Raw genomic sequence first — 57,671 nt, 5'->3', positions numbered from 1 at the left:
CCCGATCATGCTCGGCGGCATGACGCCAACCACCGTCGACCCAACCATCGTGGCCGCTGCTGCCAATGCCGGTTTCTGGACGGAGATGGCCGGCGGCGGAATGTATTCCGAAGAGCTGTTCACTGAGCTGAAGAATTCGCTGATCCGCCAGCTGCAGCCTGGACGCACCGTCGCCTTTAACACCATGTTCTTCGATCGCTTCATGTGGAACTTGCAGTTTGGCCAGACGCGCATCGTCCCGAAGGCCCGCGCGAACGGCGCACCGATTACTGGTGTCACCATTTCGGCTGGTGTACCGGAAGCCGACGAAGCCACCGAACTGCTCGCGCAGCTGCGCGCCGACGGTTTCCCATATATTTCCTTCAAACCGGGCACCACCAAGCAGATCCGCGACATCCTGGCCATTGCAGACGCCAACCCGGAGCACCAGTTGATTCTGCAGATCGAGGACGGCCACGCCGGCGGCCACCACTCTTGGCTGGATCTGGATGAGATGCTCATCGACACCTACGCCGCTGCCCGCGAGCGCGATAACGTCACCATCACCGTCGGCGGTGGCATTTACTCGGCGGAACGTGCTGCGGAATACCTGACTGGTACGTGGTCGCAGAAGTATTCTCTGCCGCGCATGCCGGTCGATGGCGTATTCGTCGGCACGGTCGCCATGGCCACCAAAGAAGCCACCACTTCCCCGCAGGTCAAACAGCTGCTCGTTGACACCCCGGGTATCAGCCCGGATACCAATGGCGGTTGGGTCGGCCGCGGTAGCGCCAACGGTGGTGTGGCTTCCGGGCAGTCGCACTTGCTGGCGGATCTCCACGAAATCGATAACTCCTTCGCCGCTGCCGCCCGGCTGATCACCTCGCTGGATCCGGCTGAGTATCAGGATCACCGCGACGAGATCATCACCGCGCTGGCCAAGACCTCCAAGCCGTATTTCGGTGACGTCGAGACCATGACCTACCAGCAGTGGCTGGAGCGCTTCGTTAACCTGGCCTTCCCGTTCATGGACCCAACCTGGCAGGATCGCTGGTTTGATCTGTTGCACCGCATCGAGGCTCGTCTGCACCCGTCCGATCATGGCGAGATCGACACCCTCTTCCCGGACCTGGATTCCGTCGCCGACGCCCCAGCCAACCTGCGCACGCTGCTCGACGCTTTCCCGCAGGCTGCCACCACCACCGTCGCGGCCCGCGATGCTGCCTGGTTTGTCTCGCTGAACCACAAGCACAACAAGCCAATGCCGTGGACCACCGCCATCGATGGGGATCTGAAGAAGTGGTTCTCCAAGGACACCCTGTGGCAGGCGCAGGAGGATCGTTACGACGCCGACGCCGTGCGCATCATCCCGGGGCCGGTCTCGGTTGCGGGCATTACCAAGGTCGACGAGCCCGTCGCCGAGTTGCTGGCCCGGTTCGAAACCGGCACCACCGAGGCCTTGCAGCAGGCTGGCGTCGAGCCAACCGAGCAGTACTCACGCCTGGGTAATGCGAAAACCGCAGAGGAATTCTTGCGCCAGGCCCCAAGCCTGGAGTGGCATGGGCACACCATCGCTAACCCTGCCGTGGAGCTGCCGGCCGAGGCCTTCGACATCGTCAACGACGGCACCGAGGCCGCCCCGCAGTATTCCATTCGCATCAACACCGACTCCTACTGGGATGATCTGCCAGAAGAGCAGCGCCCGTTTTATGTGAAGTCGGTGTCCATCCCCGTCGATCTTTCCGACGCCGTCGCCACTGGTGCTAGCCCAGTCGTCGACCACGATCGCCTGCCAGGTGCCGTCTTTGACCTGTTGGCGGGCTTGGCCGGGGTGGGTTCGATCTCCGAATCCGGCGATGAGATCACTGCTTTGCCGACCATCGTGGAAGGCTCGGTCGGCGAGCAGTACCCGTTCGGTTATGCCGAAGATTCCTTTACTCTGCCTACCACCCTGCTGCAGGCGCACACCGCAGTTACTGGCGCTGGTTTGGGCGACAAACTCACCACCGCCCCGGGCACCCCGGATGTGCTGGTGGGCCCTGCGTGGCCAGCGATTTATACCGCACTGGGCTCTGGCCGCATCGGCGAAGAACACGGTGAGCCTGCTGGCACGGACTACCCCGTTATCGAGGGCTTGCTGAATGCCGTGCACCTGAACCACGTCATTGACCTGCGGGTTCCACTCCACGAACTTGCTCGTGGCAGCAAGGGCGAGAGCAATGCGCGCCGCATCGATGTGAAGTCTTGGTGCTCGGCGATCGACGAATCCAACGCGGGGCGCATCGTCACCGTGGAACTGGAATTGCGCGATCACGAATCCGGCGAGTTGGTGGCTACCCAGATGCAGCGCTTCGCCATCCGCGGCCGCGCCACCGGTGCCAGCGTTCCGGCGCCTGCCCCAGAGTGGGGCGGTGCCGCGCTAGCCCGCGAAGTCGAGTCCACCCCGCGCTCATTTGTGAACCGCGCGACCGTCACGGCGCCGCAGGATATGACCCCGTTCGCGCTGGTCTCGGGCGATTACAACCCGATCCACACCTCCACCAACGCCGCTCGCCTGGTTAATCTTGACGACGCCCTGGTGCACGGCATGTGGCTCTCCGCCACCGCCCAGCACCTGGCTAATACTCACGGCACGGTCACCAGCTGGACGTATTCCATGTTCGGGATGGTCCAGCTCGGTGACAAGGTGGAAATCACCGCCGAGCGTGTGGGCCGCGCTGGTATCCACACGGCATTGGAAGTCACCTGCCGCATCGACGGCGAGGTCGTCTCCGTCGGCCAGGCGCTGTTGGCGCAACCGGCTACCGCCTACGTGTACCCGGGCCAGGGTGTGCAGGCAGAGGGTATGGGCCGCGGCGATCGCAATGCCTCGCCAGCTGCGCGTGAGGCCTGGCGTCGTGCGGATCACCACACCCGCACCCAGCATGGTTTCTCTATCCGCCAGATCATCGACGACAACCCGACGGAGCTGAAGGTGCGCGGCACCACGTTCCGCCACCCGCAGGGCGTTTTGCACCTGACGCAATTCACGCAGGTCGCACTCGCCGTCGTGGCCTATGGCCAAACTGAGCGTTTGCGCGAAAACAATGCGCTGGCTACTGGCGCCATGTATGCCGGGCACTCGCTGGGTGAATACACCGCCTTGGCTTCGCTGGCGAATATCTTCGATTTGGAAGCTGTCATCGACATCGTCTACTCGCGTGGTTCCGCGATGGGCACGTTGGTCGAGCGCGACGAGCACGGCAATTCCAATTACGGCATGGGTGCGCTGCGCCCGAATATGATCGGTGTCAGTGCCGACGAGGTGCAGGATTATGTGGCCCAGGTGGCGCAGGAAACCGGCGAGTTCTTAGAGATCGTCAACTACAACATCTCCGGCCAGCAGTATTCCATCGCTGGCACCAAGGTTGGCCTGGCGGAATTGGCCAAGCGCGCCACAGCCATTGCCCCGCGTGCCTTCGTGACTGTCCCGGGCATCGATGTGCCATTCCACTCCCGCGTGCTGCGCGATGGTGTACCGGCCTTTGCCGAGAAGCTCGACGAGTTGCTGCCGGAGACGTTGGATCTAGATGCCCTGGTCGGACGCTACGTACCGAACCTGGTAGCGCGCCCGTTTGCGCTCACCCAAGATTTCGTGGACGCCACCGCGGCTTTGGCCCCGTCTGGCCGCCTGGACGGTATCGACGCCGCCACGATGGAGCCACAGAAGCTGGCCCGCCTGTTGCTGATCGAGTTGTTGTCCTGGCAGTTCGCTTCGCCGGTGCGCTGGATCGAAACCCAGGAGCTCCTGTTCGGCCGCGTGGAGCAGATCATCGAGGTCGGCCTGGCTAGCTCGCCGACGTTAACCAACCTGGCGCAGCGTTCCCTGGCCGTGGCTGGGGTGAGTTTGCCGGTGTACAACGTCGAGCGCGACCAGGATGTGGTCATGCTTGCCGACGTCACCGAGGCTCCAACAGAGGAGCCAGCCGACGACGAAGCGGCTGGTGCTGACGGTGCTGACGGTGCCGGTGCTTCCAACTCTGCTGCCTCCAGCTCTGCTGCTGCCGACCAAGCCAGCCAGAGCCCGGAGGTCGGCGCCGAGGCTGCACGTCCGACGGAAAACCCGGCACCGTTGGCGGAAGCGGGTCCTGACAGTGCAGGCCCAGCAAGCGCCGCCGCCCCAGCAGCCGCTGCCGGTGGCGACACTGGAGCCGGCGCCCCAGCCGGCGAGCTCAGCTTCACCGCAGCCGAGGCCATCATGACGCTGTTCGCGTTTTCCAACAAGATCCGCCTGGATCAGATCAACGATTCCGATACCGTCGAAGAACTCACCAACGGTGTGTCCTCGCGGCGCAACCAGCTACTCATGGACATGTCCGCTGAGCTGGGCGTTCCTGCCATCGATGGCGCCGCCGAGGCGGATGTCGCTACCTTGCGTGGCCGCGTCGCCACCGCCGCCCCAGGCTACAGTCCGTTTGGTTCGGTGCTCAGCGAGGCCGTCAGTGCCCGCCTGCGCCAGCTCACCGGTGCCGCCGGTGCCAAGCCAGCTGTCGTCGGCGAGCGCGTGACCGGCACCTGGTCGCTGCCGCAATCCTGGATCGCCCACATCGAAGCCGAGATCCTGCTGGGATCGCGTGAAGAAGATTCGGTCCGCGGCGGTTCGCTGTCGACGATCCCGACCACCGCTAGCTCCAAGGCAGAGGTCAACGAGCTGGTCGACGCCGCCGTCCAGCAGGTCGCTGCCCGCCACGGGGTCACGGTCTCGCAGTCTTCCGGTGGTGCCGGCGCTGCGGGCGGTTCCGTGGTCGATTCTGCCGCGCTCAACGAATTCGCCGAGCAGGTCACCGGCGAAAACGGCGTGTTGGCCACCGCCGCGCGCACCGTACTGGCGCAGCTGGGCTTGTCCGAGCCCGCACCGGAAACCCCGGAAAGCGATAACACGCTGTTCGAAACCGTCGAGGCCGAGCTCGGCACCGGCTGGGTCAAGACCGTCACCCCGGTCTTTGATTCGCGCAAGGCCGTGCTTTTCGACGACCGCTGGGCCAGCGCCCGCGAAGATCTCGCGCGCTACGCCCTGGGCCAGGCAGATATCGACATCGAGCGTTTCCGCGGCACCGGCACCACCGTCGCCAAGCAGGCCCGCTGGTGGGCAGCCAATGGTGGGCAGGGTGAGCTGGAGACCGTCGCCAAGCTGGCAGAATCTGAGCTGGAAGGCACCTATGCCGAGGATATTGCGCTGGTCACCGGTGCTGCGCCCGGCTCGATTGCCACTGCGCTGATCGCGCGCCTGCTGGAAGGCGGCGCGACCGTCATCATGACTGCTTCGCGTGTGAGCCAAGCGCGTAAGGAGTTTGCCCGCAAGCTGTATGCCGAGCACGCCATTCCGGGTGCTGCGCTGTGGCTGGTACCAGCGAACTTGTCGTCCTACCGCGATGTCGATGCGGTCATCGACTGGATCGGCACCGAGCAGGTGGAATCCGTCGGCAACGAGGTCAAGCTGCTCAAGCCAGCTCTGATCCCAACCCTGGCCTTCCCATTCGCCGCCCCACCAGTGACGGGATCGCTGGCCGACGCCGGCCCGCAGGCAGAAAACCAAACACGTTTGCTGTTGTGGTCCGTCGAGCGCACCATCGCAGGATTGGCTGGTTTGGCGCAGGCTGGCGTCGACAAGCGCTGCCACGTGGTGCTTCCTGGTTCGCCGAACCGTGGTGTCTTCGGTGGCGACGGCGCTTATGGCGAGGTCAAGGCCGCGCTGGATGCGATTATGAACAAGTGGAAGGTTGAGGCTGGCTGGTCCGACGGTGTCACCCTGGCCCAGGTTCTGATCGGCTGGGTGGCCGGTACGCACCTGATGGCTGGCAACGACGGACTGGTTCCGGCCGTGGAAGCCGCAGGTATTCGAGTGTGGAATCCGGATGAGATTTCCCACGAGTTGATGAGCTTGGCCTCTGCCGATTCCCGCACCCAGGCTGCCAGCGCCCCACTGCACCTGGATCTCACCGGTGGTTTGGGTGACACGTTGAACATGGCCGAGCTGACTGCCCAGGCAGCGGCGAATGCGGAACAAGCCGCAGCGGCCGCCGCCGAAGCTGCAGCCAACGCCCCTGCCGCCCCGGCCACCATCACTGCCCTGCCGAATATCGAGGTCCCTGCACAGCCGGAACGCGTCGAAACCGGTGAGATCACCACAGATCTGGATGACATGATCGTCATCGCGGGTGTCGGTGAAGTCTCGTCCTGGGGTTCGGGCCGCACCCGTTTCGAGGCGGAATACGGCATCCAGCGCGATGGCTCCGTGGAGCTGACCGCCGCCGGTGTTCTGGAATTGGCCTGGATGACGGGACTGGTCAACTGGGCTGAAGACCCAACCCCAGGCTGGTACGACGCCGATGGCACGGCTATCGCCGAAGAAGAGATTTACGCACGCTTCCGCGATGAGGTCGTCGCCCGCGCCGGTGTGCGCACCCTGTCGGATAAATACCACCTGCAGGATCAGGGTTCGATCGACTTGGCGACGGTCTTCTTGGACCGCGACATCAGCTTCACCGTGCCATCCGAGGCCCAGGCCCGCGATATCGAAGCTGCTGACCCAGCCTTTACCCGCGTGGCCGAAGCCGACGGTGAATGGCAAGTCACCCGCCTGCAGGGTGCCACCGCGAAGGTGCCGCGCAAGGCAACGCTGACGCGCACGGTGGCGGGCCAGATGCCAGATAACTTCGACCCAACACGCTGGGGTATTCCGGAGCACATGGTCGATGCGCTCGATCGCATGGCCGTGTGGAACCTGGTCACCGCCGTCGACGCCTTCATCAGCGCCGGGTTCAGCCCAGCGGAGCTGCTGCAATCGATCCACCCAGGCAATATTGCTTCCACCCAGGGCACCGGTATTGGTGGCATGGAATCGCTGCACAAGGTCTTCGTCGCGCGCTTCTTGGACGAGGAGCGTCCGTCGGACATCCTGCAGGAAGCTCTGCCGAACGTGATCGCTGCGCACACCATGCAGTCGCTGGTCGGCGGCTACGGTTCGATGATTCACCCGATCGGTGCGTGCGCGACCTCGGCGGTTTCCATCGAGGAAGGTTGCGACAAGATCAAGCTGGGCAAGGCCGATGTGGTAGTTGCCGGTGGTATCGACGACGTGCAGGTGGAATCGCTGGCCGGCTTCGGTGACATGAACGCGACCGCGGAAACGAAGAAGATGACCGACCAGGGCATCGACGAGCGCTTTATCTCCCGGGCGAACGACCGTCGCCGTGGTGGCTTCTTGGAGGCCGAAGGTGGCGGAACCGTCCTGCTGGTGCGCGGTTCCTTGGCCCGTGAGCTAGGCTTGCCGGTCTATGCGGTGGTTGCACACGCGGCGTCCTATGCCGATGGTGCGCACACCTCGATCCCTGCCCCGGGCCTGGGTGCGTTGGGCGCTGGCCGGGGACGTGAAAACTCGCGCCTGGCAAAGTCGCTGCGTGGTCTGGGCTTGCACCCGAACGACGTGACCGTGTTGTCCAAGCACGATACTTCCACCAACGCCAACGACCCGAACGAGTCCGAGTTGCACTCCATGCTGTGGCCTGCCGTCGGCCGCGATGCCGATGCCCCATTGTTTGTGATTTCGCAGAAGTCGCTGACGGGCCACTCGAAGGCTGGTGCCGCGCTGTTCCAGACCGGCGGTTTGATCGACGTCTTCCGCACCGGCCGCGTGCCGCACAATGCGGCGCTGGATTGCGTGGATCCGCTGATCGAGCCGAAGGCGAAGAACCTGGTGTGGCTGCGTGAAGGTGTTGCGCTTGCCGACGCAGGGCGTCCGGTGAAAGCCGCCGTGCTGACATCGCTCGGCTTCGGTCACGTTGGTGCCGTGGTGGTCTATGGCCACCCTGGTGTCTTCGAGGCTGCGGTGGCTGCGCAGTTCGGTGAGGACGCTGCTGGTGCTTGGCGCGAGCAGGCCAATGCTCGTCTGGCCGCTGGTGCCGCGCACCGCGAGGCTGGCATGATTGGCCGCCGCGCGCTGTTCAGCGTGATCGAAGGCCGTCGTTTGCCGGAGCAGAGTTCGAAGGAGGCCGAGATTGCGTTGTTGCTTGACGACGACGCCCGCCTCGGCGTCGACGGCACCTACCCGCTGCCTGGTGCCGCTGGGTAGTCTGACTAGATTGCACGCAGTGGTTGTCTAGTCTGCGTGCACCAGCTGCCTAGACTAGCTTGGCTGCGTGCAGAAGCTGGGCGGTGTGCTCTGGCATGCTCCAACCGGGCCCTCGGGCCCGGTTTTTTCATACCCGAAAGGCCGACCATCGCGGTACCACCTACACCCCGCCTTACTGCAACAGGGATATACTGTTTTCACTTCTGTCACTCGCTACAGTCAGGTGGCTAACTTTTCGCCCCATTTACTTTGGAAAAATCATTTCTGGAAAGGCTTCAGACGTGAAAAAACTTGCCGCAATTTTCGGCTCGTTCACCATCATTGCGAGCTTGTTTTCGTCCCCGCTCCAGGCACATGCTAACCCTGCGGGTTCCAGCGATTCGGCGCGCTCTGGCGCCGTGGTAAATCTTGCTTCTTCCGCACCTGCCCTCCCCGCCAGCTCTCTTGTGCCGCGCTGGGATCATTTCCAGCTGGGCTCGCAGATCCTGGAGTTTTTCCACAACTCCACCGATGAGGCCTACCGCGCGTTTTACGCAACGCTGCCCAAAGAGGTTCAACAGCTATCGTCTACTCCACAACCGCGCAGCAAGCCGACTCCACCGAACATGCAGCCTGGTTATCAACCACCAGCACCAGTCGCCCCGAATGGTGATTGCTCGAACTGCGTTGCCCTCACCTTTGACGATGGCCCGCAACCGCCCACCAACCGGATTCTGGACACTCTCGACGCGAAGCAAACAAAAGCAACGTTTTTCGTGCAAACCCCGATGGTGCACGCTCTGCCTGATACGGCACGTCGCATCGTCAACTCGGGCCACACCATCGGCAATCACGGTACGACGCACGTGAACTTCGCACTGAGCAGCCCAGCACGGGTCAATGCCGAGATCGCGCAGAACACCCGGGCTGTGCAATCTGTAACGGGAACGACCCCGCGCTGGTTGCGCCCACCGTACGGCGCGCACAATGATCACGTCGTGCAGGCAGCGCGTGCGCACGGGATGGGGCTCGCGCTGTGGGATGTCATCGTCTTCGACTGGCGCGATCGCAATGCTCAGACCGTCTGCGAGCGTTCGGTCAACCAAGCCGACGGCGGCGAGGTGGTACTGCTGCACGATATCCACAACACCACGGCGGATGCGACCACCTGCATCATCGACGGGCTGCGCGCCAAAGGCCTCGAACCAGTCACTTTGGACCGCCTGCACGGCGCCCCAGAACCTGGACGGGTCTACGGCACCCGCTAGGTTAAGCTGCGTTATTCAGGGCCGCGTTATTCAACCGCTGCACAAACTGCTGTGGTCGGTCCACCGTCACGCGGTAGGTTTTGCCATCTGTCATCTCCAGCGCCAAGTTTGCCGCGCCCGCGTGCATGGACAATGCACCTCCGACGAAGTGCACGCCGAAGGTATTACGTTCCAATGGCAAAGGATCCTGTGGAATAGCAGCTTCCTTGATATCTGCAAAGTTGCAGGTTTTTAGAGGGACCCACAGGACTTTGATTTTTAGCGTCTGCTGCTTCTGGTCTAACTGAGTGTCGATGTGAAACAACACGACGATTGCCGTCACGATGACCATGGGAAACGCCATCCAACTCATCACGAGCAGGAACCAGATGGTGATCGCTACTATCACTGCGACCACCACCCAGCGAGCAGCGTTGTATCCAAAAACTTGTGAATGTAGACGAGATTGTTGATTCGCCATAAGGAATTCCGCCTTCAGGGATTAGAGTGTCACGTAAACCCAGGGTACCCAAATAATTCGCGAAAGCTTTTGGGATTCTACATTTCTCGGCGACCCCATTTAAGATGTCTCCAGAACTCGTCGGTAAGCACGCCACGCCGCCGCGAAAACACTCACTCGACTGATCCTCCTGGAGCCCACCTATGTCGCCTCGCCGTAAACTGTCGCCTCGCCGCACACTTTTCCGCCGCGCTAGTGCCCTAGCGTTAACCGCCACGCTCAGCCTGCCGGTTGTCGCCACTGTCTCATCTTCGACCGCCCCACAGGCGCAGGCCCAACAATTCTCCAGCGAGACCAGCTCGCGCATCGCCTTCGACGTATCTTCCGAACCAATGGCCGACTGGTCGAAAGACCCCGCGGTGCAAGGCCACGTGCTCGACGCCCTCCAGTTCTTCCAGAACCACACCCCTTGGCACCAGCTACCGATGTGGAATCTCTGGGGCTCACCGACGCCGTACCCGATCGAAAACGAGCGGGATTTCGCCGAGCCACGCCTGGTTCACCGCGAACCGGACGAGCGTTTCGACGTCGAGCGCCTCTACGTAGAATCCCCGGCTATGCGTCGCGTCGTGCAAGTCCAGGTGCAATACCCAAAGAATCGCAAAACGGCAGCACCAATGCTGTATCTTCTCGACGGTGTGTCAGCGCCACGCCAATCCGGCTGGCTACGCAAAGGCGATGTGCAAGGCACCATGGCGAATGAGCACGTCACCACCGTCATGCCGGTCGAGGCCGGTGGCACCAACTACACCGACTGGAACGAGACCGACCCATACCTGGGCCGCGCGAAATGGGAGACCTTCCTGACCCAAGAACTGCCCGGCGTGATGGAGCAGCAAAGCGGCATCGCCTTCAACGGCGAGCGTTATATCGGTGGGCTGTCCATGGGCGGATCAGCGGCCATCCGCTTAGCCAACCTGTACCCGCACCTGTATTCCGGCACTTTCTCGGTCTCGGGTTGTTATTCGTCGACAAGCACCGCGGGCCGCGCCTATTTCAACTTGGGCTCCCGCGTCATGGGTGGAAACCCAGATCTGATGTGGGGCACCGGCACCACTCCAGAGCGCCTGCGTAATGACGTGATTGCTGACCCCAAAGGCATCGCCCAGATGCCGGTGTATATCTATTCCGCCAATGGCCACGCCACCCAGCACGATATTGATCTGGCCCGCAGCGAAGGCGTACCGACGTTTTTCGGCAACATCACGCTGGAAAAACTCACCAACCAGTGCACCGCGGAACTGCAACGTTCGCTGCAAGAAAAAGGTCTGATGCACGAGGGCATTGAATTCGACTTTGCGCCAACCGGCATCCACGACTGGCCGTATTACAAGCAGCAGCTTCCGGTCGCCTGGGCCAGCGTCACGAAAGGCAAATACACCTATAAATAGGGCATTCCCGGGCGGTCTAGTGCACTCCCGGGCGATCTAGGACGGTCTAGCAAGCCGATATACTGGGGCGATATGAAACTTTCGCGCACTTTTACCGCCCTGGTCGCCACGTCCGCGCTCACCCTGGCCGCGTGTTCCAACGCGCAGGAGACCGCCGACGAGGTGGCAGATAACGCTACCGAGCAGGCCTCGCGCGCAGTTGAATCCGCTACTAACGCCGCAGGCAGCGCGGCCGACGATGCAAAAGATGCCGCTTCGGACGCAGCCGACCAGAAATACCCCGACATCCTATCTGCCGAGCTCTCCGGCCCCGACGGCGGCGAATACGACATCGCCGTCACCGTCTCCTCGCCGTACGATTCTCCAGATCGCTACGCCGACGGCTGGCGCGTGCTCGACGAAGACGGCAACGTGCTAGCCGAACACGAACTCGCTCACGATCACGCCAACGAGCAGCCTTTTACCCGCTCGCGCGGCCCTTTCGTCATCCCCGAGGGCGTCGCCAAGATCACCGTCGAAGGCCACGACCAAGAACACGGTTACGGCGGCGAGACCATCACCATCGATGTGCCGCGCTAAGCCGCACCCGCGCTAAAGTACAGCCCTACCCTGCGCCGTGCGCGTCTCGCAGCTAGATTTCCAACCCGATCCACAGCGGCTCGGGCTCTAGTTCTACCCCAAATTTCTCATATACCCCGGCGCGGACTTCGCGGGCTAGCTTGACGACGTCGTCTGCACGGGCACTTCCGCGGTTAGTGAGTGCCAGCGTGTGCTTCGTAGACAAGCGCGCCGGCGCTTGTTCGCCCGGGTAGCCTTTTGCAAAACCTGCCCGCTCAATCAACCACGCTGCCGACAGTTTCACCAGTGCTTCGGCTTCGCCGGTAGCTTCCCCACCGCAAGCCCCTGCGGCACCGGAACCCCCAGTGGCAGAACTCCCAGTGGCCATGCTGCCTACCTCCACCGGGAAGCGCGGCATGCCCGCAGCCTCGTCGGCACCCAGCTCAGCGGCGACCACCTGGGTGATCTCGTCGGCAAGCGATTCTGGCACCACCGGGTTAGTGAAAAACGAACCCGCCGACCAGGTGTCATGATCCACCGGATCGTGCACCATGCCCTTGGAACGACGCAGGCCCAGCACCTCCTCGCGCACGCTAGCCGGATCGCGGCGCTGGCCAGGCTCACCCGCCAACTGGCCGAAACGCAGCGACGCCGAGAGACCATCAGTGTGCAGCTGAAACTCCACCGCGAGCACCACCCCACGCGAGGTGAACTTCAAATTCGAATAGCGATACGCCAAATCGAGCGCGTCGGCAGGCACCCATTCGACGGTGCCGGTGGCACGATCCAGCAGCTGCACGCGGGTGAGCACATCTGCGATCTCCGCGCCATAAGCGCCGACGTTTTGCACCGGGGTTGCACCGGCCGAGCCTGGAATCCCCGACAAACACTCCAGACCACCCAGGCCAGCGTCGATGCTGGCGGCGACTACCTCATCCCACACCGCGCCGGCGCCTGCGCGCAGCAGGCCGGTGGAAGGCTCGATCTGCAAGTGATCGTCGTCCATGATCACGGCAACGAGATCTAGCGGAGCATCAGTGACCAGCAAATTGGAACCGCCACCCACAATCAGCAGCTCCACCCCAGCGGTATCCAGGGCGCGCACCACCGCAGCGGCGGCCTCGCTGGTGCTAACGCGCACCGCAGCCTGCGGCGCACCACCCAGGTGGAACGTCGTGAGTTCCGCAAACTCGACGCCATCGACGTGGGTGAGCGAGCCATCGTCGACAAGCGCGCGCAATTCCGGATTTTCTAGGGCCTTGTTTGCTTGCGTCTTAAAATCATTCATCACTTTCACAGGGTAGTCTGTAGGGCATGTCTACCCGTAGCGAAAACACAGTAACGATTAACCAATCCGCCGAAAAAGTGCACCAGGCACTGACTAACGAGAAGTACTGGGCATACATCGCCGAAAACCTCTCCCCAGAACCAGGTGAGCTCAACCAGTTCGCAAACAACGAGGCCACCTTGTTCGAGCTGCTGCCAGTCACGATTTTGCCGGAGGCTGTGCGCGCGATGGTTTCGCAGTCACTGAAGGTCAAGCGCACCGTCAAGGTCGGCGAGCTGGCTGGCGACAAGGCCGAGCTTTCCTACACCGCTGATGTCAAGGGCACCCCGGTCGACTTTAAGGGCACAATCAAGCTGGAAGGCCAGGGCGAGACCACGACCCTGAGCTATACCAACGATGTTTCCGTCAACATCCCGATGATGGGCGCAGCCATCGAGCCTAAGGTCGGCGAGGCCTTGGACGAGCTGTTCAGCAACGAGGGCGAGCTCACCGAGAAGTGGATTAGCGAGAACCTCTAAGCTGCGTGCGGCTCTCAACTGCGTGCGGCTCTCAGAAGCCACCAGGTTCCGGCTTATCTGAGAGTAGAACGCACGCTAGACTATGGCTATGCCAACTAGCTCTCAGCCAACTAGCTCCAAAGCAAAATCATCTGCCGCAACCGCCTGGAAAGTTATCGTCGCCGTCTTGGTTGCGGTGTTGGTCCTGGTGTTGCTGGCGGAATTTGCCGCGCGTTTTTTCATTGGTCAGCAGCTGCGCTCTAGTTTCCGCGAAGATATCGAGGAGCAGGGCATCGAGATGACCGAAGACCCCGAGGTTTCTTTCGGTTCCAGTCCGGTGTTGTTCGGCCTGGTCAGTGGCAAGCTCAACGAGGTCAATATTGATACCCCGTCGACGTTGCAGCAGGATGCCGAGGGCTCATACAAGGGTATGCCCGCCTCGCACGTGCACATGGAGTCCATGACTCTCAAATCCGGCGAGGCGGAATTTTTGCGTACCCGTTCGGAGCTTCCCGACGATTATCTCACCCACACCATCCAAGAAGGGCTGCGCGAACAACTCGGTGGCGCGGGCTTTTGGGGCGAGCTGGTGGTTTCGGACATCACCACGGATAAGGCTGCTGAAACCATCAGCATCAAATTCTTGTCCGGCGCGGCTAATCTCTCGTTGCGCCCCCATGTCGACGAAGCCGGCAACGTCGCTTTCGAAGCTTCCGAAGCAAAACTACTAGGCTTCACGCTTCCCGACGGCGCTGCCGATGGCATCGCAAAATCTTTGAACGAAAATCTGCGTGGGGCCACAGGCGGCCAGCTGGATATCACTGCGATCGAATTCAGCGAAGACGGTTTGCTGATCACCATGGAAGGCAACAATGTAAACCCCGCGCAGATGAGTAAAGAGTTAAACTCAACGCCTCAAGGTAATACGCCAACCCGACAAAGCTAGACTAGCTTCCCTACTCGTCCAGGTATTTTTGACGCTAGGCTGCGATGGGACGCTAGTGTGGCGCTGGGATGACCGCCAAGATATTCTTGGCGGTTTTTGCTTGCGCTAGGGCTCTTCTGTTGCCTGCAAGATCCGCGGATTCTGCCACCAACCATTCAGGGAGGCTGTCTGTATCCGGTGTTGTGTGCTCTGCAGCTTGCTTGGTGCTGCTTCCGGTTCCGTCGGCGCTGGCCCTGCCGGTTCCGGTTCCGTCGGCGCTGGCACCCTCCTGCCAATCAGCGGGCTTTCCTGCTCCTGCATCGAGAACGACAGGTGTGTGATCGGGCAGTTTCTGTGCAAGATGCAGCATGGAACTAGTTGCCGAAACTTCTCCGGTTTCATGGCCTGCAACAAGCTCAGAACTAGCTTCCTGGCGAGCATCAGGATTCACCCGCCCCGGAGTCGGCAACAAACGAGATGGGTGGTTTTCAGGTGGCACCACCACGAGTTGATCTACCTTCGCAAGCTCACAGGCTCGTGCTATTTCTGTGGCGTTGTGAGCAACTTCTGTAGCATTATGAGCAACGATCACCCCGAGTTGTGCCGGGTACGGGACTGCTTCTCGCAAACTAATCAATTCACTCAGCACCGCGTTCTGATCAGTGTTACTGGAATCGAGGCTCGCCCAGATTCGGTGCGCTCCTTGCGAGATCGCCAACCGTGCCTCAGAGGCTTTCACCAAGATGTGATGGCGCCCCGTCGGAAAGCCAACGGCAGCGATAATGCTCAACGGGGTTTCTTCGCTGTCATCGTCCAAAGCCGCAACATCCCCGGAGCCACCGGCAGCAGCATTAACATCCCCGGAGCCACTGGCTGTAGCGTTAGACTGCCAAACTGCTTGAGCATCCCCAGCAGCGCGCGCTGCCACCGATACATGATGCGGGCTCACCACAACCGCGACAATTCCAGCTTCGATTGCCTCAGCAACCTTGGTTTTTACTTCCGTCACACCAATCTGCGGGGCTCGTAAATCCCACGCCAGAAAATTATGCAACCAGTTCGTTTCCATCAGTGCAGGCTAATCCCAGCGGTACTCGCCGTTGATCAACGCCTTCAACGACGGGCGCACATCGAACCAGTACAGGCCGATAAGAACCATACCGACCCACGGCAGGATTGGAATTGGCATCGGCACAATAAACGCGGAACCAGCCAGCATTGCCACCCACACCATCTTCGATTGCCGGGAATCAGCATCGAAGGCGTCGTCACGCGTCATGGCAGCTGAAATCGCACCGACCAAGCCAGCGATCGCGACGAGCGAGTAAATACCCTGCTGCAACCAGAACACTCCGTCCAGCAGGTTCGACTGCCACTGCTCCAGTTTCGGCCCGCTGGGTGGCAGCTGCGCGAGGTGCTGGGTCTGCTCCGCGGCCACGCTGGCCTGCGCTAATACGTCAACAATCATGTCGTGTGGTGATTCCTCATCAGTCTATTTCGTGGGTCGTCTACTCTCCGTGCTGCCTGGATATGCCCGCGGCAGCCTGCCTACGGCAACCGAGTTAGCTAGTTCTCGTGGGGATTGCGACCGTCAACCTCAATAACTTCGCCTTCAATGATACGTGGCCTACCGTCTTTGGTCTTCGCCGCCGATCGATTCGTCGACTTGTCTTTCTTTACCCGCCGCAACGTCTGCTTCGCTCGTGCATTCAGGTTGTCGAGTTTTTCTTTCGCCTCGGTCGAGGCTTCACTGTTTCGAGTCTTGCCGACGGCATCGCGCAACTCAGAACTGAATTCTTTGCCCAGGTATTTTCCGCGCTTCCATAGCTTCGATCCGGTTTCTTTGACGTCATCGAGGTTGCTGATTCCGCGAACGTCGCGCGCAGTTTGGCGGGCAGCATTTTTCGCCGTTTCTGCAGCGCCATTGTCCCGATAGTTCGCTGCGGCATGCCCTGCGAACTCGCCGATGACCGAGCGCAACGACGAACCCGTATCTTTCAACGAGTCCACTACGTCACGGCCGTTGAATCGCTTCTCATCTTTAGTCATGATCGTTCTCCACAAAGTTGTTCTAGTTTAGGCACCAAACAGAAGTTGGTTGACAGTGTAGATAACCAAACCAGCCAGCGCACCCACCACTGTTCCGTTAAGGCGAATGAACTGCAGATCTTTGCCCACCATAAGTTCGATCTTGTTGCTTGCCTCGTCGGCATCCCAGCGAGCAATCGTCTCTGAGATAATCCCTGTCACCTCTGACGAGTAGTTATTAGCCAAAAACTCCACTGCAGTATTGATGCGTCGGTCCAAAGAATCGCGAAGAGCTTTGTCGCTGCGAATGTTCTCGCCCCAGCGCACACACAGCTCAACGATTTTTTGCCGCAAGGCGGAATCAGCGTCTTCTGCCGCGTCGATAAACCCGGTGGAGGCTTTTTCCCAGACCAAACCTGGTAGCGCGGCGACTGCACGCGATGCGCGCACATCAGTTTTCCAGTCTTCAACCCGGCTGATCATCGTCGCATCAAACTGCAGGTCATATGCCAACTGGCGCAGTCCCTTGCGAATGGATTTGCGTGCCTGGTGTTGTGGGTCGGCCTCGACTTCGCGGATAAACGACGACATTTCGCGAAAGACCTTGTCGCCGACCAACTGGCGGGCGAAACGCGGCGCCCACGTCGGCATGCGTTCATCAATCATTGTGACGATGGCGTCTTCCGAATCAGCAAGCTTGGTTTTCGCCCAGTTGATGAGCTCATCCACCGCGGGTTCTAGCTTGCCTTCGTCGATAAGCGAGTCCAGCGTGCGCCCCAACGGTGGCCCCCAGATCGGTTCGGCAGCCTTGTCGATGACATGCCGACGGATCAACTCTTCGGCTTCGTTCGGGTCGATCGCGCGCACGATATTCGTGGTGAGTTTCGCGGTTTCGTGGGAAACCTTTTCCGCATTCTCGTGCTTGCCCAACCACTCCCCCAACAGCTCGGGCAACTTGGCCTCGCGCACCTTCGAAGTGATGAGCTCTGCGTTGAGGAAGTTATCACCGACGAATTGCGACAGCGAGTCGCCCAACTGGTCTTTTTTCTTCCGGATCAGCGCTGTGTGCGGGATTGGCAGGCCCATAGGATGGCGAAAAAGCGCGGTAACAGCGAACCAGTCCGCCAATCCACCAACCATGCCCGCTTCGGCAGCCGCCCGGACGTAGCCGACCCATGCCGGAGCTTCACCTGGTTGGCTTTGCCACCACGAACACGCCAAAAAGATGATTGCTGCCAGCACCAGGAGGCTGGTCACAAAAATCTTATGGCGGCGTAACACTACCGCTCTTTCGGCATCAGTCATAAAAGGTCTCGAATCAATTGTCTAGTGTTTTCGTCTCGAATTTACGTCACACACAGAGTGTTGGGTAGACATGTCAAGCTACGAAAAGCCCCGCCCTGCCTCGACGCGGTGAGCATCTGAGCAGGTGCGGGGCCAGGCTGGCAGGAAAGGCAGCGTTAGGAGGTGCGCCCCGTTTCCTTCACGTATTGGCGGTAATGGCGACGTCCATAATGGATGGTGCCAAAACCACCAGCTAGGGTGGCAACGACACCGATAGCACCAATAATCGTCAAGATCGTGGAGTAATTAGCTGCGGTACCAGTCCCCCACATTCCGGTGCCAATTCCCCAAATCAGGGTTCCAGCGAATGGGAAGAAGCTGAGCAACAAGCCCATGCCAGCCCAAGTAGAGTTACGAAGCAACGACGAGTGTGGGGCTGCCAGCGAAACTGGGTTGTAACCCGCAATGTAGCTGTCGTGCAGCTCTTGGGAATAGCGTGGGTAGGTCTCCGCAGCGAAGTCCGCTACCTGTTCATTGGTGCTCATAAGGTGCCAAAGCCTTTCTTCTGTATCACTAGTGACAACTCTAGTCTAGATTCACTGCCAGCAAAAGTGGTGCCGGGGCAGCGGATTCACCGCCCCGAAACAATTAGTCGTCCTTCGAGCGGAATGCCGCGCGAGCACGCTCACGAGTAACAGCCGAAACTGCAGTCAGTGGGATGCCAGCTGGGCAGACATCTGCACATTCACCGTACAGCGAACATCCACCGAAGTTTTGCTCGAGCTCGTCAACCATGTTGCGGGCACGCTTGCCGCGTTCTTTTGCTCCGAGTGGCGACATGGACAGGTGCACCAGCTTCGCACCGGTGAACAGGTGAGCGGCACCGTTAGGACAAGCGGCGACACACGCACCACAGCCGATGCAGGCAGCGTGATCCAGTGCGAATTCGTTGTCTTGCGAGTTCTGCAGCAGAGTGTCAGCATCCGGTGCGGTACCGGCGTCCATGGAGACGTAGCCTCCCTGGTGCATGATGTCATCCAGGGCGGAACGGTCAACGACCATGTCCTTGATGACGGGGAATGCGGCGGAGCGCAGTGGCTCCAGACGCAGGGTGTCGCCATCGTTGAACTGGAACAGACGCTGCTGGCAGGCAGGAGTGTTCTGGCCTGGGCCGTGTGGGCGTCCGTTGATCAGCAAACCACAGGTACCGCAGATGCCTTCGCGGCAGTCAGAGGCAAAAGCGAATGGTTCTTTGTTGTCTTCGATACGTCCGGTGTTGACGTGGTCCAACAGTTCCAGGATGGACATCTGCTCGACGGCGTCATCGACCTGAACGGTCTCGAAGCTGCCTTCTTGCGTAGGTCCGGCCTGACGCCAGACTTCAAGTGTCAATTTCATTACTTGTAGTTCCTTGTCATCAGCGGGATCGAGTCGAAGTACAGAGGGTCGGCGTGGCGGATGAACTTCTCCGGGCCGTTTGGCTGCCAAGCCGAAACGAAGCACCAGTTTTCGTCGTCACGTTCAGCCTCGCCGTCTTCGGAAAGGTGATCGTCGCGGTAGTGAGCACCGGCCGATTCGTCGCGGTCCAGTGCGTCGACACACATCAGCTCGCCGAGGTCGAGGTAATCGGCCACGCGCTGTGCGTATTCCAGATCCTGGTTCATGTCGTGCAGTTGGCCGGTCACGCGGACGTTAGCCCAGAAGTCACGACGAATTTCGCGGATCTTTTCAATGGAGGTCTTCAGGTCTTCGACGTTACGAGACACACCACAGCCCCAATACAGGATTTCGCCCAACTGGCGGTGGTAGTACTCGGCACCGTGTGGATCATCGCCCTCGATGCCCATCAGACGGTTCAAACGGTCTTTAACCTCTTCGACAACTTCCTGTGCCTCGGCAGAATCAGCGGACAGCTTTTCTTCACCAAGGTGGTTTGCCAGGTAGTTAGGAATAGTGAACGGCAGAGTGAACCAGCCGTCGACCGATGCCGAAAGCAGCGAGTTCGCGCCCAGACGGTTAGCACCGTGGTAGGTCCAGGAAGCCTCACCGGCAGCGAACAAGCCGTCGATGGAGGTCATCTCGTTGAAGTCGGTCCACAGACCACCCATGGTGAAGTGACAGGTCGGTGCAATACGCATCGGAGTCTCGTATGGATCTTCACCAATGGACTCTTCATACATCTGGAACAAGTTGGAGTAACGCGCACGCACGGTATCTTTACCGAGGCGCTCGATCGCATCGCGGAAATCCAGATAGCAGGAGTTGTGCATCGGACCGACGCCTAGACCAGCGTTGATCTGCTGCGACAGTGCACGGGAAGCAACGTCACGCGGAACCAAGTTACCGAACGCTGGGTAGCGACGCTCCAGGAAGTAGTCGCGCTCGTCCTCCGGGATGGAGTTCGGGTCGCGATCGTCGCCTTCCTTCTTTGGCGACCAAATACGGCCGTCGTTACGCAGCGACTCCGACATCAGCGTGGTCTTCGACTGCCAGGTGGAGTTCACCGGCAGACCGGTCGGGTGGAACTGAATGTACGCCGGGGATGCCAGGTATGCGCCGCGCTCGTAAGCACGCATCATGGCGCCAGCGTTCGAGTTCTTCGCCAAGGTCGACATGTGGTAGACGTTGCCGTAACCACCGGTAGCGATGACGGTCGCGTGACCAGTGAAGGCCTTGATCTCACCGTCGATGAGGTTGCGGGTCACGATACCGTCGCAGTGCTTGACGCCATCGATCTCACGAACGATGATGTCCTGCATGTCATGGTGGGCGAACATTTCGACGTTGCCCAGGCCAATCTGGCGGTACAGTGCCGAGGTGGTCGACAGCTGCAGCTGCTGGCCGGTTTGTCCACGGGTGTAGTAGGTACGGGAGACCTGCACACCACCGAAGGAACGGGTAGCCAAGGTACCGCCGTATTCACGAGCGAATGGTGCACCGATGGCATTCATGTGATCGATAACGCGGCCAGACTCCAGAGCCAGGCGCCAGCAGTCAGACTCGCGACAGCGGTAGTCGCCGCCCTTAACAGTGTCTTTGACGTGACGGTAAGCCGAGTCGTTGTCGACCTTCTTACCGCGGGCAGAGTTCACACCACCCTGTGCAGCAATGGAGTGCGCACGACGTGGTGAATCGTGGTACGAGAAGACCTTTACGTCGTAGCCCAATTCACCGAGGGCTGCTGCTGCAGCACCACCGGACAGGCCAGTGCCGACGATAAGGACGGTGAATTTACGGCGGTTCAGCGGCGAGACCAAGTTCATGTGGTCTTTGTGGTAGTTCCACATGTCGCGCATGGGAACGCCTTTTGGTTCCGCGTTTTCCAGAATGTCGCCTGGGGTGACTCCATCGACGATAGAGTCTGGCTGGCGGAACTCTTTACGAGTCGAAGTATCTGTGTTGCTCATAATCTTACTTTCCGATCAGGCTAGAACGTTGTCAGCGAACTGTGACGTCACTGGGCGACGATCTAGCTCACCCAACCAAACAGGACGGACACGGGCATAACGATGTTGCCGATGACAACCACAGCTGGGATGACATAAGCAATCACGACGAGGGTTTGACGCCATTTGCGGCCGGTAATGCCCAGATCCGAGACAGCCAAACGGATGCCGTGAGACATGTGCAGGAACAGCAAAAGCATTGCCACTACATAGAAGAGGGTGACTGGCCAACGGCTGAAGGTAGCCAACATGTTGGCGTGCACCTCACCATGGACGAACTGATCGGTGGCCGCAGGAGCGACGCCCAAGGTCAGGTCCAGCAAGTGGAAGCAGATGAACAGCAAAATGAACAGACCGGTAACCAACATGGTGCGGGTAGCGAATGAGTCCACCCCACCCATCAGGTTGGTGCGGTTGAACTTGCCGCGAGACTGCTTCGCACGACTGATCAATACGAATGCGCCCCACACGTGCAGAATCAGCGCAGCAAGCAGGACGATGCGGAAGCCCCACAGGAATGCTTCTTCCGGCAGCAGTGGCGAACCAAGGCTACGGAGGAATTCACCGTATTCATCCAGGGCAGGTACGCCGTCGTGAGCTAGAGCATACAGCTTCAGGTTTCCGGCCATGTGTCCGAGCGTGAACAGCACGAACAGCAGACCAGTAACCGCCATAATCAGCTTGATTGCCCAAGTTGGGACTGATGGCGATTCGCGAATTTTCTCGTTGGAAATTTTTCCGTGGGCGATTGCCTCACGATCAGGATTCTTTATTGTCATGGCACCTCCATTGTCGCTATAACCATACGGCGATCGGGGGTGTTGATGCGAACTAAAACAGTGCACTGAGTGCATTTTTAGCGTTGCTATTAAGTTTTGCCGGGGGCGCTTTATGTGAGGCTTGGCTTAAAGAAAACTGCCAATATCGCTACTGCCACGTGCCTTAGGGCACCTTAATTCGCGATTCATCACTATTTTCCGATTGTTGTGAATTTAGGCACAGGCAAATTTCAGCTAGTCAACGTTCACCCATACTGCGTCAAACTTTCGATCAGTATCAGTATTCCCGTGCGTCACAGGCGGTGTATTTTTTCGGGCTGCCAAAAGAAAAAGGCCGCCCTACCGTCGGCAAGCGGTAGAGCGACCGTGTCTGAAAACTCCTCGAAAAATGTCTGCGGAATCCTAAGCCGCCAGGCCCATTTGTGAGAGGGGGTGATCGGGTCTCTAATTAGAGGTTGATCATGTGTCCATCAGCAACGCCGTGAGCAACTTCTTTCATGCCCTCAGACAGCGTTGGGTGGGTGTGGATGTTACGCGCGATTTCGCCCGCGGTCAGATCGAAGCGCTGTGCCAAAGTCAGCTGTGGCAGCAGCTCGGAAACGTTGGAGCCAACCAAGTGTGCGCCCAAGAGCTCACCGAATTCGCCATCGGCAATCAGCTTGGTAAAGCCAGCCGATTCGTTCAGACCCAACGCCTTACCGTTCGCGGAGAATGGGAACGTAGCTACCTTGATATCGCGATCTGGCCATTTCTCTTTAGCGGCTTCTTCGGTGTACCCGAAGGACGCCACCTGTGGGTTACAGAAGGTAGCGCGTGGCATCATCTGGTAGTCACCCAGCTCCTGGGTTTCTACGCCACCAATGGTCTCTGCGGCGACTACGCCTTGCGCTTCAGCGACGTGAGCCAGCTGCAGTTTAGCGGTGACATCGCCGATGGCGTAGATACCATCAACATTGGTGCGCATGCGCTCATCGATGGCGATAGCGCCGCGTTCGGTCAGCTCAACGCCGGTGTTTTCCAGGCCGAAGCCTTCCACGCGTGGAGCGAATCCGACTGCAACCAAGCAGCGGTCGACGGTCAGAGTGTCTTGCTTCTTGCCATCCTTAGACTCGACCTCGACGGTGACGTTGTCGCCGTTGTCCTTCACAGAAGTGGTTTTGTAGCTAGTCAGCAGGTTCACGCCCAGTTTCTTGTACTGCTTGGCGATCTCCTTGGACACATCAGCGTCCTCATTTGGCAACACACGGTCCATAAACTCGACGACGGTGACGTCCACGCCGTAATTCGCCAACACGTATGCGAATTCCATACCGATTGCGCCAGCGCCGACAATCACCATGGATTCTGGTGCGTTTTCGTCGAGAATCTGCTCTTCGTAGGAGACGATGTTGCCGCCAAGCTCGATGCCAGGAAGAGTCTTGACGACGGAGCCGGTAGCAATAATGCAGTCGTCGAAAGTCAGGGTCTTGCCTGCGTCGTCGCCCTCTTTAACCTCGATGGTCTTGGCATCCTTGAAGTGTCCCAGGCCGTTAATTTCCTGGATCTTGTTCTTCTTCATCAAGTAGTGGATGCCACCAACAATCTTCTTCGAGACCTTACGCGAACGCTTGTGTGCGGTCGGGTAATCAAAGGAGACATCACCAGAGATGCCAAAGTCCTTGGCCTCGTGGTTGAAGGTGTGGGCAACCTCAGCATTTTTCAGCAAAGCCTTCGAAGGAATGCAGCCGACGTTGAGGCAGACTCCGCCCCAATACTGCTTTTCGACGACGGCAACTTTTTTGCCTAGCTGGGCAGCGCGGATGGCGGCAACGTACCCGCCTGGTCCAGCGCCAAGTACAACGAGATCATAATGTTCTTTAGTCACGCCATCCAGCATACGTAATCGCCATAGACATGTGAAAGCACCCGCGAGAAGAATTTATCTGGAATAAACCCAAAACTCGCAGGTGCTTTCAGACTCGCAGGTACCTCCAACTCAGTGCCTGCTAGCAAACAAAACCGCAGATTACAGCAGGTTAAGGATTGCACTCAGTTTGGAAAAGCTAGCGAAAAGCTCGTGGATGCCTGGGCCGAAGAAGTTATTGGAGGTAGCGATCAAGTTATCGAACTGCATGGTAAAAACTCTTTCATCTCTGGGAATCACGACTAGGAAACAGCAGTTTCCCAGTTTTCATCGCGGATATCGGAAAATCTAGCTGCCGAAATCCTCGCGCTTAAGCAAAATTGAGCCTAGGCCAAGGGCAACACAAACACAAGGGTTTCACAACTGCAACATTGCTTGACAACTTCAACATCTACAACAAATACACCAATAACCTCAGTTGCTACCAGGGCCCAAAACCGCCCGACAGCCCCACCGCCGGACAGCCGCACTGACCTCACCAGCCCCCGCCAAAAAAACTTCTTCTTGTAACACCACATCACGATTTCGCGACTACAAGAGTAACTACAACAGTGGCAGACGCGAGCATCGAAATACAGAGACTGAAATACTGAGACTATCGGCGGTGCATACGCTAAGCTACTAACCAACTATTATTTATTTTTACGTTTTCACGTTTAAGTTTCCCGACTGTCTAAGGATCACGCATGAAACTTCGCAACGTATTCGTTGCCGCTGCTGCTGTTAGCACCCTGGCCCTCACCCCTGTATCCGGCATCGCCCAGGTCAACGCTCAAGTCGGCATCGCCCAGGACGTCGTCACTCCACCTGCACCCGAAAACACCATCCCGGTTGGCACGGTGAGTGAAGAAATCCAGGCCTCGGAATTCGAAGATGATTCTTGGCGCAACGTTGTGAAAGAAAAAGGCGATCGCGTACAGGAAGTCACCGTGTATTCGCCATCGATGGACCGCAAGATCCCAGTCGTGACCATCAAGGCAGATCAGTCTGCCGGCCCGCGTCCGACCTTATACCTACTTAATGGTGCCGGTGGCGGTGAACAATCCGCAAACTGGATCGCGCAGACTGATGCGCTTGATTTTTACCTAGAAAAAAACATTAACGTCGTCATCCCAATGCGTGGCGCGTTTTCCTATTACACAGACTGGAACGAAACGCCAGCTGACAGCAAGTACCTGAAAGGCCCACAGAAGTGGGAAACTTTCTTGATCAACGAGCTGCCAGGGCCAATCGAAAAGCACCTGGGCGCTAACGGCAAGCGTGGAATCGCCGGTATGTCGATGTCGGGTACCAGCTCGCTCTTGCTGGCTGCCCACAACCCTGGATTCTATGACGCCACCGGTTCGTTCTCCGGTTGTGCAGAAACCAATTCCCCAATGGGCCGCGCCGCAGTAGGCCTGACCGTTAACCGCGCTGGGGCTCACCCGGATCAGATTTGGGGCCCAACGGGCTCGAAGCGCTCTTTGGAAAACGATGCACTGCTGCAAGCTGAATTCCTGCGCGGTACTGAGATTTATGTCTCTAATGCCACCGGCTTGATTGGCCAGCGCGAAACGCTGCAAGGTTTGCGCGAACAAGGCATCCCAGAACAAGCTTTGTCCGCTAACCAGGCGAACTTGGCTATCGCAGGCGGCGGCATCGAGGCAGTCACCAATGCTTGCACGCACCGTTTCGTCGCCAAGCTGAACCACCTGGGCATCCCAGTTGATCACCACCGTCCAGCGACCGGTACCCACACCTGGTCCTACTGGCAGGATGACCTGCGCACCTCGTGGCCGACTTTTGCACGTGCCTTCGGGATTGCCGAGTAAATCTTCATCATTCGGACTAATTCGAGACCAGAATAAAACCGAATAATAGGGCCCGGTGGGAAATCTTCTCGCTGGGCTTTAACTTTGCCCTATTAGCTTCCACCCGGCAGCTTCCGCCAGGCTGCTTCCACCCGGCAGCTTCCACCGGGCAGTTTCTACCAGCACGATCTGCTCCGTTATTAGTCGCCTAAACTAGTGTCATGTCCACCATGCTCGTCACCGGCGGCGCCGGCTTCATCGGCGCGAATTTCGTGCACCTGACCCGCAAGCTCTACCCAGATATCCACATGATTGTGCTGGATAAGCTGACCTATTCCGGCAACCGCGCGAACCTGGACGGCACCGAGTGTGAACTCATGGTCGGCGATATAGCGGATGCTGAACTCGTCGACAAGCTTGTCCGCCGCGCGGATACCGTGGTGCATTTTGCCGCAGAATCGCACAACGATAACTCCCTGCGCGATCCTTCGCCATTCATCACTACCAACATCGTCGGCACCTTTTGCCTGCTAGAGGCGGTGCGCAAACACGACAAGCGTTTCCACCACATCTCCACCGACGAAGTTTTTGGCGATCTGCCGCTCGATGGCGCTGAACAATTCAGTGAGTCCACCGCCTACCGCCCTTCCAGCCCGTATTCGGCGAGCAAAGCGAGCTCGGATCACCTGGTGCGTGCGTGGGTGCGCTCGTTTGGGGTGCGCGCGACTATTTCGAATTGCTCAAATAACTACGGAGCTTTTCAGCACGTCGAGAAGTTCATCCCGCGCCAAATCACGAATATTCTTTCCGGGCGCACCCCGAAGTTGTATGGCACCGGGGCGCAGGTGCGGGATTGGATTCATGTCGACGACCACAACCGGGCAGTACACGCAATCCTAGAACGCGGCCGGATTGGGGAAACCTACAATATCGGCGCGCATGGCGAAGCCAGCAACCTCTCAGTTATTGAGTTGATCTGTGAGCTCATGGGTGCCGAGGAATTTGAGCACGTCGCTGATCGGCCTGGCCACGACCAACGCTATGCCATTGACCCGACGAAGCTCACCGAAGAGCTGGGATGGCAGCCAGAATTTACCGATCTCCGTGCCGGACTGGAACGCACCATCGACTGGTATCGCAAGCATGCCGACTGGTGGCGCGATGCAAAAGACGCAGTGGAAACGAACTATGCAAAGCGAGGGCAATAGACAGTGACCAGTGACGAGACAGGAAAGCAGCCAACAACGGACCAAGCTTGCCCGCACGTGCACACCACAGGTATCGACGGCCTGCTGGTGATCGACCTGCAGCTGCACCAGGATTCGCGCGGTTGGTTTAAAGAAAACTGGCAGCGTGAGATGTTTGTCGCCGCCGGTGTGCCCGATTTCAAGCCGGTGCAAAACAATATTTCTTTTAACGAAAAGTCCGGGGTAACCCGCGGGCTACACGCAGAGCCCTGGGATAAATTCATTTCGGTCGCGACAGGCGCCGTCTTCGGTGCGTGGTGCGATTTGCGTGCAGGTTCGCCAACCTTTGGTGTGACGGTCACCCAGCGCATCGAGCCGGATACCGCGGTATTTGTTCCGCGTGGCGTCGCTAATGGATTCCAAGCACTGACAGACTCCACCGCTTATACCTACCTGGTCAACGATCATTATTCGCCGGATGCGGAATACACCAATGTCAACCTCGATATGATCGAGTGGCCACTCACGCCTACCGAAATCTCCGTCAAAGACAAAAACCATCCCCCGCTCGCACAAGCCACCCCGATGCCGCCGCGGAAAATCCTGGTCACCGGCGCCAACGGCCAGCTTGGCACCGCACTGCGCGCTGCTTACCGTGGCCAAGAGCACGTGGAATTTTGCTCGCGAGAAGAATTCGACATCACCAATCCCCCGGTGCGCGACTGGCGCCAGTATCAGGCAATCATCAATGCGGCTGCGTATAACGACGTCAACGGCGCGGAATCCGACCGAGCTGGCGCCTGGGCAGTTAACGCCACCGCCCCGGCAAGACTCGCTACGATCGCCAGCGAACACAACCTCACGTTGGCGCATGTCTCCTCGGATTATATTTTCGACGGCCAACACGAGGTGCACACCGAAGACGAAATCCCTTCGCCGCTGTCGGCTTATGGCGCCAGCAAGGCCGCTGGGGATACCGCAGCCCAGAGCACCCCACGGCATTACGTGGTGCGCACCTCCTGGGTGTTCGGCGATGGTGCCAATTTCATCTCCACGATGGCCAAGCTTGCCAACGACGGAGTCCAGCCCAAAGTCGTGTGTGATCAGCGCGGGCGGCCAACCTATGCCCAAGATTTGGCGCGCGGAATCGTGCATTTGTTAGACAGCCAGGCACCTTTTGGGGTCTACAATTTGAGCTCCGATGGCGATACGGCCTCGCGCGATGAGATTGCGATGGCTGTGTTCATCGGCTGCGGTGGCGATCCCGCAGATGTCACCCCGGTGACCAGCGAGGAATACGGCCAGGATCAGGCTGCGCGTCCGGCGGAGTCCACTCTGGACTTGGCCAAGATCAAAGCCACCGGGTTTAGCCCCAGCAATTGGCGCGCCAGCCTCGCACTCTATTTGGCTTGATACGCAGCTGCAGGCCAACCTGGCGGTGGCGGTGCGAAAACAGTGGCGCATGCGATCTAGCAACCTAGATCTGGCAACATAGATGACTATGAAAGGCATCATCCTCGCCGGCGGTTCCGGCACCCGGCTCTACCCCATTACCCAGGGGATTTCGAAGCAGCTCATGCCGATCTACGACAAGCCGATGATCTATTATCCGCTTTCTACGCTGATCCAGGCTGGCATTCGGGAGATCTTGATTATCACCACCCCACAGGATGCTCCTGCTTTTCGACGGTTGCTTGGCGACGGTTCCCAGTGGGGCCTGCTGCTGGACTACGCGATTCAACCGCGCCCCGATGGCCTGGCGCAGGCATTTTTGATCGGTGAAGAGTTCATCGGCGACGACGATGTGGCCTTGGTCCTTGGCGACAATATCTTCGACGGCCATGGGTTTTCCGGCGCCTTGCCACAGTGCCACCAGCCCGATGGTGGGATCATCTTCGCCTACGAAGTCGCTGACCCGCAGCGCTATGGCGTCGTCGAGTTCGCCCCCGACGGGCGTGCTCTGTCGATCGAGGAAAAGCCCACCCGCCCAGCTTCGCCTTATGCGGTGGTGGGGCTGTATTTCTATGACAATTCCGTCATCGAGATTGCCAAGTCGATCAAGCCTTCGGCGCGCGGCGAGCTTGAGATCACGGCGATCAATGAGGAATATCTGCACCGGGGGCAATTATCGGTGCAGCGCATGCAACGCGGTGATGTGTGGTTGGACACAGGAACTGTTGATTCCATGTCTGAAGCTGCAGCGTACGTGGAGGTTTTGCAAAAACGCACCGGTGCAATCATCGGCTCTCCGGAAGTTTCTGCCTACCGAGAGGGATTTATTAGCGCGTCTGCGTTGTTAGAGTTAGCGCAACCATTAATCAAATCCGGCTATGGCACTTATTTAAAGCGCGCAGCCCAGGAAGATTAATGTGCTCGCAGGCCCAACCCGCCTGTCAGTCCCCGATAGACAAAGGTTGTTATGTCCTCTTCACGCAACGCTTTCCAGCGCAAGCCCGCACTGCTCTGGACGTTAATCGCCCTGGTAGTGGCGCTGGCCGTGCTCATTGTTGTTGCTGTAGTTCGCTCTGGCGACGACAATTCCACGAGCGCAAGTGACCAGGATGCGATGCACGGCCCCCAAGCCCCAGAATCTGCTAATTCTGGCAGCTCCGATTCAGCAAATAACCGAATGCAGGGTGGCGAATATTCCCCTGAAAAAGCACGCGAGCTCGCCGAACAGGTCGAGCCCGGCACAAACTTCGCCTCCCCAACGTCCCCCAATGCCAACATCGTCGGACCAGGTGGAGAAATCACCTCTAACGAAGATATCCTCAACGTGCACCGTCGTGACGCACAGGATCCATTCGCCATGGGAGCACTCGATGCCCCGGTTGTGCTCTCAGAGTTTTCTGATTTCGAGTGCCCATTCTGCACGCGTTTCGCCGTAGAGACCGCACCGAAATTGAAAGAGAAATTCGTCGACACCGGTCTGCTGCGCGTCGAATGGAACGATCTGCCGGTCAATGGACCGCAGGCTGAAGTTGGCGCGCAAGCTGGCCGCGCTGCCGGTAAGCAAGGTAAGTTCTACGACTTCCATGACGTGCTCTACAACAACACCTACGAGAACCAAACCGGCGGACACCCAGGTTATTCGGTAGAAGACTTGGTGGAGTTTGCCGAAAAAGCCGGCGTAAAGGATATCGCACAGTTCCGCAAAGATCTTGAAGACGAAACCTACAAGGACGTCGTGCGCCAGGCACGTAGCTACGCCACCTCGGTCGGACTCAACGGCACCCCAGCGTTTATCCTCGGCGACCGCTTCATCTCTGGTGCACAACCCTATGAGGTTTTCGAAGACGAGGTTTACCGCCAGCTGGCGAAGGTAGCCGACGGCACCGTTCCGCGCGCCGGAACGACGGTCGGCCCACAAGCTCAATAGTGCAAGAAAGGTTCTCACGGATAAATGATTGAAGTAGGTCTTTTTGGTGCACTGTTAGCAGGTGTGCTTTCGCTGATTAGCCCATGCTCAGCATTGCTCTTACCCGCGTTTTTCGCCTATGCTTTCGATTCACTTCGCCATTTGGTGTGGAAAACCCTGATCTTTTTGGCCGGGCTGATTACCGTGCTGGTACCCATCGGTGCTGGTGTGGGCAGCATTGGGGCTTTCATGGTTGATCACCGTTCGACGATCATCCTGGTCGGCGGAATCATCATCATCGCCCTGGGCATTTACACATTTTTCGGTGGCGGGTTTAACCTGCCATTTTCTAACCTGTCGTCAAAGGCGAAAGGCTCTGGACCCGGCGCGGTCTTTTTCTTGGGCGCTGTCTATGGCTTCGCTGGTTTCTGCGCTGGCCCTTTGCTCGGCGCTGTTTTGACCACCGCTGCGGTCTCCGCTTCTGCGTGGTACGGCGCAGCGATCATGGCTGCCTATGCCGTTGGTATGGCAATCCCGTTGTTTATCCTGGCACTGTTGTGGGAAAAACTGGATCTGGGTTCCAAGATGCGCCCGAAACCCATCACAATCGGCCCTTTCACCACGCACCTGGTGTCTATGATTTCCGGCGCGTTGTTCATCGCCATCGGTGTGCTGTTCATCATCAGCCACGGCACCTCGGCCTGGGGTGGGCCGCTGAGTACCGATGCTCAGGCACGCATCCAAGAATGGGCTATGCAGTTCGCAAACTTGTCTGACCTGACGTTGGCCATCATCGCCATCGTGGTGCTCATCGTCATCGTGTTGTTCGTGGGGCTACGGAAAAAAGACGACAAGCACGAAAAAGACGACAACCACGAAAAAGACGCCAGCAATACTGAACCTTCAGCTGCTGACGCCTCTCAATAAGCGTCCTCTGGACGCGACCTGCGGCTTTGATTTAATTCTTAGTAGCCGCGCTCGATGTATTCATCCAAGTGGGAGAATTCCTCTCCCACGGTGGTGAAATCACCATGCCCTGGCATGACAGTGGTCTCGTTCGGCAGGGTAAATACCTTGGATTTCAGCGACTCAATGATGGTCCCGAAATCCGAGTACTTCTTGTCGGTTGCACCCGGACCACCCGAAAACAGGGTGTCACCGGCAAAGATTTTTGCTTCGTCTTCGCAGTACAACACGCAGGAACCTGGCGAGTGTCCCGGGGTGTGCAGAACCTTCAGCGTGCTGCCTTCTACGTCGAAGGTGTCCCCGTCGGCAAGACGGGCGAATGAACGATCGCCGTTGGCTTCTTCCCACAGCATCTCGTCATCTGGGTGCATATACATTTCCACCCCGAAATGATCCGCCACCTGCGGGGCAATATCGACGTGGTCGCTGTGACCATGCGTCAAAATAATGCCTTTGACGTTGCGGTTTTCCACGGCACCGACGATGGTATCGAATTCATGCGAAGGGTCGATGATCCAGCAATCCTGGTCGCCGACGATGAAGACGTTGTTGTCGACGTCCCATTCATTGCCGTCGAGTTTGAACTTTCCAGAAGTCACTAGATGGTCAATACGCATGTGTGTTACACCTCTACTACGCTGCGCAGGACTTTGCCTGCCTTCATGGTTGCGAATGCTTTCTCTACATCATTCAGGGTAATGCGTTCGTCAACGAATTTGTCCAGTGGGAAGCGTCCCTGCTTAGCCAAATCAGCGTACAACGGGAAGTCACGCTCTGGCAGGCAATCGCCGTACCAGGATGGCTTCAACGCGCCACCGCGAGAGAAGAAGTCAATAGCTGGGATCTCGAATTTCGCATCCGGCCCAGGAACGCCCACCATGACCATGCGTCCGGCAAGATCGCGGGAGTAGAAAGCCTGTCGGGTGGTAGCTGGGATACCTACACCATCGATGGTGACATCGGGACCAAAACCATCGGTGAGCTCGCGGACTGCTTCGATAACTTCTTCTTCCGACTTGCCACTGGCATCGACCGTGTGGGTTGCACCGAATTCTTCGCGGGCACGCTCGAGCTTCTGCGCATCCAGGTCCACCGCAATGATTGTGCGTGCGCCCACCAAGCTGGCACCGGCGATAGCTGCCATGCCGACGCCACCGACGCCGAAGACAGCGACGGATTCACCACGAGTAACTTCACCGGTATTCACGGCCGCACCGAGGCCGGCCATGACGCCGCAGCCCAGCAAGCCAGAAGCAGCCGCGTCGGCGTCCGAATCAATAACGGTGCACTGGCCTTCGTGTACCAGTGTCTTTTCCGCCAAAGCGCCGATACCCAAAGCTGCGGTGAGCTCGGTGCCGTCGGCAAGCGTCATTGGCTTAGAAGCATTGTGGGTATCGAAGCAGTAACGTGGCTGGCCCTTCTTGCAGGCCCGGCATTCGCCGCACACAGCGCGCCAGTTCAGTACGACGGTGTCGCCAACTTTGACGTGGGAAACTTCGCTGCCGACGGATTCGACGACTGCAGTAGCTTCGTGGCCCAACAGAAATGGGTAAGCATCTTCAATATCGCCATCGCGGTAAGCCAAATCGGTATGGCAGATACCACAAGTTTTCACGGCAACAACGACGTCATGTGCGCCGGGAGCAGGGATGACAATGTCGACGGTTTCGACTTCTGCACCCTTCGAACGCGCAATGACGCCCTTCACGGTTTGTGAATCTGCAGCGCCGCTTGATTGATCATCATTTTCAATAAGATTTTCTTGATATGTCATATACCTGATATTACAGAAATGCCTTCGATGCCGCTGATGCTTCATCTACTAGCAAGTTTCATTTCGCGTGCTGCACGATGTAACGAAAACTAACTAGAGTGACGATAGTTATGGTGTAAGTTTCTAAATGAAAAGTATTACTCGGGTGCCACTCGGCTTTACTCAGACTCACCCAAGGCTCTAATGTCTAGGCTTTATTGTCTGAATCTTATTGCCACCCGCTCCGTGTGCTCATTAATTTTTGTGTTCTGATTATTGAAGGTGTGATTTTGTGTCATTGCGCGACCGGCTGGAATACCTCGCTACCAACGGCAAGGGGCTAGCAAAACTAGTTCCTACATTGCTGCGAACCGGGATCATTGCCCCCGGCGACAACCCACGCGCGCTGCTACACACCCCCGGCATCGTCGCGCGTTATTGGCTAAGCACTGCCCGCGAGATCGAACAAGCGGCACTCATTTGCCCGGATCGCCCTGCCTTGCTTGACGACGAAGGCACCATGACCTACCGCGATCTGCAGCAACAGGCCACTACTTTTGCCCGTTACCTACATCAGCTGCCAGTCGACGAAATCCGTCTGGGCATCATGGCACGCAATGGGCGTGGCATCGTCACCCCGCTGGTTGCCAAGGGCTATGCCGGGGCAACAATCTATTTGCTCAATATTGGTTCTTCATCTGAACAACTCGCTGGTTGCATTGAAGAGAACGACATCAATGTGCTGGTCATCGACAGCGAATTTGCAGACCGCCTGCCGCAACCTGGCTCTGCAGCCGCCACCAACTTGCACGTGGTCATCGGCCACGAAGGCGGCGAAGACACCGGAGAGCACCTGGCTTTAGCCGAGATCGTCAAGCGCAACATCGAGCAAAAGCTGCCTCGCTTTCCGAAGCACGGCAATATCGTCTTGATGTCTTCGGGCACTACCGGCGTGCCAAAAGGTATTGCGCGGCCTGAGCCAAAACTGCCCACGGTGTTAAGCACAATCCTGGATGCTGTCCCCTGGAAAGCCAACCAAACCGTCCAAATGACAGCATCGATTTTCCACACTTGGGGTTGGGCGATGCTCAACATTGCCTTCGCGCTACGTTCCACGGTGGTCACACGGCGCATTTTTGATGCCGAAGCCTGCCTCAACGATATCCAAGAGCACCGCTGCGAGGTATTGATCTCGTCGCCAGTGTTCTATAAATCGATGGTCACGCTCGACAACACCTGGGATTACGACACCTCCTCGTTGCAGGTCATCGCTTCCTCCGGCCACGCGCTAACTCCCCAGGTGGCAGCGGATACCATCGAGCGTTTCGGCCCAATTCTGGCTAATATTTATGGTTCCACCGAGCTCACCTTGGCCAGTGCCGCGACACCACAACAAATCGCCGAGGACCCCACCGTGGGCGGTTCCATCGCCAACGGCACCCTGCTAAAAATCTTGGACGACGACGGCAAGGAAGTCCCCCGTGGCAAGATTGGCAAAATTTATCTGCGCAACGCGACCACGATGGTCGGATACACCAATCCGAAGCACAAACTGGACCGCATCGGCATGCTGCAATCCATCGGCGATCTCGGCTATATCGACAACGACGGCATGCTGCACGTATTAGGCCGCGCTGATGAAATGATCATCGTCGGCGGCGAAAACGTCTACCCTTCGTCGGTCGACAATGTGCTGGATACGATGCCAGGTATTGCTGATCACTACGCCAAAGGTGTTGATGATGATGCGACGTTTAGCCGCATTGCTGCCTGGATTGTGAAAGACCCTGAGGGCCCAGACATTACTGCCGATGACATTCGCCAATGGGTGCGCACCCGTCTGGCTGAGCACTCGGTACCCCGCGATGTGCATTTCGTCGATGATTTGCCGCGCAACGCCACAGGCAAGGTAATCCCCCGCCAGCTGTCGGCTTAAAACCCGCTCACTATTAAGTAACAGGGCGCCGCCGGTGATGGGGCTTGCTAGCTAACTCCACTAGCTAGAGGTTTCTGCTTGCTATAGCGGGCCCTGCAATCACGGCCGCGGCCCGTACCAAGCTCACGCTGCGGATCCACAACGCAGTTTCCAGACTGCAATTTTCAGACTGTAATTTACAGTGTGCGTTTTACAATGTAAGCCAGTTTTGCACTGTTGTTTTACACTGTGACCTGATTTTAGGGTCTATCGATGACATATTGTCACTCGCAAATCAGAATACTCACTTTCGCCGAAGACGCCTACAGTCACAAAAACACTGGTAAAAACACCCAGGCATCATCCCGGCATCAACACTGAAACACTACTGACTAACAGTGCACATCACAGTGCACAAGCACCCTGAGAGTGCTAGACACTTTCACACTGTGACTGTACTCTTTACAGTGTGAAATGGGACAGTGGAACTTTAATTCAAACATTGCACGAGATGCAGGAGTTTGGCGACGACTTCCTGAATGTCGAAGCAAAACGCGGCTCCTCTGTCCCAGACAATCTGCCTACAACGATCTGTGCCTTTGCGAATATGCCTACTGGCGGCACAGTCCTGCTCGGTGTCGATGAAGGCACAAACTTCAGTGTCACTGGAGTAAATGAGCCAGCGAAAATAATCAAGGCTGTGACAACCCAAACACGGAGCAGCATCGATCCAGCACCACAAATTTTCTCAGACGTTGTCCCTATCGATGGCAAAATCGTGGTAGCCATAACCGTAAATCCGCTATCACCTGAGCATAAACCGGCCAGATACCGTGGCAAAGCATATCTGAGGCAAAGCGATGGCGATTATGAAATGAACGCGAACGATTTGCAGCTCATCCGGAATGCATCACTCATAGCAGCAAGAAGCCACGAAACAGATTCTGAACCGGTACCTGGCACTACTCGCGCAGATTTGAATAGTGAATTAACTTCACGATATATAGCAGAAGTTCGCCAGTATTCTCGGCGTTTGTCCCAGGTAGTTAATGATGCGGATTTGCTACGTACCCTGAAAGTTATTCTTCCCGACGGTACATTAAGTGTTTCAGGCCTGTACGGGCTCGGATTTTTCCCACAAGCGGCCGAGCCGGCTTTACGAGTTACAGCCGCAGTGCGAATGCCAGAAGGATTTGGTGGACCACGAAACCGTAATATCGAAACTTTTGAGGGTGCTGTTCCAGATCTTTTGGAAGATGCAGTTGCGTGGGTAGCGCGCAATGCAGACACCATCGACGAATATCAAGCCAGTGGACATATGAAAAAACGTAGCGAATTTCCACTGCGCGCAATAAGAGAAACGATAGCCAATGCGTTGGTTCACCGCGATCTCAGCGCTGCCTCGTTAGGTGGTGGTAAAAGCGTAGAAATCCGATTAACTCGTGAGCGTCTCATCATCACCAACCCAGGTGGGCTTCATGGACTCAGCATCGAACAATTAACAAGCTCAGACCTGGCAAAATCTGCAGTCAACCAACGTTTGTATAATCTCATGCGCCACGTCAAGACTTCAGACGGCAGCTCGGTGATCGAAGGCGAAGGTGGTGGCATTGCCGAAATCTTGCGAGCTTGCCGAGATAGCAATCTCACTCGTCCACAATTTTTCGATAACGGCGCACAATTCAAAGTAATTTTCCGTAGACAGCCTCGATTATCCGCGGAACAACGCCAGCACGCGCAAAAACTCGCACACAACCAAGAACTCTCACTTATTCAAATGGAGTTACTGCTTTCGTTAGAGCAAGGCGCGACTTGGTCAATAGGACAAATGCGGAAGCAATTTGCCCCACTCGGGCAGTCCGAAGCAGATGATCTGCTCACAGAACTAAGCTCACTCAAGCTCGCTTCTTACCAAGACGGGGTACTTCGTCCGCGAGATACTTCACACGAGACACCACGGGATAAAGGTACCCAGCAGCGTAGAACGTCAGATTTTTCATCAGTGCACGGCACGAATACCGCAGCTATCATCGCTCAGCTAAACCAGGCACCCATGAGATTCCCCGAGCTGGTAGAGGCAATACCAGAACTGAGTCCTGGCCAACTTCGGTATGCACTCAAACAACTTCAAACAGCCGGAAGCGTGCTGATGGAAGGTCGACAAGGACAGCGCTCTACGCGTTATCGTATAAATCGATCCCCCAAAGAATAACCAAGCTACACCCCATCAAGTGCATTATGAGATGCAGCCTGCTTGAAGATTTCATTCTCCCATTTTTCTTTGTTCAAGAGACAAGCAAAATCGAATTCCTAGTCTCATCAGAACCGCAAAAGATAGTAAAAACAGCCAGAAAGGAATAAGCTTATAGCCACCCGCACTGACATTAATAAGATGGGATATGCATCCCACAAGCAATGCAAGACCCAGCGATCCTACTATGACCAGAGCTCTGAGAGATGGTCTCAGGTCGTCAAAGACGTATTTTCTTCGCTGTTCATTTGAGTCTTCTGTACGTGAAGTGAACCCAAAAAAATCGAGCACTTTCTGCATCTGCATCATCTCCCCTTCACATTCGATGCCACGGTATCACAGCTGTTAGCAAGCTCACAAAAATATTTCAGCTTTTGCTCTAGCCTTCGCCTTATCGTCAATGGCCGCGCTTCGGCTGAAAAGTGGAGAACTGATGTAGCTGCGCCAATCCCCCATGGCACACGGATCAACAAAATCACTGCGGAATAAGAGTTGAAGTAGTGGAGCCATCTAAGGGAATCGAACCCTTGACCTGCTCTTTACGAGGGAGCTGCTCTACCGACTGAGCTAAGATGGCACGTTGCTTGTGTGGAACCGTGAAAGATTCCCGCATAGCGGGCTTCCTGCACAATCACAGCAACACTGGCATTCTAGCCGATAGTCGCCGTCAATGGAAAACGGCAGGACTAGCACCGCCACACCAGGGAGGCGGTAACAGTTAGTGCACCCGGTATGCACAGCGCAAACGCCCCACCAGCCCGTCGAAAGCAATCTGCGGCGAGACGTTAAAGCCTAAAAGCTCACGATAATGACTAATCGCATCCTGGCATTCCACCAGCCCCGCTTCATCCAAATGCTCAGCCAGCTCCGAGGCCAGCGGCTGAAAATCCGGATGTGTCAGATCCACCTGTGCGCCCAGCTTTACCATCAGCGCGTCCCGGTAAATCCCAGCCAGATCAACCAAGGCAAGATCCAATACATCCCGTAAACGCCGCGTTTGCCGTTTCTTCTGCTGCTTTTCCAGCTCACGCAAGTCACCAGCACCACCAGAAACAGATTTCTGAGTACCTTTCCCTCTCGCCCCCATACCCAAAGCGTTGCGCAGACGTTCTTTTTCCGCCTCATCCGCTTCGGCGTAACTTTCTTTTGCTTCTTTTTCGACAGCTTTAACCAATTGGCCGACGGCCTGGAAGCCACCGGATTCGTGGAAGATAGCTTCCGCGAGGTTGATGGCTTGCGCACGCCGCTGCTGGATCGCCGGGGTATTCACTAATTTGCGGGCGCGGCCAACATGGCGCAACGAAGTATGCGCTGCCAACCGGGCGTGATTTTCACTCGCACCTTCGTCGACAAGCATCTGCACAATCGTGTCCACCGGTAACGCCGGCACGTACAGATGGCGGCAGCGGGAACGCAGCGTCTGTGGGAAGTCCTCCGGGTCAGTCGACGGCGCACACAAGATGATCACGGTATGCGCGGGCGGTTCCTCGATGGTTTTCAGCAGTGCATTGGCGGCACCGTCGGTCAGCCGGTCGGCGTCTTCGAAAATCACCACACGCCAGGCGCCAACCGTGGGGCGCTTGGCAGCAGAAGAGACAACGTTGTCGCGGACGAAATCCACTCCGATCGACAACTCTTGCGGCACGACATGCACGACATCTGTGTGCTTGCCCGTCATCGCTGTACGACAGGCTTGGCATTCTCCACAGCCATAGGCGCCCGGGGTTTCGCAGAGCAGCGCAGCAGCAAAGTTCAACGCTGTGGTTGAGCGTCCAGCGCCCGGCGGGCCGGTAAATAACCACGCATGTGACATCGCATGGGTTTGGGCTTGGGGTGTCTGCGCGGCTGCACGGGCGGCATCCATGATGGTTTTTTGCACCCGGGGGTGATCACGCAGACGCTCAGCGATAGTGAGAGCAGAACTCGAAGAAGTATCGTTTGGGGTCAATGTTGCAGGTGTGACGGTTGTAGATGTGGCGTCGTCCGCCGTTGCGGCTCGCGTATTACTCACGCCACTAGTGTAGCCGGGTGGTGCACCATTATTGTATTAAGTTATGAACAGATTTCTGCGTGGCATGAAGTGGCTTTGGGGAACCTCGTGGCCGCTTTTCGCTACCGCAGTTCTGGGCGCAAACATCACGGGCGCCATCGCAGTGATGCTGTTCGTGCGATTTTTCATCCCGATGCCAGAAATCGCCGATTTCACGGATGAAGTTCCCAACCTATGGTCCGTCGGCATCGCCTATCTAGTATTCGCTGTGCTCGTCGGGATGGGCGCAACCTATTTACTGTTCCGGCCAGTACTCGACTGGCAACGCAACCCCGAACAGCACGACCGAAACATGGTGCGCTACCTGGTCATGCGCATTCCGGTCTACCAGGCCGGGGTGGCGGCCTTCGTCTGGCTGATCGGTATTTTGGTTGCCACCATCCTCGCCGGCAATTTCGCCGCCCGACTGGGCTTGGTCGTCGCAATCTCCACATCACTCACCGGGATGATCACCATCCTGATCACATACTTGCAAGCCGAACGTTTGGTGCGCCCAGTCGCAGCCGAGGCACTGGCACGCCGGTTTGAAGATTCCACCCTGGAACCGCCGATCAAAGTGCGTTTGCTGACCACCTGGGTGATGACCACGGGCGTGCCCATCCTCGGCATCGTGCTGCTGCTGTTTGCTCACCAGGCTGATTACTTCACAGACAACGCCGCTGACCTCATCCCACCAGTGTTGATCATGGCTGCCACCGGTTTTGTTACTGGGCTGACCGGCACGATGTTCGCCATGATGAGCGTGATCGACCCCATCAAAGAATTGCAGGATGCGATCAACCGCGTACGCCGTGGTGAATCCAATGTGGCAGTCGATATCTACGACGGCTCCGAAATGGGTGTTCTGCAAGCCGGTTTTAACGAGATGATGAAAGGCCTGCGAGAGCGCGAACGGGTGCGCGATATTTTCGGCCGCTATGTCGGCACGGAAGTCGCCACCAAAGCTCTGGAAGAACGTCCCGAGCTCGGCGGCGAAGACCGTGAAGTCGCGGTGCTTTTCGTCGACGTGATCGGCTCGACGACCTTTGCCGTCAGCCATACCCCGGAAGAAGTCGTCGGCGAGCTCAACCAGTTTTTTGAGCACGTCGTCGAATGTGTACACCGCAACCGAGGCATCATCAACAAGTTCCAGGGCGATGCTGCACTGGCAGTCTTCGGCGCTCCACTGCAACTAACTGATGCAAATTCACTCGCACTGCAGGCGGCGCGCGAGCTACGCGAAGAGCTCAAAGGACTAGCCTTGCACGCCGGCATCGGGGTGGCCGCCGGGCACGTCGTCGCCGGGCACATTGGTGGTTCTGATCGCTTCGAGTACACCGTCATCGGTGATGCGGTGAACCAAGCTGCACGTCTGACCGAGCTGGCCAAAGACACCCCCGGGCAGATCCTTACCAATGCAGCGACTTTACGCGGAGCTAACGAGGTCGAACGAGCACGCTGGACGTTCCTGAAATCCATCGAGCTGCGTGGGCGCGGAGAAATGACACAGCTGGCACGGCCGGTACGGGCCACTCTCGCGGATCGTTCCTAGCGGTTTTCTGCTTGTCGGTGTCGTGCTAGTCGACGCCACCCCCTGCCGATGCTATACCCGCTGCATTTTACGGTTGACCGTCTCGGCTAATCGTGGTTTTGCTAACCTACCTTTAGCGCTTGGATGGCGCCGAAATACTCAACTTTGAAGTACACACGCTGGGAGCCTTTATGCAGAATCAGCCTGCACCATACCCGCAAACAAGCACCCCACCGCCGGAAAACCCGGCACCGCAGAACCAGCCATCGCCTACCCCACGCATGATCGCACCCGATTTCGCCCGCGGCATCGCGCTGCTCGGCATCGCGCTGGCAAACATACAGACTGCGTGGACGCTAGAGACCTCCAACAAACACGCTGAAGGCATCCACGATTCTTATTTCGGCGGCTATGCCGACGGCTCACTACTCGATACCGTCTTCACGCTTTTTTCCGCAATGTTCGTGCATGTACGCGGCCTGCCAATGTTCTCCACGCTCTTGGGCTTCGGCATCGGGCTGATCGCCATGAGCCTGTGGAAGAAGTCTTTTCCCCTCGCCCGCGCCCGCCAGGTTATTCTTCGCCGATATTTCTTCCTCGCAGTCTTCGGCTTGCTGCACATGGTGTTACTGTTTTTCGGTGACATCATGTTGCCTTACGGCGTTGCAGGCATGCTGGTCGCAGCCATGTTGTCACTGCGCAATAAGACTTTGGGGTGGATCATCACTGGGCTTTTCGCAGTCCATGCCGTGACTGGCATAGCCATCGTATTCTCCAGCATCGGCTCTTCATTTTTCGGTGATACAGTCTCGTTCACCACTGGATTCCCGGAAGGCACCACGCACACCGGCGATTACGGCCAATATGCATTAGAAAACTTTTTTATCGCCCTATTCTCGCCATTCATAGCTATATTTGTGGCTTTCACGCTGCTTCCGGTGATTCTGCTGGGCTTTGTGTGGGCGCGTCGTGGGGTGCTTGCCGACGTCGATGCGCACCGAAAAGAACTCGTAATTTGGGCAGTGGTCGCTGCTGCAATCTGCGTCGGCATTGGCGTGCCGTGGGGCTTGGCAGAACTGGAAATCATCAACCCAGATTTGGCTGATCAGCTGATGACAGCAAATCTTTTTCTAGGGATTTTTACCGGCCCGGGCATCCTCGCTGCCATCGCGTTGGGCTGCAACCGCGCGCAGAAGCAATACGACAAAACCCAGCGGCTACCAATCTTGCTGCGCCCATTCATCGCGCTGGGCAAACGCTCCATGTCTGGCTATGTCGCCCAATCAGTGTTCTTTGTGCTCTTAGTACTGCCATTCACTCTGAACTTAGCAGAAGGCCGTACCGTCACCGGGTTAAGCGTGATCGCATTCTTGGTTTGGTTGGCAACTTTACTGCTGGCTTGGCTTTGGGAGGCACTGGGCTGGAATGGCCCGCTCGAAATCGCCCACCGACGCTTGGGCTATGGCCCCGGCTCGCGCCCGCGCATTGAGTCCAAGCGCGAAGAACGCAAACGGATTGCCGCTGCGTCGTCTACCTCTGCGAAGACTGCTGACGCTCCTGACGCTCCCGGTGGTTTCACAGCTCCAGGGAATTCTGGCTCCGCAGGCTAACTAGCTTCGGAACACTACTCCCCTCCCGGAAGACTAGCCCCGAAGGACTAGCTCCGGCGCGATCCTGCCTTCACCACGTTTTTCGTCCCTGGTGAAGGCTTTTTGGTCGCCTTCTTCGCCGATTTCTTAGCGGTCTTTTTGGTCGTCTTTTTCGTGGTAGATTTCTTCGCCGTGGTTTTCTTGGCGCTCTTTTTCGCAGCCGTCTTCTTCCCGGCCTTCTTGGTGGTCCTCTTGCCTACCTCACCGGCTGCTTCTTTCGCACGCCGCTCAGAGAGCAACTCATTGGCCCGCGCATCGGTCATCGCTTCTGGCTTATCGCCCTTGCGCAGCGAAGCGTTGGTCTCGCCGTCGGTGACATACGGGCCAAACCGACCGTCTTTCACCGTCATCGGCTTACCGGAAACGTCATTATCTCCCAGCTTCTTCAGCGGTGGCTGCGCAGCAGCACGACCACGACGCTTCGGCTCCGCATAAATACGGCGTGCCTCATCCAAGCTCACGGTGAAGATCTGCTCTTCTTCTGCCAACGAGCGCGAGTCCGAGCCCTTCTTCAGGTAGGGACCATAGCGGCCGTTTTGCGCGGTGATCATCTCGCCATCAGAAGGGTCAACGCCAACTTCGCGCGGCAGCGACAATAAACGCAGCGCCTGCTCGAGAGTCACCGAAGCCGGTTCCATCGATTGGAACAGCGAGGCCGTCGCCGGCTTCAGCTTGGCTTCCACTAACTCGCCGATGCGTTTTTCTTTTTGCTTCTCCGCAGTCTTGGTATCCCAGTTCTTAGCGCGCTTGCCTTCCTCTTTGCGCTGTGCATCTTCGGCGGCACGCTCTTCGCGGATAATTTCCTCGGCCTCAGCTGCGGCCTTTTCTTGCTCGTCGTCACGCACCTGCTCGGTGACGTAGGGGCCAAACCGGCCTTCCTTCGCGACGATCACCCTGCCGTTTTCTGGGTTTTCGCCCAGTTCACGGCCACCCTGTGGGGTTGCAAACAGCTTTTCTGCCATCTGCAGATTCAGCTCGTCCGGAGTGGTCGACTCCGACAGGTTCGCGCGCTGGTACTCCGGCTCGCCGTTGGCATCTGTGCCAACACGACGCTCCAAGTACGGTCCATAACGACCAACCCGGACGACGACGGCACGGCCTTCTTCGTCGTCGAAAAGGTGCAGTGAGTTCACCGCGCGGGCGTCAATCTTTTCCAGGTTAACGTCGATCAGCGATTTCAGGCCACCGTGGCGCGCAATGGATTCGGCGGTGTTCTTATCGTTATCGTCCTGGACATCATTGCCGAAGTAGAAGCCGGTGAGCCACTCGGTGCGGTCTTGCTCGCCGGTTGCGATCTGGTCGAGTTCGTCTTCCATCGAGGATGTGAAATCGTAATCAACCAGCGGCGCGAAGTTGTTTTCCAGCAAACCGACCACGGCAAATGCCACCCACGATGGCACCAGCGCATTACCGCGAGCATGGACATATCCGCGGTCCTTGATGGTTTTGATGATCGAGGCGTACGTCGACGGGCGGCCGATGCCTTGTTCTTCCATCTTCTTCACCAGCGACGCTTCGGTGTAGCGCGCCGGTGGGTTCGTGGAGTGACCTTCCGCGCTGACCTTGTCGACGGACAGCTCATCGCCCTTATCCAGCTGCGGCAAGCGCTTTTCGCTGCTATCAGCCGAATCATCGTCGTAAGCGCGCAAGAATCCGGGGAAAGTAATCGTTCGGCCATTGGCCTGGAATTCAGTCTTCTCGCCTGTCGAGGCAGCCCCGGCCATGGTGACTTTCATCGACGTGCCCTTGGCATCGGCCATCTGCGAGGCGATGGTGCGCTTCCAGATCAGCTCATAGAGCTTGAATTCCTCGGTATCCAGCTGGTTATGCAGCGCACCTGGCGTCGCAAAAGACTCACCAGCAGGGCGAATAGCCTCGTGAGCTTCCTGCGAGTTTTTCACTTTCCGGTCATAGCGACGTGGCGCATCGGCCACAAAATCGCTGCCATAAAGCTCAGTGGCCTGGTTCCGCGCGGCGGTCAACCCCTGCTGCGACAGCGAGGTGGAGTCGGTACGCATATAGGTGATGTGGCCGTTTTCGTACAGCCGTTGGGCAATACGCATGGTGCGCTCAGAGCTGTAGTGCAGTTTGCGCCCCGCTTCTTGCTGCAGCGTCGAGGTCATAAACGGTGCGTATGGTCGCCGAGTGTACGGCTTGTGTTCCACGGCGGTGACGCTGAGCTTTGCCTGCTGCAAACCGTCGGCAAGCCGGGTGGCTTGTTGCTTGTCGACGACGGTCGCCGAACCTTTCAACTGGCCGCGGTCATCGAAATCGCGCCCCTGGGCTACGCGCAGGCCGTCGACGGTGGCCAAGCGGGCCGGGAACGTCGCGGGGTTTTCTGCGCTGTCGCGCCCACCGGTGTTGAGCGTGGCCGATAGATCCCAGTAGTCGGCAGAGATAAACGCCATGCGTTCGCGTTCGCGCTCGACAATCACGCGGGTGGCCACCGACTGCACACGGCCAGCCGAAAGCCTCGGCATGACCTTTTTCCAGAGCACCGGCGAGACCTCGTAGCCATACAGGCGGTCCAGGATACGGCGGGTTTCCTGTGCATCAATCAGGTCTTCGTCCAGCTCGCGGGTGTTGTTCGCAGCATCCAGGATCGCGGATTTAGTGATCTCGTTGAACACCATTCGACGCACTGGCACCTTGGGCTTGAGCACCTCTAACAGGTGCCACGCGATAGCTTCACCTTCACGGTCCGGGTCTGTTGCCAGATACAGCTCAGAGCAATCCTTGAGCTTGTTTTTTAAGTCCGTGACCTTTTTCTTTTTATCTGGGCTGACCACGTACAACGCACCAAAACCGTTGTCGGTGTCCACGCCGAGCCGCGCCCACGGCTCTTTTTTGTACTTCGCGGGAACGTCAGCAGCTCCGCGTGGCAGATCGCGAATATGCCCCACGGAGGCTTCAACCACGTAGTCGTTGCCGAGATAGGGCTGGATCTTTTTTGCTTTGGTCTGTGACTCGACGATAACGAGCGTCTTGCCTGCCACGGGATCACGTCTCTTTCGTGCTTTATTAGCGTGCAGAGTATGTAGTGTGCGGAGTGCTTAGCGTGCTCAGTACTGCAGCTTGCAAATGTACTGCCAAATGTACTGCTGCGCTAGTTCATTTACACAGTAATATAGGGCGCTTCTACGCTAAAGCAAAAACCCAGCATGCCGGGTGGCGATGCTGGGTTAATGTTTTTACGATTCTGGACGCTTTAATCAGCGACCAGTGGGGTATTACAAACCGACGACCTGCTGAGCCTGTGGGCCCTTAGCGCCTTCGCCGATTTCAAATTCCACCTGCTGGTTTTCTTCCAGGCTACGGAAACCGTTGCCCTGGATTTCAGAGTAGTGCACGAAGACATCCTTCGAGCCATCTTCTGGAGCGATGAAGCCGAAACCTTTTTCAGCGTTAAACCATTTAACGGTTCCTTTTGCCATGTTAAAACCTTTTCTTTTGGCGACGGATCTGCAAAGTGTCCGCGAATCTAACCTTGCTGCGAGCACTTCTCGAACTAACCTAGAAACCGCGTTCAGTGCTTAAGTCTCGCACGAATCAAGCCAAGAAGATACTCTGGCGAAAATATATTCACTTTTCACCATCCAAGCACACCCACAAGGGGGTAGAAATGGGCACCGGGAGCCAACAAGATGCGGTTTTTGGCCAGGAGCTTCTCGACGAACTCATTGCTGCTTTCCCCAATTCCACGCTCACGCACCAGCGCGTAGTGCCCGTGCGCTTCGCAAGTTACTGCGCTTGGCCGGAATGGGTTAGCCCTTCGTTGCGTGCTGGTCTAGAGCAGCGCGGCATCACGCAGTTGTTTAGTCACCAGGTGCAGGCAGCGGCAGCGATTCATGCTGGCCGCAACACGGTGATTGCTACGGGAACTTCGTCCGGAAAGTCACTCGGCTATCAGCTGCCGGTACTCACGCGTCTCGGTTCTGCTGCCACACCGTGCGCGTTGTATCTGACGCCCACCAAGGCGTTGGGATCTGACCAGTTGTTATCAATCCAGCAATTATTGCGTGATGTGCAGGCCCATGAGCGGGCAGCTGCACAAACAGCGAATACTAACTCACAACTGCCCCACCTAGCCTCGATCGCCCCAGCACCGTATGACGGCGATACCCCCAACGAATCCCGCGCGGGAATTCGGGAATCTTCCCGGTTCATTTTTTCCAATCCAGACATGGTGCACGCATCCTTGCTGGGTGCACACCAACGCTGGGCGCGCATGCTACGGCACTTGGAGTTCATCATCATCGACGAATGCCATACCTACCGCGGCGTCTTCGGTTCCCACGTTGCACTCGTGTTGCGCCGTCTGCTGCGGATCTGTGCGCATTATGGTTCTGAGCCGACGATTATCTGCGCATCAGCAACATCCGCTGATCCCGTGGGCCAAGCCCAGAGGCTCACTGGCCGCGCCATGCATGGGGTTACTGACGACGGTTCCCCGCAGGGGGCGCGCACCATCGCGTTGTGGGAGCCAGGTTTTCGCGAGGATGTGGAAGGCCACAACGGCGCACCGGTGCGTCGCGCGGCATCCACCGAAGCTGCCGCCATCATGGCACGCCTGGTCGCCACTGGCGCCAGGACGCTGACTTTTGTACGTTCGCGTCGGCAAGCAGAAACCACTGCCCTACGTTGCGCAGAAGAACTCAGTGCCCGTGGCCGAATGGATTTTGCTGCTCGGATTGCCTCTTACCGGGCGGGATATTTGGCGGAAGATCGGCGCAGGCTAGAACGCAATCTAGATAGCGGTGCTCTGCTCGGTGTGGCCACCACCTCTGCCTTAGAGCTCGGCATTGATGTCGGAGGCTTGGATGCCGTGGTGGGCGCTGGATTTCCTGGCACCGTGGCGTCATTTTGGCAACAGGCCGGGCGTGCTGGCAGGCGTGGGCAGGGCTCACTCGTCGTGCTCGTCGCGCGTGACGATCCCATGGATACCTATCTCGTGCACCATCCAGCAGCTCTACTCGACCGCCCCATCGAAGCCAGCGTGTTCAACCCGGCAAACCCCTACGTGCTAGAAGGCCACCTTTACTGCGCTGCGGTAGAAAAACCTCTCACCTCCTTTGACATCGAGCAATGGCAAGCCAGCGAAGTCGTTCAACACCTAACCGAGATTGGTCTATTGCGTGCCAGGGAGCATGGCTGGTTCGCCGCACCGCTTCCCGACGGCCCCATCCGTCCCGATACCGCGCACGCACAGGTTGATATCCGCGGTGGTTCTGGACAACAAGTGATGATCGTCGACTCGTCCGATGGACGTTTGTTAGGCACGGTGGATTCTGCACGCGCAGCCAGCCAACTTCACCCCGGCGCGGTGTATTTGCACCAGGGGGAAAGCTTTCTCATCGACGAGCTGGATTTTGAAGAATATATCGCCCTGGCGCGCCCGGAACAACCAGATTATTCCACCCAAGCTTTATCCGATACACAGATCAGAATTGTCACTGGCCCACCGTCGCACCGCGTGCGGCAGCTTTCGCCGGAGGTCTCGGTGGCACTGGTCGGTGTCGAAGTTATTCATCAGGTCACCGGGTATATGGTGCGGCTTCCCGACGGCTCGGTCGCAGAGCAGGTGCCATTAGATCTGCCTCGTCAGCGGTTATTTACCCAGGCTGCCGCTTATACCATCAGCCCGCGCGCGTTGGCAGCCGCCGGGGTGGAAGAAGCAGATATTCCGGGTAGTTTGCACGCGGCGGAGCATGCCGCGATTGGCCTATTGCCGCTGTTGGCAACGTGTGACCGTTGGGATATTGGTGGGGTCTCGACTGCATTGCATGTGGATACTCAACTACCGACGGTGTTCGTCTATGACGGTTACCCAGGCGGCGCTGGGTTTGCTGAAGAAGGTTTCCGGCGTTTCCGCGACTGGATCGCCGCCACGCTCCGCGCAGTCTCGTCATGCGCCTGCGCCAGTGGCTGCCCGTCGTGTGTGCAATCACCGAAGTGCGGCAACGGCAATGAGCCGTTGCATAAAGCCGGTGCCATTAAAGTACTTGATGCTTTATTAACCAGTATCGATGCTGCTGTCAGCTAACACTGAAAACAACACCGCACCGAACCCGTGCCACGAGGCCGGGCCCTAGAGTCGCTCCAGAGCCGCTCTAGAATCACTCTCGCCTGGCCCCAGATTTGCCCTAGATAGCAACTAGATTGGCCCAGCACGCGCCTGTGCTTGCGCGCGGGTAACTGAAATTCCAGCGGTGACTTCAACCAACACGTCACGATGCACGACCCGGCAAGAATTTACGGTGGCGTGATTGGCAGTGGCGATCCGTTCTGCTGCCGGGCAGGCAGGATTACCACGCGCCAGGCTTTCTGCCGCTGCAACGGCCGCCATGTCCGCGGCGAGCTGCCCCTGATGCCGGGCAACCACGTGGCTTGCTACCCCAACCAGGGATAAAGCAACCGCCACGATGGCTACGATGATGCCTGCTGCCGCTACCGTGGCATAGCCATCGTCGTTCCGGATTTTCATCTCGTCTCCACGGGATAGATTGCACTGGCACTGCGGGTGCCGAATACCGCGGGTACTTCCGCGGTCACTGTGACCAGCCCGGAAGCTTCCGCAATCGAGATCTCGGCTTCACCGGGTGGGTGATAATCTACGCCGATGGCGTGCGCCCGCGCAGCGGCACTCGCGACATCAATAGCAGCGATATGCGCGCTCACCGTAGCAATTGCTCCGATGATCAGTGCCGTCACGATCACTAGCGCCGCGAGTGCGAACGCGGCTTCGATTGTCACCGAACCACGATCATCGGCAAGCCCCCGTGCAAGCTGTTTCTGCGGTTTATGACGGCTTATTAGACAGCGCATCGGTGATGATCGATTCGATAGCTTCGGTGACACCGCCGCTGCTAACCACTAGGTAGAGTGCGGCCGCTAGCGCAGCAGCGGCAAGCGATCCCATGGCGTATTCGATGGTGCTCATGCCGGAATCGTCGGCAAGAATTCCCATTACACCTCGCTTGTTATCTGAGTTCGTATCGTCTTGCTGCATGGTCTCGACTGTGTGTAGTGGTGTGGTCATGATGACTCTCCTTCGTTGTGTTCACGAGTGACTGAAAGGTGGCTGTCCTGAGGGTTTCTACATTCGCCTGAGGTTTTTAGCCTGGAGCGGTGGCCAGCAGGTCGGTTGCCAAGCTGATCACCACTGGGGCAAGGCCCAGCAGAATGAACGCCGGCAAAAAGCACACCGCTAGTGGCAGGGCGATTAGCACCCCGGCGCGTTCGGCTGCTGCTCGCGCATGATCGTTGGCATCGGCACGCACGCTGGCTGCCAGTTCACGACACCTCGGTGCAATCCGCGCACCAGATTCACGAGCCGATTCAATAATCGATGCCAGTTCAGAAAACCCGTCGTAATTACGAAGTTCTCGGAAAGCCTCCCGGTCAGCGATGCCGACGGCTGTTAACTGATGCACCGACTGCCAAACGTGCGCGGTCTCAGATGTTGCGGCCTCGGCGACCACGCTGGTCGTCGTATGCACGGCAAGGCCTGATTCCACGCAGGCGGCAAATAGCTCAATATCGGCGGCGATGTGCAGTGGGTGCGGTGTATTCGGCGGTTCCCGAGGGTTTTTCGGGGTACTCATCGGACTCGTCGGGCTTTTTAACCTCCCGGTCGCAGACACTTGGGGTATAAGCAATGCAATTGCAAGCAGGAGTAATGCTGTGGCGAGGATGCCGTTATCCGTCATAATTTCTCACCCACTGCCTTAGAGGTGATGCGTTGGGACCACATGAATCCTGCACACGACAGGCCTACGCCGACGACGAGACAGATGCCCCCGAGTGAAGTCGTCAACAGGAAGGCGACTGGTTGTGCCCCCATGGCCATCCCCATGGCAATTCCGGCTAGCGGCAGGCAGGTGAGAATCACCGACGTTGCTTGCGGGCCTTGCAGACTTGCCGAAGTAGCACTGCGGTGTCGCATCGCGCCATCGATGCTGTGGTGAAGCGAATCGAGTAACCCAGCTAAGGCAATACCGTGTCGTCCTGCCGCTGACCACAGCACTGCCAGGCGCTGTAACTGCGGTAAGTCTTCGTGGTTGTGCTGGCTAAATGCATGCGCCGGGCTGTGGCCGAACCGGGCTTGTGCTGCTGCAGATTCTGCCACTACCCGCACCCGCGGTGAACTGTCGTCATCCATGTGCGAGGCTGCTATTTCGACAGCCCGGAAATGATGGGCACCAGAATCGATATCTGCTGCTAGCCGTCCGATATAGCTTCCCAATGCCTTCGTATCCGCGATAGTTGTCCGCCGACGCAGATGTTGGCGAATAGTGCTCACTATCGTGGTTGCTGCCATCGCTCCCGCCACCGCAAGCGCCAGGGTTCCGACCGCTAACAACACGCTGACAACGCTGAAAACCACGATGATGGTCAACAGATATTCTTTGGGCAGGCGCGTGGCGTTGTCTAGACCAATGCGAGCACTCGCTGCTGCAGGGCGTATTAGCAGCGCCAAGGCCACTAGGCATAATGCGGCGATCATGCTGGATCTCCCGCTTCCGCACCGTATTCCCATATGGTCTCGACCCGCAATGGCTCGGTTTGTAATTGCCCAATTTGGGCTAGTCGACGGCTACCATCAGGCTGGCGTTGCATCACGAGGACGACTTCCACTGCTGCCGTCAGCTGCGAATGCAAGGCTTCGCGTTCAAGACCGCCTAAAGCACCGAGTGCTTCCAGTCGAGCGGGCACTTCGGATAATCGGTTGGCGTGTAGTGTTCCCCCACCGCCGTCATGGCCGGTGTTCAGGGCAGCGAGTAGATCAACCACTTCGGCGCCACGGATCTCCCCGACGATGATGCGGTCTGGGCGCATGCGCAGAGCTTGTTTCAGCAGATCTGAAATAGTGATCGCGCCGCCGCCTTCGCTGTTGGCACCCCGCGCGGTCAGATTAACCACGTGTGGGTGATTCGGCGTGAGCTCCGGAGTGTCTTCAATACACACCAGACGCTGCGCAGGGTCGATTTCACTGAGTAGTGCAGACAGCAACGTGGTTTTCCCGCTGCCTGTTCCACCAACGATGAGAAACGAACGGCGCTGCCGGACAACCTCTTCCAAAAATTCCCGAGAATGCTCATCCAAGCTGCCTTGGCGGTACAGCGAATCCAAGCTCGCACTGTGTGAGCGCAACACTCGCAGGCTGATGCATGTTCCTTGTTGTGCCGGTGGGCTTAAAACCGCGTGAAAACGCAATGCCACGTCACCGCTACTGTCGTCTGCGCGTTGAATTCTGCCGTCGACGCATGGTTGGGCATCGTCTAGTCGACGTCCAGACAATCCCGCCAGGCGCACCGCTAATCTGCGGACTTCTTCATCATCGCGGAAAACAATCCCGGCTTTTTCGAGTCCGTCACCGCGATCAAAAAACACCGCGTCAGGTCCATTGACAACGATATCGGTTACCCCGGCGACTGATAATAACGGTTCTAACACCCCAATGCCGGCGGTGTCGTTTTTCAACGTCCGCAGGATTTCGAGCACGTCATAATCACTGATCACCCCGGCTTCTTCCCGGATCAGGGCCACTAACTGCGGTGGATCGTCGACAAGACTGGGTTGGGCTGCAACTTGGCGCTGAACATTTTCTAATATGTGTGCGGCGATAGTCATGGCGTAGCTTTCTGTGTTCTGTTTTCATGTTGTGATCGCGCTTCATGTTGTGATCGCGCATTGTGACCACTGTTCTTGGGGTTTGTTCTTGGCGTTTGTTCTTGGCGGTGGCTTGCTTGCTAACGGAACTCCGCGAGCACGGCGTGGCTGATGATGGACAGTGGTTTAGGCATCCGGTTGGGTAGCCCTCCACTCTCCGCTGTTTTGGCCAGACCTCGAATCGTCCCAATTTCCGCAATGACCTCGCTACGGACGAGGTTTTCAATCTCTTCCACACTCAGCGATGACCACTGCCGGTGTCGAACGACCAAGCAGCTAGGAATCTGCTCGGCACTTAACTGCGCGCTTAAGTGTTCGGCTCGCGCTGCGCACCGTAATTCCGCAGGGCAAACCAGCACGGCAGCATCAATTGACCTGGGTATATGGCTAGGGTGGGCATCCACCACGCTGATCCCTGGTTCGCTGTGAAGCGCAGATAACACAGTCTCGATGTCTTCGTGGTTACGGAAGCTACGGGTCCCGTCACTGGCACGCCGTTCGGTAAGCACCGCAATGCCGTCGTCAGTGGTTGGTAAACACGCACGCAAATCGTGTGCTGCAATATGCCCCTCACCCAAGTTCAGGTCCGGCCAGCGCAATCCTTCGTGTTTTTCAATGCCAAGAAGTAAATCCATTCCACCGGAATAGGCCACCGCATCAATGAGAGTGACCGCCCCAACGCGTTCATGAGCGGCAACACGGGCTATCGCGGCAGCTAAGGTAGATGCCCCTGCGCCGCCACCGGTCGCAACCACCGCGATGGTTACGTGGGGCGATTCTTCTCTAACCACCGGCGGCGGCACCGAGCGTCGGGAAACGATACCTGGCGAAGCTGGCGGCACTGGTTGCACCGACAAAGCAGCAAGTTCACGATCGCGGGAGTCTTTTCCTAGCCGTTCCAGCAATTCTTTGTTTTGCGCGGGCACGACGAACCCAGCAACGGCACCGCAACCGTCGACCAGCTCATCGTCGACGGGCCCCGGGTCTAAAAAGAGGAGATAGACCGGATTGGTCCAGCGTGCTCGTCCACTGGGTCTCGGCAAGTTTGCTAACCCTTGGGCAAATTCTGCATCCAGTAATAGCGCCGAAGCACGGGTAGCTAAGCGGGTGATATCACGCTCATCGGCAGCAGTCACCGCTCGGTGCCCGGTCGCAGCAGCAATGTGTGTGGCTTCGGTACGCAAAGTGGGGTCTGCAATAGCGATGAGGATAGAAGTATCGTTGGCGTTCATGGCTTCTAGCCAAGCCGCTCACCTTCGTCGACTCAATGACCTGCAACGATTCTGTGGATAACACGCAAATTTTGCTGCCATGTCAACTACTATTCTGTGGATAACTCGCAAATTTTCCGCGCAAATCCACAAATCTGTAACGATCCGACGCACCATATGGATATGCCGATTAAGATGGCTACTACATCAGTAGGCAACAGCTGTTTACACAAACAACATGCGTTACATACGGCAGGTCTTTATGCACGATTCTCACAGCACCGCAGCCGACGATTCTGGGAAAACGCCACAGCCAGAGCGTGTGGCCGCTTTTTTCGACCTGGATAAAACCATCATCGCAACCTCATCGGCCTTCGCTTATGGCCGAGAATTCCTCCATAACGGGCTCATTACCCCTCACGATGCGATGAGCCTGTCCCTAGCCAAAGCTAGCTATATGTTCGCTGGTCAGTCCAGCGCACAAATGGATTCCACCCGTGATCAACTGACCGCCATGGTCGCAGGGTGGTCAGAAAAGCAAGTCCGCGAAATCGTGCACGAAACCATGCACAGCGTGCTCACCCCAGCCATTTATAGCGAGGCCCGCGAGCTCATCCAGGCACATCAGCAAGTCGGCCACGAAGTCATCATTATTTCTGCTTCAGCGCGCCAGCTCGTGGAGCCGATCGCTAAAGAACTAGACATCGACAAGGTCATCAGCACCGAACTTGAAATCATCGACGGCAAATTTACCGGCACCGTCGAGTTCTATTGCAAGGGCAGTGCAAAAGCAGATGCCATCACCGAGCTTGCCGACGAACACGGTTACGATTTACAGCACAGTTTTGCTTATTCAGATTCGGTCACTGATGCACCCATGCTCGAGCTCGTTGGCTACCCAGTCGCGGTGAACCCAGACCGGGCCCTGAAAAAGCTGGCGCTGGAGCGTGGCTGGGAGATCCGCAGCTTCAAAGACCCGGCCCCGCTTTTTCAAATGCCAGGCGCAAAAGAAATCGGTATCGGGGCAGGTTTGTTAGCCGGCGTTATCGCTTTGATCACCGCGGGAACCTTGCTGAGCAAATTGTATGCGCAGGAGAAATCTCCGAGCACAAAACCGGCTGCACAGCAACCAATATTGCCGCTGCCGAAGGCATTGGACTGGAAGGTTGTGGAATCGTGGTTCAAAAAATCTAGCGCATAATCGAGCCAAGCCAGACACCGAGCGAGCACTAGGTATCGCCTAAACTCCACAGGTGAGGGCATACGACGTACAATTATTAACTAACGCTTGATTTCTACGGGAATTCTGCGTCGCAGTACAGTCAAAGGCGCTGCGAGGCCATATATTTCACTGAGATCAAGCACACTAAAAACGCAAGTTTCATAGACGATAAACACACGACACTGCTAGCTGGTTTCGCTTCTGCTAGAAACCGGCTAGGGCATTAAGGGAAGGTATAGCGTGAGTAAGCCAGGACTTTTCACCGACGGCGCGGATGATTTTAACCCAAAAGTAGATTCTATCCCTTTGAGCGATGCCGATACCGCCAAGCCAGGCGAGACTTCCATCGGCGATTTAGTTTCTAACGCTTCCACCCAAATCTCTAGTTTGGTTCGTGCAGAAATCGAGCTCGCCAAAACTGAGCTGGCAGGCGAAGCGAAGAAGGGTGCCATCGGCGGCGGCATGTTCGCCGCTGCAGGCACCGTCGCTCTGTATAGCTCGTTTTTCTTGTTCTTCTTCCTCGCTGAATTGCTCGCACACCTGTGGCTGCAGCGTTGGGCTGCTTTCCTCATTGTCTTCCTTATCATGCTGGTCATCGCCGCCGTCGTCGCATTGATTGGCGTGAAGAAAGTCAAGAAGATTCAGGCACCAAAAGCCACGATCGAATCAGTCAGTGAGCTGAAGAAACTGCGTCCGGGCTCTGCCAGCAAGTCGCTGGAAGGCCCTTCCGGCATGTACACCTAAATTTTTACTGCGGATATAATTCCGTTTTCCTGGCTATGCCACCACCCCAGGCTGTCATGCCTGGGGTACAGTGTGTGCATGCCCAAACGTTCCGCCAAGCTATCGCCATCCATCGTTGAATTGGATGGCCCCTTCCAGCACGGACACGTTCATACCCACGGCCTCCGGTTGCACACCGTCAGCGCGGGATCTTCTTCTGATCCGCTGATCGTGCTGTTGCACGGGGCTTTTGGTGGTTGGTTTGAATACCGCCACATCATCGCTGATCTTGCCGACGCCGGCTTTCACGTTGTCGCCGTTGACCTACGTGGTTACGGTATGTCTGATCATCCACCCGTAACCGCAGGCCAGGATATTCGCAGCGATTCCGGCCAAATCTCTGGCCTCATTACCGCGCTCGGTTACGAATCTGCTTATATCATCGGCTACGACATCGGTGGGGCACTCGGCTGGGCGCTAGCGAGCAAATCCCCGCACCAAGTCAGCGGCTTCATTGCTGTAGCTAGTGCGCACCCTGTGGACTTGCGAAAAACGGTACAAACCCAGCCGTGGAATTTTTTATGGATTCTGCTGCGTGCTGCGATCATGCGTCTGCCATCATGCGTGTATTTACCGTTTCCCCAACGTTTTGAGTGGCTTTACCGGCGTAATCTATGCAGCGAAACCACCCCTGAATACAGCGATACACAGGCTTTTGCAGATGAACTCAACTTGCGTGTGCAGGCATCCAAAATTGGCCGTTCTCGCGCCGTTGCGCTGCAACATAACCGCCACTTGCTCAGCTTCCCTCCCGGCAGCTGGCTGGATCAGCCGATTTCTGTGCCGGTGACGATGATCCATGCCGATCAGAGCCTCTGGAAACGACTAACGGCACGTAGCGCGCAGCGCATGCGCGCGCCGTGGAAAGCTCTGACCATGGACGGCACCAAAAACATGCCGCACATTGAGAAACCGCATGCTTTCACCCGCATGGTGCTCAACCAAATCGAAGAATGGTCCAGCGTTGACCGCCCCACGAGCGTTTCTGCACGACGTCGGAGCTCGTCATTCTAATGGCTCCTGGCTCGAGCTGATGCCTGCTGATTCGAGCTGATGTCTGCTGGCTCGAGCCAGTTTATTGTGCGACTGAGTAGTGTGATCTACTGTGCGACGCACGCTCCGGTTTCTACCGGCGAGACCAACGCACCCAGTTCACCAACCTGCTGGCGCACCTCATCGGCAGTTAAGGCATAACCAGTATCTGAGTTATCCACTGCCGCACCGAATACCATGCCGATCACGCGGCCGTCGTCAGTAGTCACAGGGCCACCAGAATTTCCCTGTTGAATGTTGCCGCGCAGGGTATAGACTTCGCGCTCTACTCTGCCTTGCGCATAAATATCCGGCCCGGAAATCCGAATCTGCTCGCGGACGCGGGCAGGTGAGGCATCGAAAGGACCCGAAAGCGGGAAGCCCATGACGACGGCATCATCCCCCGTCACCGCTGGTTGTTCTGCCCATTGCAATGCCGGAAGCCCAAGGTTGGGCACGTGTAGCACAGCAATGTCGATATCCGGGTTGTAGTAGACCACCTCAGCTTCACGCACGCCGACGACGGTATCGGCGCGCACGCTATGTGTACCGGCAACGACGTGGGCATTCGTGAGAATATAGTCTTCTTGTGTGACGAATCCCGTCCCCATTAGCCGCCTGCGGCACTGATCCGATTCACCCATCACGTGGATCACTGATGGGCGCACATCATGGACCATCTGTTCGTTATCGACATTGATGCGTGGTGCTTCGACTTGTCGCGAATTTTGGTGATTCTCAAATGGAGAAACCAGTGGCGGCAGACCAGATTCATTGAGCATCGCCGAGATCTGCGCAGGCAATCGCGCAGCACGGTCGGGAGCCAACGAGTTCATGGTGGATAGCACCGCGGAACTGCGTAGCATTTGGCTGAAAGCGCCAGAGGTGCCTGTCACTATCGGAATGGATACCAACCAGATCAACGCCGCCACCGCGACAGCTTGGGCGATGGAGCCGATGGCAGAGTCAACTGTCTGCAGCGATTTCAAACGCAGGGCATCACGCACTTTCAACCCCAGCGTGATCCCTAATAAATGGCCAAGACCAGCAGCGATAATCAGCACACCGATCGCCAGCACGAATCGTGCCAATGTTTTTTCGGTCAAGCCCATCAGCAGTGGCGCGGCGGCACCACCGATGATCAAGCCAGAGATCACGCCGATGAATGAAAGGATCGACGCAATCGCACCTTGCCGCCAACCGATACCAATGCTGGTCAAGATGACCAGGATGATGATGAGGTCAACGAAAATTGATTCTGTCACGGGAAAATTCTACTCGCTTCCAGCTCTAGCAAGTTCTAGTGCAGTGGCTCATTATGTTCTAGCGCAGCGGCTCATTATGTTCTAGCGCAGCGGCTCATTATGTTCTAGCGCAGCGGCTCATTA

General features: G+C 57.5%; 44 protein-coding genes and 1 tRNA gene (1 of these 45 running past the window's edge). 20 read left to right on the top strand and 25 right to left on the bottom strand.

Annotated elements, in window-relative coordinates; all coding sequences use genetic code 11:
- Positions 1 to 8,089, top strand: the 3' portion of a protein-coding gene (locus RCH87_RS00355; protein WP_306514764.1) for a polyketide synthase. Its footprint begins 1,154 nt before the window's first position; only the last 8,089 of its 9,243 coding nucleotides appear in the window; its start codon lies off the left edge, out of view; its stop codon occupies positions 8,087 to 8,089.
- Positions 8,090 to 8,370: 281 nt separating this feature from the next.
- Positions 8,371 to 9,336 carry a polysaccharide deacetylase family protein gene (locus RCH87_RS00350; protein WP_306514763.1) on the top strand — a complete coding sequence of 322 codons (966 nt, stop codon included), beginning with the start codon at positions 8,371 to 8,373 and terminating at the stop codon, positions 9,334 to 9,336.
- A gap of 1 nt (position 9,337) precedes the next feature.
- On the opposite strand, the gene RCH87_RS00345 is transcribed toward RCH87_RS00350, so the two are convergent.
- Positions 9,338 to 9,796 carry a hypothetical protein gene (locus tag RCH87_RS00345; protein WP_306514762.1) on the bottom strand — a complete coding sequence of 153 codons (459 nt, stop codon included), beginning with the start codon at positions 9,794 to 9,796 and terminating at the stop codon, positions 9,338 to 9,340.
- Between the two features lie 182 nt (positions 9,797 to 9,978).
- Here RCH87_RS00345 and RCH87_RS00340 point away from each other — a divergent pair, with 182 nt between their 5' ends.
- Together RCH87_RS00340 and RCH87_RS00335 are read left to right on the top strand one after the other, a co-directional pair.
- Positions 9,979 to 11,226 (top strand): alpha/beta hydrolase family protein, encoded by a 1,248-nt coding sequence (locus RCH87_RS00340; protein WP_306514761.1) that lies wholly within the window; start codon positions 9,979 to 9,981, stop codon positions 11,224 to 11,226.
- A gap of 72 nt (positions 11,227 to 11,298) precedes the next feature.
- Positions 11,299 to 11,805 (top strand): hypothetical protein, encoded by a 507-nt coding sequence (locus RCH87_RS00335; RefSeq protein ID WP_306514760.1) that lies wholly within the window; start codon positions 11,299 to 11,301, stop codon positions 11,803 to 11,805.
- A gap of 52 nt (positions 11,806 to 11,857) precedes the next feature.
- On the opposite strand, the gene RCH87_RS00330 is transcribed toward RCH87_RS00335, so the two are convergent.
- Positions 11,858 to 13,072: a UDP-N-acetylmuramate dehydrogenase gene (locus RCH87_RS00330; protein WP_306514759.1), complete on the bottom strand. Its 1,215-nt coding sequence runs from the start codon at positions 13,070 to 13,072 to the stop codon at positions 11,858 to 11,860.
- Positions 13,073 to 13,098: 26 nt separating this feature from the next.
- Here RCH87_RS00330 and RCH87_RS00325 point away from each other — a divergent pair, with 26 nt between their 5' ends.
- Together RCH87_RS00325 and RCH87_RS00320 are read left to right on the top strand one after the other, a co-directional pair.
- Complete coding sequence (locus tag RCH87_RS00325; RefSeq protein ID WP_306514758.1) at positions 13,099 to 13,590, top strand: DUF2505 domain-containing protein; 492 nt, start codon at positions 13,099 to 13,101, stop codon at positions 13,588 to 13,590.
- A gap of 88 nt (positions 13,591 to 13,678) precedes the next feature.
- On the top strand, positions 13,679 to 14,515 hold the full coding sequence (locus RCH87_RS00320; RefSeq protein WP_306514757.1) for a DUF2993 domain-containing protein: 837 nt from the start codon (positions 13,679 to 13,681) through the stop codon (positions 14,513 to 14,515).
- A gap of 52 nt (positions 14,516 to 14,567) precedes the next feature.
- Here RCH87_RS00320 and RCH87_RS00315 read toward each other — a convergent pair whose 3' ends face one another.
- From RCH87_RS00315 to lpdA, 9 genes are all read right to left on the bottom strand, one after another.
- Positions 14,568 to 15,563, bottom strand: a complete 996-nt coding sequence (locus RCH87_RS00315; RefSeq protein ID WP_306514756.1) for a hypothetical protein — start codon at positions 15,561 to 15,563, stop codon at positions 14,568 to 14,570.
- Positions 15,564 to 15,572: 9 nt separating this feature from the next.
- Entirely contained in the window at positions 15,573 to 15,962 is a 390-nt protein-coding gene (locus tag RCH87_RS00310) for a DUF2516 family protein (RefSeq protein WP_306514755.1), read from the bottom strand.
- A 98-nt stretch (positions 15,963 to 16,060) separates the two neighbouring features.
- Positions 16,061 to 16,543, bottom strand: a complete 483-nt coding sequence (locus RCH87_RS00305) for a hypothetical protein (RefSeq protein WP_306514754.1) — start codon at positions 16,541 to 16,543, stop codon at positions 16,061 to 16,063.
- A gap of 27 nt (positions 16,544 to 16,570) precedes the next feature.
- Positions 16,571 to 17,779: a DUF445 domain-containing protein gene (locus RCH87_RS00300; protein ID WP_306514753.1), complete on the bottom strand. Its 1,209-nt coding sequence runs from the start codon at positions 17,777 to 17,779 to the stop codon at positions 16,571 to 16,573.
- A gap of 203 nt (positions 17,780 to 17,982) precedes the next feature.
- On the bottom strand, positions 17,983 to 18,351 hold the full coding sequence (locus RCH87_RS00295) for a hypothetical protein (protein WP_306514752.1): 369 nt from the start codon (positions 18,349 to 18,351) through the stop codon (positions 17,983 to 17,985).
- A 103-nt stretch (positions 18,352 to 18,454) separates the two neighbouring features.
- On the bottom strand, positions 18,455 to 19,204 hold the full coding sequence (locus RCH87_RS00290; protein ID WP_306514751.1) for a succinate dehydrogenase/fumarate reductase iron-sulfur subunit: 750 nt from the start codon (positions 19,202 to 19,204) through the stop codon (positions 18,455 to 18,457).
- On the bottom strand, positions 19,204 to 21,213 hold the full coding sequence (locus RCH87_RS00285; protein WP_373690877.1) for a fumarate reductase/succinate dehydrogenase flavoprotein subunit: 2,010 nt from the start codon (positions 21,211 to 21,213) through the stop codon (positions 19,204 to 19,206). Before RCH87_RS00285 ends, RCH87_RS00290 begins: the two co-directional genes overlap by 1 nt.
- 62 nt (positions 21,214 to 21,275) lie before the next feature.
- Positions 21,276 to 22,031, bottom strand: coding sequence for a succinate dehydrogenase cytochrome b subunit (locus RCH87_RS00280; protein WP_306514750.1), 756 nt, complete (start codon positions 22,029 to 22,031; stop codon positions 21,276 to 21,278).
- Positions 22,032 to 22,479: 448 nt separating this feature from the next.
- Positions 22,480 to 23,907, bottom strand: a complete 1,428-nt coding sequence (gene lpdA / locus RCH87_RS00275) for a dihydrolipoyl dehydrogenase (RefSeq protein WP_306514749.1) — start codon at positions 23,905 to 23,907, stop codon at positions 22,480 to 22,482.
- Positions 23,908 to 24,620: 713 nt separating this feature from the next.
- On the opposite strand from lpdA, the gene RCH87_RS00270 reads away from it, so the two are divergent.
- The 6 genes from RCH87_RS00270 (at position 24,621) to RCH87_RS00245 (ending at position 31,196) form a co-directional block, all read left to right on the top strand.
- On the top strand, positions 24,621 to 25,745 hold the full coding sequence (locus RCH87_RS00270) for an alpha/beta hydrolase family protein (protein ID WP_306514748.1): 1,125 nt from the start codon (positions 24,621 to 24,623) through the stop codon (positions 25,743 to 25,745).
- 200 nt (positions 25,746 to 25,945) lie between these two features.
- Entirely contained in the window at positions 25,946 to 26,932 is a 987-nt protein-coding gene (gene rfbB, locus RCH87_RS00265; protein WP_306514747.1) for a dTDP-glucose 4,6-dehydratase, read from the top strand.
- A gap of 57 nt (positions 26,933 to 26,989) precedes the next feature.
- Entirely contained in the window at positions 26,990 to 28,324 is a 1,335-nt protein-coding gene (gene rfbD, locus RCH87_RS00260; protein ID WP_306514772.1) for a dTDP-4-dehydrorhamnose reductase, read from the top strand.
- Between the two features lie 88 nt (positions 28,325 to 28,412).
- A complete protein-coding gene (gene rfbA / locus RCH87_RS00255; RefSeq protein ID WP_306514771.1) occupies positions 28,413 to 29,279 on the top strand; it encodes a glucose-1-phosphate thymidylyltransferase RfbA in 867 nt (288 codons plus the stop codon).
- Positions 29,280 to 29,330: 51 nt separating this feature from the next.
- On the top strand, positions 29,331 to 30,290 hold the full coding sequence (locus RCH87_RS00250) for a thioredoxin domain-containing protein (protein ID WP_306514746.1): 960 nt from the start codon (positions 29,331 to 29,333) through the stop codon (positions 30,288 to 30,290).
- A gap of 24 nt (positions 30,291 to 30,314) precedes the next feature.
- The gene (locus RCH87_RS00245; protein WP_306514745.1) at positions 30,315 to 31,196 is read left to right on the top strand and encodes a cytochrome c biogenesis CcdA family protein; all 882 of its coding nucleotides are present in this window, start codon (positions 30,315 to 30,317) and stop codon (positions 31,194 to 31,196) included.
- 38 nt (positions 31,197 to 31,234) lie between these two features.
- Here the strand turns inward: RCH87_RS00245 and RCH87_RS00240 are convergent, their stop codons facing one another.
- Both RCH87_RS00240 and RCH87_RS00235 read right to left on the bottom strand, forming a co-directional pair.
- Positions 31,235 to 31,852, bottom strand: coding sequence for an MBL fold metallo-hydrolase (locus tag RCH87_RS00240; RefSeq protein WP_018121128.1), 618 nt, complete (start codon positions 31,850 to 31,852; stop codon positions 31,235 to 31,237).
- A gap of 5 nt (positions 31,853 to 31,857) precedes the next feature.
- On the bottom strand, positions 31,858 to 33,009 hold the full coding sequence (locus RCH87_RS00235; protein WP_306514744.1) for an S-(hydroxymethyl)mycothiol dehydrogenase: 1,152 nt from the start codon (positions 33,007 to 33,009) through the stop codon (positions 31,858 to 31,860).
- 271 nt (positions 33,010 to 33,280) lie between these two features.
- Here RCH87_RS00235 and RCH87_RS00230 point away from each other — a divergent pair, with 271 nt between their 5' ends.
- Together RCH87_RS00230 and RCH87_RS00225 are read left to right on the top strand one after the other, a co-directional pair.
- Positions 33,281 to 34,924, top strand: coding sequence for an AMP-binding protein (locus RCH87_RS00230; RefSeq protein ID WP_306514743.1), 1,644 nt, complete (start codon positions 33,281 to 33,283; stop codon positions 34,922 to 34,924).
- A gap of 448 nt (positions 34,925 to 35,372) precedes the next feature.
- Positions 35,373 to 37,115 carry an ATP-binding protein gene (locus tag RCH87_RS00225; RefSeq protein WP_306514742.1) on the top strand — a complete coding sequence of 581 codons (1,743 nt, stop codon included), beginning with the start codon at positions 35,373 to 35,375 and terminating at the stop codon, positions 37,113 to 37,115.
- A gap of 540 nt (positions 37,116 to 37,655) precedes the next feature.
- Here the strand turns inward: RCH87_RS00225 and RCH87_RS00220 are convergent.
- Together RCH87_RS00220 and RCH87_RS00215 are read right to left on the bottom strand one after the other, a co-directional pair.
- Positions 37,656 to 37,731 (bottom strand) — tRNA-Thr (locus RCH87_RS00220).
- 141 nt (positions 37,732 to 37,872) lie between these two features.
- Positions 37,873 to 39,165 (bottom strand): DNA polymerase III subunit delta', encoded by a 1,293-nt coding sequence (locus tag RCH87_RS00215; RefSeq protein WP_306514741.1) that lies wholly within the window; start codon positions 39,163 to 39,165, stop codon positions 37,873 to 37,875.
- 43 nt (positions 39,166 to 39,208) lie between these two features.
- Here RCH87_RS00215 and RCH87_RS00210 point away from each other — a divergent pair, with 43 nt between their 5' ends.
- Together RCH87_RS00210 and RCH87_RS00205 are read left to right on the top strand one after the other, a co-directional pair.
- Positions 39,209 to 40,735, top strand: a complete 1,527-nt coding sequence (locus RCH87_RS00210; protein ID WP_306514740.1) for an adenylate/guanylate cyclase domain-containing protein — start codon at positions 39,209 to 39,211, stop codon at positions 40,733 to 40,735.
- A gap of 170 nt (positions 40,736 to 40,905) precedes the next feature.
- Positions 40,906 to 42,324, top strand: coding sequence for a DUF418 domain-containing protein (locus RCH87_RS00205; RefSeq protein ID WP_306514739.1), 1,419 nt, complete (start codon positions 40,906 to 40,908; stop codon positions 42,322 to 42,324).
- A gap of 47 nt (positions 42,325 to 42,371) precedes the next feature.
- Here the strand turns inward: RCH87_RS00205 and topA are convergent, their stop codons facing one another.
- Both topA and RCH87_RS00195 read right to left on the bottom strand, forming a co-directional pair.
- Positions 42,372 to 45,359, bottom strand: coding sequence for a type I DNA topoisomerase (gene topA, locus RCH87_RS00200; protein ID WP_306514738.1), 2,988 nt, complete (start codon positions 45,357 to 45,359; stop codon positions 42,372 to 42,374).
- Between the two features lie 234 nt (positions 45,360 to 45,593).
- Complete coding sequence (locus RCH87_RS00195; RefSeq protein WP_018121109.1) at positions 45,594 to 45,797, bottom strand: cold-shock protein; 204 nt, start codon at positions 45,795 to 45,797, stop codon at positions 45,594 to 45,596.
- A gap of 188 nt (positions 45,798 to 45,985) precedes the next feature.
- Between RCH87_RS00195 and RCH87_RS00190 the strand changes: the two genes are divergently transcribed.
- Complete coding sequence (locus RCH87_RS00190) at positions 45,986 to 48,406, top strand: Zn-binding domain-containing protein (RefSeq protein ID WP_306514737.1); 2,421 nt, start codon at positions 45,986 to 45,988, stop codon at positions 48,404 to 48,406.
- Positions 48,407 to 48,517: 111 nt separating this feature from the next.
- Here the strand turns inward: RCH87_RS00190 and RCH87_RS00185 are convergent, their stop codons facing one another.
- The 7 genes from RCH87_RS00185 to RCH87_RS00155 form a co-directional block, all read right to left on the bottom strand.
- Positions 48,518 to 48,847 (bottom strand): Rv3654c family TadE-like protein, encoded by a 330-nt coding sequence (locus RCH87_RS00185; protein WP_306514736.1) that lies wholly within the window; start codon positions 48,845 to 48,847, stop codon positions 48,518 to 48,520.
- Entirely contained in the window at positions 48,844 to 49,188 is a 345-nt protein-coding gene (locus RCH87_RS00180; RefSeq protein WP_306514735.1) for a hypothetical protein, read from the bottom strand. Before RCH87_RS00180 ends, RCH87_RS00185 begins: the two co-directional genes overlap by 4 nt.
- On the bottom strand, positions 49,163 to 49,330 hold the full coding sequence (locus RCH87_RS00175; protein ID WP_306514770.1) for a DUF4244 domain-containing protein: 168 nt from the start codon (positions 49,328 to 49,330) through the stop codon (positions 49,163 to 49,165). The genes RCH87_RS00180 and RCH87_RS00175 overlap by 26 nt, the downstream gene beginning before the upstream one ends.
- 148 nt (positions 49,331 to 49,478) lie before the next feature.
- Positions 49,479 to 49,967, bottom strand: a complete 489-nt coding sequence (locus RCH87_RS00170) for a type II secretion system F family protein (RefSeq protein WP_306514734.1) — start codon at positions 49,965 to 49,967, stop codon at positions 49,479 to 49,481.
- Between the two features lie 101 nt (positions 49,968 to 50,068).
- A complete protein-coding gene (locus RCH87_RS00165) occupies positions 50,069 to 50,869 on the bottom strand; it encodes a type II secretion system F family protein (protein WP_306514733.1) in 801 nt (266 codons plus the stop codon).
- Complete coding sequence (locus RCH87_RS00160) at positions 50,866 to 51,996, bottom strand: TadA family conjugal transfer-associated ATPase (RefSeq protein ID WP_306514732.1); 1,131 nt, start codon at positions 51,994 to 51,996, stop codon at positions 50,866 to 50,868. The genes RCH87_RS00165 and RCH87_RS00160 overlap by 4 nt, the downstream gene beginning before the upstream one ends.
- Before the next feature lie 119 nt (positions 51,997 to 52,115).
- Entirely contained in the window at positions 52,116 to 53,267 is a 1,152-nt protein-coding gene (locus tag RCH87_RS00155; protein ID WP_306514731.1) for a septum formation initiator, read from the bottom strand.
- A gap of 241 nt (positions 53,268 to 53,508) precedes the next feature.
- Here RCH87_RS00155 and RCH87_RS00150 point away from each other — a divergent pair, with 241 nt between their 5' ends.
- From RCH87_RS00150 to RCH87_RS00140, 3 genes are all read left to right on the top strand, one after another.
- Positions 53,509 to 54,447, top strand: coding sequence for an HAD family phosphatase (locus RCH87_RS00150; RefSeq protein ID WP_306514730.1), 939 nt, complete (start codon positions 53,509 to 53,511; stop codon positions 54,445 to 54,447).
- Between the two features lie 261 nt (positions 54,448 to 54,708).
- Positions 54,709 to 55,212 carry a phage holin family protein gene (locus RCH87_RS00145; RefSeq protein WP_306514729.1) on the top strand — a complete coding sequence of 168 codons (504 nt, stop codon included), beginning with the start codon at positions 54,709 to 54,711 and terminating at the stop codon, positions 55,210 to 55,212.
- A 78-nt stretch (positions 55,213 to 55,290) separates the two neighbouring features.
- Positions 55,291 to 56,265 carry an alpha/beta fold hydrolase gene (locus RCH87_RS00140; protein ID WP_306514728.1) on the top strand — a complete coding sequence of 325 codons (975 nt, stop codon included), beginning with the start codon at positions 55,291 to 55,293 and terminating at the stop codon, positions 56,263 to 56,265.
- 86 nt (positions 56,266 to 56,351) lie between these two features.
- On the opposite strand, the gene RCH87_RS00135 is transcribed toward RCH87_RS00140, so the two are convergent.
- Positions 56,352 to 57,548 carry a MarP family serine protease gene (locus tag RCH87_RS00135; protein ID WP_306514727.1) on the bottom strand — a complete coding sequence of 399 codons (1,197 nt, stop codon included), beginning with the start codon at positions 57,546 to 57,548 and terminating at the stop codon, positions 56,352 to 56,354.
- Between the last annotated feature and the right edge of the window lie 123 nt (positions 57,549 to 57,671).

It is taken from the genome of Corynebacterium sp. (genome assembly GCF_030826625.1).
GTDB lineage: Bacteria > Actinomycetota > Actinomycetes > Mycobacteriales > Mycobacteriaceae > Corynebacterium.
Note: the sequence above shows the minus strand (reverse complement) of the source record. Positions and strands in the feature narration are given on the sequence as shown.

What these genes read in the sequence shown, in the direction of transcription:
- RCH87_RS00325 (WP_306514758.1), top strand. Translation starts at nt 13,099, where the DNA reads ATGTCTACCCGTAGCGAAAACACAGTAACGATTAACCAATCCGCCGAA.
- rfbA (WP_306514771.1), top strand. Translation starts at nt 28,413, where the DNA reads ATGAAAGGCATCATCCTCGCCGGCGGTTCCGGCACCCGGCTCTACCCC.
- RCH87_RS00305 (WP_306514754.1), bottom strand. Translation starts at nt 16,543, where the DNA reads ATGACTAAAGATGAGAAGCGATTCAACGGCCGTGACGTAGTGGACTCG.
- RCH87_RS00345 (WP_306514762.1), bottom strand. Translation starts at nt 9,796, where the DNA reads ATGGCGAATCAACAATCTCGTCTACATTCACAAGTTTTTGGATACAAC.
- RCH87_RS00190 (WP_306514737.1), top strand. Translation starts at nt 45,986, where the DNA reads ATGGGCACCGGGAGCCAACAAGATGCGGTTTTTGGCCAGGAGCTTCTC.
- rfbB (WP_306514747.1), top strand. Translation starts at nt 25,946, where the DNA reads ATGTCCACCATGCTCGTCACCGGCGGCGCCGGCTTCATCGGCGCGAAT.
- RCH87_RS00240 (WP_018121128.1), bottom strand. Translation starts at nt 31,852, where the DNA reads ATGCGTATTGACCATCTAGTGACTTCTGGAAAGTTCAAACTCGACGGC.
- RCH87_RS00195 (WP_018121109.1), bottom strand. Translation starts at nt 45,797, where the DNA reads ATGGCAAAAGGAACCGTTAAATGGTTTAACGCTGAAAAAGGTTTCGGC.
- RCH87_RS00290 (WP_306514751.1), bottom strand. Translation starts at nt 19,204, where the DNA reads ATGAAATTGACACTTGAAGTCTGGCGTCAGGCCGGACCTACGCAAGAA.
- RCH87_RS00245 (WP_306514745.1), top strand. Translation starts at nt 30,315, where the DNA reads ATGATTGAAGTAGGTCTTTTTGGTGCACTGTTAGCAGGTGTGCTTTCG.
- RCH87_RS00315 (WP_306514756.1), bottom strand. Translation starts at nt 15,563, where the DNA reads ATGGAAACGAACTGGTTGCATAATTTTCTGGCGTGGGATTTACGAGCC.
- RCH87_RS00310 (WP_306514755.1), bottom strand. Translation starts at nt 15,962, where the DNA reads ATGATTGTTGACGTATTAGCGCAGGCCAGCGTGGCCGCGGAGCAGACC.
- RCH87_RS00235 (WP_306514744.1), bottom strand. Translation starts at nt 33,009, where the DNA reads ATGACATATCAAGAAAATCTTATTGAAAATGATGATCAATCAAGCGGC.
- RCH87_RS00180 (WP_306514735.1), bottom strand. Translation starts at nt 49,188, where the DNA reads ATGCGCTGTCTAATAAGCCGTCATAAACCGCAGAAACAGCTTGCACGG.
- RCH87_RS00330 (WP_306514759.1), bottom strand. Translation starts at nt 13,072, where the DNA reads ATGAATGATTTTAAGACGCAAGCAAACAAGGCCCTAGAAAATCCGGAA.
- RCH87_RS00250 (WP_306514746.1), top strand. Translation starts at nt 29,331, where the DNA reads ATGTCCTCTTCACGCAACGCTTTCCAGCGCAAGCCCGCACTGCTCTGG.
- RCH87_RS00320 (WP_306514757.1), top strand. Translation starts at nt 13,679, where the DNA reads ATGCCAACTAGCTCTCAGCCAACTAGCTCCAAAGCAAAATCATCTGCC.
- RCH87_RS00280 (WP_306514750.1), bottom strand. Translation starts at nt 22,031, where the DNA reads ATGACAATAAAGAATCCTGATCGTGAGGCAATCGCCCACGGAAAAATT.
- RCH87_RS00205 (WP_306514739.1), top strand. Translation starts at nt 40,906, where the DNA reads ATGCAGAATCAGCCTGCACCATACCCGCAAACAAGCACCCCACCGCCG.
- RCH87_RS00185 (WP_306514736.1), bottom strand. Translation starts at nt 48,847, where the DNA reads ATGAAAATCCGGAACGACGATGGCTATGCCACGGTAGCGGCAGCAGGC.
- RCH87_RS00335 (WP_306514760.1), top strand. Translation starts at nt 11,299, where the DNA reads ATGAAACTTTCGCGCACTTTTACCGCCCTGGTCGCCACGTCCGCGCTC.
- RCH87_RS00175 (WP_306514770.1), bottom strand. Translation starts at nt 49,330, where the DNA reads ATGGGAATTCTTGCCGACGATTCCGGCATGAGCACCATCGAATACGCC.
- RCH87_RS00155 (WP_306514731.1), bottom strand. Translation starts at nt 53,267, where the DNA reads ATGAACGCCAACGATACTTCTATCCTCATCGCTATTGCAGACCCCACT.
- RCH87_RS00165 (WP_306514733.1), bottom strand. Translation starts at nt 50,869, where the DNA reads ATGATCGCCGCATTATGCCTAGTGGCCTTGGCGCTGCTAATACGCCCT.
- RCH87_RS00285 (WP_373690877.1), bottom strand. Translation starts at nt 21,213, where the DNA reads ATGAGCAACACAGATACTTCGACTCGTAAAGAGTTCCGCCAGCCAGAC.
- RCH87_RS00170 (WP_306514734.1), bottom strand. Translation starts at nt 49,967, where the DNA reads ATGAGTACCCCGAAAAACCCTCGGGAACCGCCGAATACACCGCACCCA.
- RCH87_RS00295 (WP_306514752.1), bottom strand. Translation starts at nt 18,351, where the DNA reads ATGAGCACCAATGAACAGGTAGCGGACTTCGCTGCGGAGACCTACCCA.
- RCH87_RS00340 (WP_306514761.1), top strand. Translation starts at nt 9,979, where the DNA reads ATGTCGCCTCGCCGTAAACTGTCGCCTCGCCGCACACTTTTCCGCCGC.
- lpdA (WP_306514749.1), bottom strand. Translation starts at nt 23,907, where the DNA reads ATGCTGGATGGCGTGACTAAAGAACATTATGATCTCGTTGTACTTGGC.
- RCH87_RS00270 (WP_306514748.1), top strand. Translation starts at nt 24,621, where the DNA reads ATGAAACTTCGCAACGTATTCGTTGCCGCTGCTGCTGTTAGCACCCTG.
- RCH87_RS00210 (WP_306514740.1), top strand. Translation starts at nt 39,209, where the DNA reads ATGAACAGATTTCTGCGTGGCATGAAGTGGCTTTGGGGAACCTCGTGG.
- RCH87_RS00140 (WP_306514728.1), top strand. Translation starts at nt 55,291, where the DNA reads ATGCCCAAACGTTCCGCCAAGCTATCGCCATCCATCGTTGAATTGGAT.
- RCH87_RS00160 (WP_306514732.1), bottom strand. Translation starts at nt 51,996, where the DNA reads ATGACTATCGCCGCACACATATTAGAAAATGTTCAGCGCCAAGTTGCA.
- RCH87_RS00150 (WP_306514730.1), top strand. Translation starts at nt 53,509, where the DNA reads ATGCACGATTCTCACAGCACCGCAGCCGACGATTCTGGGAAAACGCCA.